This window comes from Flavobacterium sp. ACN2 (assembly GCF_002303885.1).
Taxonomy (GTDB): domain Bacteria; phylum Bacteroidota; class Bacteroidia; order Flavobacteriales; family Flavobacteriaceae; genus Flavobacterium.
The window spans coordinates 230,686-288,356 of record NZ_MRCM01000004.1; the positions used below are offsets into that span (position 1 = coordinate 230,686).

43 protein-coding genes (2 of these 43 only partly in view) are annotated in these 57,671 nt (G+C 33.9%); 29 read left to right on the forward strand and 14 right to left on the reverse strand.

Annotated features, from left to right (window positions below; all coding sequences use genetic code 11):
* Window positions 1-26: the start of an ABC transporter ATP-binding protein gene (locus BSF41_RS06595; protein ID WP_095928717.1), read on the reverse strand. It extends 1,720 nt beyond the left edge of the window; 26 of the gene's 1,746 nt are visible here — the first part of the coding sequence; it begins with the start codon at window positions 24-26; its stop codon lies off the left edge, out of view.
* A 357-nt stretch (window positions 27-383) separates the two neighbouring features.
* Between BSF41_RS06595 and BSF41_RS06600 the strand changes: the two genes are divergently transcribed.
* From BSF41_RS06600 to BSF41_RS06625, 6 genes are all read left to right on the forward strand, one after another.
* Entirely contained in the window at window positions 384-1,133 is a 750-nt protein-coding gene (locus tag BSF41_RS06600) for a hypothetical protein (protein WP_095928718.1), read from the forward strand.
* Window positions 1,134-1,327: 194 nt separating this feature from the next.
* Window positions 1,328-2,284: a GSCFA domain-containing protein gene (locus tag BSF41_RS06605; protein WP_095928719.1), complete on the forward strand. Its 957-nt coding sequence runs from the start codon at window positions 1,328-1,330 to the stop codon at window positions 2,282-2,284.
* 138 nt (window positions 2,285-2,422) lie between these two features.
* The gene (locus tag BSF41_RS06610; RefSeq protein ID WP_095928720.1) at window positions 2,423-3,655 is read left to right on the forward strand and encodes a glycosyltransferase; all 1,233 of its coding nucleotides are present in this window, start codon (window positions 2,423-2,425) and stop codon (window positions 3,653-3,655) included.
* 271 nt (window positions 3,656-3,926) lie between these two features.
* Window positions 3,927-9,038, forward strand: a complete 5,112-nt coding sequence (locus BSF41_RS06615) for a translocation/assembly module TamB (protein ID WP_095928721.1) — start codon at window positions 3,927-3,929, stop codon at window positions 9,036-9,038.
* The gene (locus tag BSF41_RS06620) at window positions 9,022-11,334 is read left to right on the forward strand and encodes a BamA/TamA family outer membrane protein (RefSeq protein WP_095928722.1); all 2,313 of its coding nucleotides are present in this window, start codon (window positions 9,022-9,024) and stop codon (window positions 11,332-11,334) included. The genes BSF41_RS06615 and BSF41_RS06620 overlap by 17 nt, the downstream gene beginning before the upstream one ends.
* A gap of 215 nt (window positions 11,335-11,549) precedes the next feature.
* Window positions 11,550-12,179 carry a DUF4230 domain-containing protein gene (locus BSF41_RS06625; RefSeq protein ID WP_172426858.1) on the forward strand — a complete coding sequence of 210 codons (630 nt, stop codon included), beginning with the start codon at window positions 11,550-11,552 and terminating at the stop codon, window positions 12,177-12,179.
* A gap of 279 nt (window positions 12,180-12,458) precedes the next feature.
* On the opposite strand, the gene BSF41_RS06630 is transcribed toward BSF41_RS06625, so the two are convergent.
* The 3 genes from BSF41_RS06630 to BSF41_RS06640 form a co-directional block, all read right to left on the reverse strand.
* Window positions 12,459-14,216 carry an aromatic amino acid hydroxylase gene (locus BSF41_RS06630; RefSeq protein ID WP_095928723.1) on the reverse strand — a complete coding sequence of 586 codons (1,758 nt, stop codon included), beginning with the start codon at window positions 14,214-14,216 and terminating at the stop codon, window positions 12,459-12,461.
* A gap of 137 nt (window positions 14,217-14,353) precedes the next feature.
* Complete coding sequence (locus BSF41_RS06635; RefSeq protein WP_095928724.1) at window positions 14,354-14,794, reverse strand: hypothetical protein; 441 nt, start codon at window positions 14,792-14,794, stop codon at window positions 14,354-14,356.
* Window positions 14,795-14,870: 76 nt separating this feature from the next.
* Window positions 14,871-15,281, reverse strand: coding sequence for a group III truncated hemoglobin (locus BSF41_RS06640; protein ID WP_095928725.1), 411 nt, complete (start codon window positions 15,279-15,281; stop codon window positions 14,871-14,873).
* 375 nt (window positions 15,282-15,656) lie between these two features.
* Here BSF41_RS06640 and BSF41_RS06645 point away from each other — a divergent pair, with 375 nt between their 5' ends.
* Window positions 15,657-18,068 carry an RICIN domain-containing protein gene (locus tag BSF41_RS06645; protein WP_095928726.1) on the forward strand — a complete coding sequence of 804 codons (2,412 nt, stop codon included), beginning with the start codon at window positions 15,657-15,659 and terminating at the stop codon, window positions 18,066-18,068.
* Between the two features lie 80 nt (window positions 18,069-18,148).
* On the opposite strand, the gene ilvA is transcribed toward BSF41_RS06645, so the two are convergent.
* The 5 genes from ilvA to BSF41_RS06670 form a co-directional block, all read right to left on the reverse strand.
* Window positions 18,149-19,393, reverse strand: a complete 1,245-nt coding sequence (gene ilvA, locus BSF41_RS06650) for a threonine ammonia-lyase IlvA (RefSeq protein ID WP_095928815.1) — start codon at window positions 19,391-19,393, stop codon at window positions 18,149-18,151.
* A gap of 326 nt (window positions 19,394-19,719) precedes the next feature.
* The gene (locus BSF41_RS06655) at window positions 19,720-20,259 is read right to left on the reverse strand and encodes a DUF4136 domain-containing protein (RefSeq protein WP_095928727.1); all 540 of its coding nucleotides are present in this window, start codon (window positions 20,257-20,259) and stop codon (window positions 19,720-19,722) included.
* 104 nt (window positions 20,260-20,363) lie between these two features.
* A complete protein-coding gene (locus tag BSF41_RS06660; protein WP_095928728.1) occupies window positions 20,364-22,340 on the reverse strand; it encodes a urocanate hydratase in 1,977 nt (658 codons plus the stop codon).
* Between the two features lie 456 nt (window positions 22,341-22,796).
* Complete coding sequence (locus BSF41_RS06665; protein WP_095928729.1) at window positions 22,797-23,771, reverse strand: D-glycerate dehydrogenase; 975 nt, start codon at window positions 23,769-23,771, stop codon at window positions 22,797-22,799.
* 11 nt (window positions 23,772-23,782) lie between these two features.
* Window positions 23,783-23,962, reverse strand: coding sequence for a DUF5522 domain-containing protein (locus BSF41_RS06670; protein ID WP_095928730.1), 180 nt, complete (start codon window positions 23,960-23,962; stop codon window positions 23,783-23,785).
* A 115-nt stretch (window positions 23,963-24,077) separates the two neighbouring features.
* On the opposite strand from BSF41_RS06670, the gene BSF41_RS06675 reads away from it, so the two are divergent.
* From BSF41_RS06675 to hemL, 4 genes are all read left to right on the forward strand, one after another.
* Entirely contained in the window at window positions 24,078-24,413 is a 336-nt protein-coding gene (locus BSF41_RS06675; RefSeq protein ID WP_095928731.1) for a hypothetical protein, read from the forward strand.
* Entirely contained in the window at window positions 24,410-25,318 is a 909-nt protein-coding gene (locus tag BSF41_RS06680; protein ID WP_095928732.1) for a 1-aminocyclopropane-1-carboxylate deaminase/D-cysteine desulfhydrase, read from the forward strand. Before BSF41_RS06675 ends, BSF41_RS06680 begins: the two co-directional genes overlap by 4 nt.
* Window positions 25,311-26,210 carry a glucosaminidase domain-containing protein gene (locus BSF41_RS06685; RefSeq protein ID WP_095928733.1) on the forward strand — a complete coding sequence of 300 codons (900 nt, stop codon included), beginning with the start codon at window positions 25,311-25,313 and terminating at the stop codon, window positions 26,208-26,210. Before BSF41_RS06680 ends, BSF41_RS06685 begins: the two co-directional genes overlap by 8 nt.
* A 110-nt stretch (window positions 26,211-26,320) precedes the next feature.
* Complete coding sequence (gene hemL / locus BSF41_RS06690) at window positions 26,321-27,607, forward strand: glutamate-1-semialdehyde 2,1-aminomutase (RefSeq protein ID WP_095928734.1); 1,287 nt, start codon at window positions 26,321-26,323, stop codon at window positions 27,605-27,607.
* Window positions 27,608-27,652: 45 nt separating this feature from the next.
* Here the strand turns inward: hemL and BSF41_RS06695 are convergent, their stop codons facing one another.
* Window positions 27,653-28,093: a hypothetical protein gene (locus BSF41_RS06695; protein WP_095928735.1), complete on the reverse strand. Its 441-nt coding sequence runs from the start codon at window positions 28,091-28,093 to the stop codon at window positions 27,653-27,655.
* Window positions 28,094-28,377: 284 nt separating this feature from the next.
* On the opposite strand from BSF41_RS06695, the gene BSF41_RS06700 reads away from it, so the two are divergent.
* From BSF41_RS06700 to BSF41_RS06735, 8 genes are all read left to right on the forward strand, one after another.
* Window positions 28,378-29,847, forward strand: coding sequence for a nitrate/nitrite transporter (locus tag BSF41_RS06700; protein ID WP_095928736.1), 1,470 nt, complete (start codon window positions 28,378-28,380; stop codon window positions 29,845-29,847).
* A gap of 6 nt (window positions 29,848-29,853) precedes the next feature.
* Window positions 29,854-30,903 (forward strand): MFS transporter, encoded by a 1,050-nt coding sequence (locus BSF41_RS06705; RefSeq protein ID WP_095928737.1) that lies wholly within the window; start codon window positions 29,854-29,856, stop codon window positions 30,901-30,903.
* Window positions 30,904-30,988: 85 nt separating this feature from the next.
* Window positions 30,989-33,205: a molybdopterin oxidoreductase family protein gene (locus tag BSF41_RS06710; RefSeq protein ID WP_095928738.1), complete on the forward strand. Its 2,217-nt coding sequence runs from the start codon at window positions 30,989-30,991 to the stop codon at window positions 33,203-33,205.
* A gap of 19 nt (window positions 33,206-33,224) precedes the next feature.
* A complete protein-coding gene (locus BSF41_RS06715) occupies window positions 33,225-33,794 on the forward strand; it encodes a 4Fe-4S dicluster domain-containing protein (protein ID WP_008466969.1) in 570 nt (189 codons plus the stop codon).
* A gap of 11 nt (window positions 33,795-33,805) precedes the next feature.
* Complete coding sequence (locus tag BSF41_RS06720) at window positions 33,806-34,315, forward strand: ubiquinol-cytochrome c reductase iron-sulfur subunit (protein ID WP_095928739.1); 510 nt, start codon at window positions 33,806-33,808, stop codon at window positions 34,313-34,315.
* A gap of 18 nt (window positions 34,316-34,333) precedes the next feature.
* Window positions 34,334-34,588, forward strand: a complete 255-nt coding sequence (locus BSF41_RS06725) for a DUF6755 family protein (protein WP_095928740.1) — start codon at window positions 34,334-34,336, stop codon at window positions 34,586-34,588.
* Between the two features lie 13 nt (window positions 34,589-34,601).
* Complete coding sequence (locus BSF41_RS06730) at window positions 34,602-35,621, forward strand: 2-hydroxyacid dehydrogenase (RefSeq protein ID WP_095928741.1); 1,020 nt, start codon at window positions 34,602-34,604, stop codon at window positions 35,619-35,621.
* A 27-nt stretch (window positions 35,622-35,648) separates the two neighbouring features.
* Entirely contained in the window at window positions 35,649-36,245 is a 597-nt protein-coding gene (locus BSF41_RS06735) for a hypothetical protein (RefSeq protein WP_095928742.1), read from the forward strand.
* An 85-nt stretch (window positions 36,246-36,330) separates the two neighbouring features.
* Here the strand turns inward: BSF41_RS06735 and BSF41_RS06740 are convergent, their stop codons facing one another.
* The 3 genes from BSF41_RS06740 to lysS form a co-directional block, all read right to left on the reverse strand.
* Entirely contained in the window at window positions 36,331-39,138 is a 2,808-nt protein-coding gene (locus tag BSF41_RS06740) for a VIT domain-containing protein (protein ID WP_095928743.1), read from the reverse strand.
* A gap of 82 nt (window positions 39,139-39,220) precedes the next feature.
* The gene (locus BSF41_RS06745; RefSeq protein ID WP_095928744.1) at window positions 39,221-40,366 is read right to left on the reverse strand and encodes a serine protease; all 1,146 of its coding nucleotides are present in this window, start codon (window positions 40,364-40,366) and stop codon (window positions 39,221-39,223) included.
* A 378-nt stretch (window positions 40,367-40,744) separates the two neighbouring features.
* Entirely contained in the window at window positions 40,745-42,445 is a 1,701-nt protein-coding gene (gene lysS / locus BSF41_RS06750) for a lysine--tRNA ligase (protein WP_095928745.1), read from the reverse strand.
* Window positions 42,446-42,738: 293 nt separating this feature from the next.
* Here lysS and BSF41_RS06755 point away from each other — a divergent pair, with 293 nt between their 5' ends.
* The 4 genes from BSF41_RS06755 (at window position 42,739) to BSF41_RS06770 (ending at window position 46,185) form a co-directional block, all read left to right on the forward strand.
* On the forward strand, window positions 42,739-43,542 hold the full coding sequence (locus tag BSF41_RS06755) for a hypothetical protein (RefSeq protein WP_141248127.1): 804 nt from the start codon (window positions 42,739-42,741) through the stop codon (window positions 43,540-43,542).
* A 68-nt stretch (window positions 43,543-43,610) separates the two neighbouring features.
* Window positions 43,611-44,354, forward strand: coding sequence for a hypothetical protein (locus BSF41_RS06760; RefSeq protein WP_095928747.1), 744 nt, complete (start codon window positions 43,611-43,613; stop codon window positions 44,352-44,354).
* Between the two features lie 5 nt (window positions 44,355-44,359).
* Window positions 44,360-45,058, forward strand: a complete 699-nt coding sequence (gene lipB, locus BSF41_RS06765; RefSeq protein WP_095928748.1) for a lipoyl(octanoyl) transferase LipB — start codon at window positions 44,360-44,362, stop codon at window positions 45,056-45,058.
* Window positions 45,059-45,333: 275 nt separating this feature from the next.
* On the forward strand, window positions 45,334-46,185 hold the full coding sequence (locus BSF41_RS06770; RefSeq protein ID WP_095928749.1) for a nuclear transport factor 2 family protein: 852 nt from the start codon (window positions 45,334-45,336) through the stop codon (window positions 46,183-46,185).
* Between the two features lie 32 nt (window positions 46,186-46,217).
* Here the strand turns inward: BSF41_RS06770 and BSF41_RS06775 are convergent, their stop codons facing one another.
* Window positions 46,218-46,883 carry a ribonuclease HII gene (locus BSF41_RS06775; protein WP_095928816.1) on the reverse strand — a complete coding sequence of 222 codons (666 nt, stop codon included), beginning with the start codon at window positions 46,881-46,883 and terminating at the stop codon, window positions 46,218-46,220.
* 661 nt (window positions 46,884-47,544) lie between these two features.
* On the opposite strand from BSF41_RS06775, the gene BSF41_RS06780 reads away from it, so the two are divergent.
* The 6 genes from BSF41_RS06780 to BSF41_RS06805 all read left to right on the forward strand — a co-directional run.
* The gene (locus tag BSF41_RS06780; RefSeq protein WP_095928750.1) at window positions 47,545-50,832 is read left to right on the forward strand and encodes a SusC/RagA family TonB-linked outer membrane protein; all 3,288 of its coding nucleotides are present in this window, start codon (window positions 47,545-47,547) and stop codon (window positions 50,830-50,832) included.
* Window positions 50,833-50,835: 3 nt separating this feature from the next.
* Window positions 50,836-52,350 (forward strand): SusD/RagB family nutrient-binding outer membrane lipoprotein, encoded by a 1,515-nt coding sequence (locus BSF41_RS06785; RefSeq protein ID WP_253251771.1) that lies wholly within the window; start codon window positions 50,836-50,838, stop codon window positions 52,348-52,350.
* Between the two features lie 231 nt (window positions 52,351-52,581).
* Window positions 52,582-54,567, forward strand: coding sequence for a putative porin (locus BSF41_RS06790; protein ID WP_095928752.1), 1,986 nt, complete (start codon window positions 52,582-52,584; stop codon window positions 54,565-54,567).
* A gap of 46 nt (window positions 54,568-54,613) precedes the next feature.
* Window positions 54,614-55,975, forward strand: coding sequence for a pyridoxal-phosphate dependent enzyme (locus tag BSF41_RS06795; protein WP_095928753.1), 1,362 nt, complete (start codon window positions 54,614-54,616; stop codon window positions 55,973-55,975).
* Window positions 55,976-56,054: 79 nt separating this feature from the next.
* Entirely contained in the window at window positions 56,055-56,537 is a 483-nt protein-coding gene (locus tag BSF41_RS06800; protein WP_095928754.1) for a 3'-5' exonuclease, read from the forward strand.
* Between the two features lie 75 nt (window positions 56,538-56,612).
* Window positions 56,613-57,671: the 5' portion of a DUF2851 family protein gene (locus tag BSF41_RS06805; RefSeq protein WP_095928755.1), read on the forward strand. 213 nt of this gene lie beyond the right edge of the window; 1,059 of the gene's 1,272 nt are visible here — the first part of the coding sequence; its start codon is at window positions 56,613-56,615; its stop codon lies beyond the right edge, outside the window.

Below are 57,671 nucleotides of genomic sequence, written 5' to 3' on the forward strand. Positions count from 1 at the left end.
ATAATGTAGGTATATAATAATTTCATATAAGATTTTAAAAAAAATGGAAGATGCAAAAATAAGGAATTGTTTTAGTTTGTGAAGTTCATTTTTGTTATTAAAAATGTAATTTTTTTACAGGTGAATCTACTGATGGAGTTTTTAAAGTTTTTTTATGTGGTTCAATTTTTTTTACTCAAAAACAATAGAAGTCATAAAAGAGGTATTGTGTTTTAAGATGCAAGTCTTTTAGAACGTTTTCTTACCAAGTGATCCTTTATGTTGTTTGTTATTAGTGTTGTAATAATTTTTAATTGTAAAATATGCTTCGATGAGGAATCCCGTAAGGTTTTGATTTTTGATTATACTAGGTTTGCACTAATAAGAATTTTAACCAAATCAACATGAAAAAATTATTATGCCTTTTTGGTGCTTTAGCACTAGTTTTAACATCGTGTTCAAGCGATGATTCGTCAAGTTCTTCAGATCTTGTTTTGCTTAAAAAAACTGTTATAACAAATCCAGATGGTGATAAAGCTACCATTAATTATAAGTACGACGGTAACAAAATAGTAAGTGTAACAGATGATACTGGATTTTTCAATCTGCATTATACTTATACAGGAGATTTAATTACAAAAATTGATTTCAAACTTCCTAATGGAAAATCAGAACAAGTAAATACTTTTACATACACTAATGATGGAAAGCTATCAAATTTTGTAAGAGTTGAATATGAAAGTGAGGACGGAGAAGCAGTATTAAGAGGATATAAGGAAGTTTATACGTATAATACAGATGGTACAATTTCAGTGAAAGGATATTCTGGAGATGATGTTTCCCAAACTATTCCTTCAGGAACAGCTACAATTAAATTTGTAAATGGTGAAGTAAGCGAAATTATAAGCACTAACTCACCAAATCATAAATATACTTATGATAATAAAAACAATGCAACTAAAAATATTTTAGGAATGGATAAAATCGCATTTGTTGATGGAGAAGGAAATGGGGTTAAATTCAATATTTTAACAGATACAGCAAATGGTGATTTATGGTCAAACAGCACTTTTACCTATAATGATCAAGGATACCCAACTAAAGAAGTTAATACAGGATCTGATAGTTTAGGAACTACTGAATATTTTTATTAATATTTGAAGTTTTTTAAAATTACTAAAGCCAGAAGCATTTGTATCTGGCTTTCTTAATTTTAAAAGGATAACTTTAGATTATGCAGGAACCATAATAGTTTTTAAATGTTTTAAATTTACCAGCCAAATACTTTTTGTATTTGGCTTTTTTTATTGGTCAAAATTGGTGAAATTCGTGTCTAAATTTAGAAATTATGCAATTCAGAACACAAATACCAATTTCAAAAAGTAATTCGCCAATCGATTATAATTCGAAAATACTTTCTATTGGTTCTTGTTTTGCAGAGAATATGGCGGAGAAATTCGATTATTTTAAATTTCAGAATGAGACTAATCCGTTTGGAATTATATTTAATTCAGTCTCTATAGAAAAATTATTTGAACGCATTTGTAAAGAACAATGGTTTGAAGAAAAAGATGTTTTCTTTCATAACGAACGCTGGCATTCCTTTGACGTGCATTCTGATTTAAGTAATGCCGACCGGCAAGAATTGCTTGAAACTTTAAACAAAGCGATTTTAGAAACGAATAAACAATTAAAAGAAGCAACTCATATTATTATCACTTTTGGAACTTCATGGATTTATAGAAATCTAGAAAAAGATGAAGTTGTTGCCAATTGTCACAAAGTACCTCAAAAACAATTTTCGAAAGAATTATTATCGGTTGAAGTGATTCATAAAAACATTCAAAATACAATCGATTTAATTCAGTCTTTAAATCCAAGCATCAATTTCATTTTTACGATTTCTCCAGTACGACACATAAAAGATGGTTTCGTAGAAAATCAATTAAGCAAATCTCATTTATTTACAGCTTTGCATTTTGTATTGAAGACTGAACACTTAAAACTTAACACTGAATACTTTCCCTCGTACGAAATTATGATGGACGAACTTCGCGATTATCGTTTTTATAATGAAGATATGTTGCATCCCAACCAAATTGCGATCGATTATATCTGGAAGCTTTTCAGCGAAAATTACATTTCTCCGGAAAGTTTAACAACAATGCAGCAAGTTGATGAAATTCAGAAAAGTCTTCGCCACAGAAGCTTTAATCCAGAATCTGAGCAACATAAGAAATTCCTCGCTAAACTTCATAGACAAATAGAAATTATGGGGCAAAAATATTCGCACATAACTTTTTAATTTCAAATTAGTTTAAATAGGCTTTTTTCTTACATTTTTATATATTTGCTTTTGTGAAAGATTTAAAAAATCATGTTTGGTATGTAATTCAAACTGAATGATAAAAAAATAAAAAAAAAAAAGCTTAATTATTTAGAAATGAATTCTTTAAAATCAAAACTAGGACTACCCCGTATTATTTATATTGGAAAAGACGAGCCAGAATTAAAAACAGCACAACTCTTTGATTATGAATCATATGATTTAAGTGTTTTGTATTTAAAGGATGATAAAGATATTAATGAACATATCGTTTCATTCAATCCTGACTGCATTATTACTACTGGTGCCTCTTCCCAAGTTTATCCTAATCTAATGCTTTTGCCAATAGATATAAGAAGAAGATGGCTGAATTTACCTGATTCTAAACCAGATGAAATTGGTGAAATGGCTTATCGTTGTGCGATGAATTATATATTATCATATGAAACTGATGATTTGATTTCCTTCTTTACCCCAGTTTACAATACAGGCGAAACACTTTTACGTACTTATGAATCGGTAAAAAATCAAACCTATATTAATTGGGAATGGGTCATAGTTAACGATTCTAATGATGATGGAAAAACTTTAAAAATTGCCGAAGAATTGGCTGCAAATGATGCGCGTATTAAAGTATATGACTTTAAGAGAAAATCTGGAGGATTGATTGGTGAAGTAAAATACCGTGCTGCCTGTATGTGTAATGGCGCTTATTTAGCAGAATTGGATCATGATGATTATTTATTGCCAGATTGCGCATTTAATCTTGTAGAAGCATTTAAAAAATATCCGGAAGTTGGATTTGTATATTCTGATTGCGCAGAGGTCGATCAAAACTGGAATTCATTGACGTATTCAGACGGATTTGCTTTTGGATACGGAAAGTATGAAACCCAATTTGTGATGGGAAAATTAATGAAGGTTTACATTTCTATGAATATTAACCCCAAAACAATACGTCATATTGTTGGAGTACCCAATCATATTCGGGTTTGGAAAAAATCAGTATATCATCAAATAGGAGGGCATAACAGAAGATTATCTATTGCAGATGATTATGAATTAATGGTAAGAACCTTTTTAGCAACCAAACTATTGAGAATACCAAAAATAGGCTATTTGCAGTTTATTTACGCTGATGAAAATGCTGCAAATACACACAACACAGCTCGTGCAGATATTCAGCGAAGAGTTAGGACAATTGCGGCTTTTTATAATGAAAAAATAAAACAGCGTTTTGAAGAACTGGGCGTGAGAGACTGGGCTTATGAAGGAAATCCACAAAATCCACTACTAACCGAAAGCAAATTTGGAAAAGAAGAAAGTTATGTAAATCTTATTGATGATTAATGTACTCTGATGATTTTTAGGGTATAAAAAAAATCATTTATTTTCAGTGTGAGAAGTTGGCTTAGAAATGTTTGGTTGTGTTTTTTTATAATAAATTTCATTTATAAATCAACTTCTTCAAAAAAAAGAAATTAGGCATTCAACAATATAATTTTAGAATAATTGCAGATAATTGTGTAAATTGTTAAGAATTAAAATTCACAATTTTGTAAAATGGGTAATTATGCCCGTATAAAACTGCAACTTTAATCTAATCGTGTTTTGTTGACGTATGAATAAGAAATCCATTCATTTTCTTAAAAAAACACTTCGTATCTTTATGTGGTGCGTGGTTTCTGTAGTTACGCTTTTATTACTTCTGATCATTCTAATTCAGGTTCCTTCGGTTCAAAATTTCGTTAAGGACAAAGCGATTAACTATCTTCAGGGCAAGATAAAAACTAAAGTTTCCTTAGATCATATTTCGATAAAATTTCCAAAAGACGTAGTTCTGGAAGGTTTTTATTTTGAAGATCAAAAAAAAGATACTTTGCTGGTAGGTAATCGATTAGAAGTTGATGTCGACCTTTTTAAACTTGTTAAAAGTGAACTCGAAATCAATGCGGTTTCGCTTGAAAATGTAAAAGCTAATATTTCCAGAAACAAACAAGGCATCTTCAATTTCGATTATATCATCAAAGCATTCGAATCAAAAGAACCAAAGGTTGAAGATCCTAATGCCAAGCCCTTTAAAATTTCGGTTGTAAAAGTAAACCTCGATCAAGTTAAATTTAACTTTAAGGATGATTTCGCTAAAAATGACATTCGTGTAAACCTGACTCATTTTGATACCAAATTCAAAAAATTTGATTTGGATCAGATGGATTTTAATATTCCGACAATCAATTTAAACGGATTGAAGGTGATTTTAGATCAGGATGTAGTCGAGAAAATTGCTGAAGTTTCAGTAAAAACGGTTGATACAATTTCGAAGCGTCCAGACTTTAAATTGGCATTAGATAAAATAGCGTTGTCTAAAATCGATATTTTATACGATAATAAAGATTCAAAACTCAATTCTGGCATTCGTTTAGGCAACTTAAATTTAGCTGTAAACGAAATTGACCTGAACAAACAGCTTTTGGATTTTGATACTTTCGAAGTAAAAAATCTAAGCGGAAATCTGCGATTGGGAGCAAAAGACAAGCAAATTGACGCACCCAACTTAGATACCACAGCCATAAAGCAAGTAGGCTGGAAAGTAAAATTGAACGAAACCAATCTAGAAAACATTGCTTTTAAATTTGATGATATGCAGTCCAAACCGAAAACAAAAGGATTGGATTATGCGCATCTTGATTTGAGTAGATTTAATTTTAAAGCCGAGAAATTATATTATGGAAATGATACCATTTCTGGAAATATTAAAACATTGACTGTTAACGAAAAAAGCGGTTTGCAGATTCAGGCTTTCAAAACCGATTTCTTTTACGGTCCAAAAAATGCTTCTTTAGAGAATTTATATTTAAAAACGCCACAAACTCTTGTTCAAGATAAAGTTAAGGCGCAATATAAATCACTTGAATCGCTTCAGAAAGATTTAGGAAATCTGGCAATTGATGCTAATTTAAAACAATCAAAAATTGGTTTTAAAGACATTCTCTTGTTTGTTCCAGATTTGCAGAAAACAAATCCGTTTAAAAGCAATCCAAATGCGATTTTGTATGTAGACAGTCGCGTGAGCGGAAAAGTAAAAGATTTGACTATTTCGAAATTTGAAATGAGCGGAATAGGAACGACAAAAGTTTCGCTTTCTGGGAAAATCGCTGGGCTTCCGGATGCTCAAAAAGCGTATTATGATTTAAATATCAAGAAGATTTCGAGTACTTCAAAAGACATTAACCTGTTTGTGCCTGCGGGAACAATTCCGAAAAATATTCAACTTCCGTCACAGTTAAGTTTGCAAGGAAAATTTAAAGGTTCAGTTCAAAATTTTAAAACGAATCTGGCTTTAAACAGCAGTTTTGGAAATGCAAAAGTTGATGCGTTATTCGATCAGCGCATTAAGAAAAGAGAAAAATATGATGCAAACGTTTCTCTGCAGGAATTCGATTTGGGGCGATTAATTAAAAACGACTCCATCGGAAAAATTACGCTTAAAGCGAAAGTAAAAGGAAACGGTTTAGATCCGAAAACGGCAAATGCTTTTGTTGACGGAATTGTTCAGAAAGCGATTTTTAATAAATATACCTATAAAGATTTAACGCTGAAAGGAAATATCGAAAACGGTTCTTTTGCGGTAAAATCAGGAATGGAAGATCCTAATTTGAATTTCAATTTAACAGCTTCAGGCGATACAAAAGAGAAATATCCAACCGTAAAACTGAAACTAAATTTGGATATTGCCGATTTAGAAAAACTAAATCTGCATGCAGGACCAATGAAACTTCGCGGAAATGTCGATGCCGATATAACCAATAGCAATCCAGATTTTCTGAACGGAAAAGTATTTCTTTCGAACATTCAGATTTTGCAAGATGCCGAACCGATTGTTTTAGATTCAATTCGTCTTTTGGCTTTTGCAGACAAAGACAGCAATTCGATTAAAATTTCGTCTCAATTTTTAAAAGCCGAAGTAACAGGAAAATACAAACTCACGACACTGGCAAATTCGATTCAAAAATCATTATCAAAATATATTGATCTAAAAAATCCAAAGGTTAATGCAGAATCAGATGAACAGAGATTAGCCTTTACTTTGAAAGTCGACAATGATCCTGTGCTTTTAAAATTATTGCCAAAATTAACAGGCTTAGAACCTTTTAGCATAACAGGAAATTATAATAATCAGACAGATTCTTTGACTGTAAAAGGAACCATTCCAAGAATTGTTTATGGAGGCAATACCATTTCGGACGGGAAAATAAACATCGAAGCCAAAGAAAATGCTTTAGAGTACTCGATTTCTGTGGCAACAATTGAAAGCGGTTCGCTTAAAATTCCGTTTACAAGTTTATCAGGAAATGTGCAGAATAATATTTTGACTTATGCTCTTGAAGTAAAAGATGCCAAAGAGAAACAGCAATATTTTATAGCAGGTGAATTTAAGGCTGAAGATTCAAAAAACATTGTAAAACTGGATGCTGAAAACTTTATTTTAAATTATGATAAATGGAATGTAGATCCAGAAAACAAGATTGAGTTTGGAGAAAAAAGACTTTATGTCGATAAATTCAATTTGAATAATAACGGAAATGAGTTAAAAATTCAATCGCAAGGAACACAGGACAATGCGCCGTTGCAAGTCGATTTTGTTAATTTCAAAATAGAAACCATTATGAATATGGTTAAAAAAGACGAATTGCTTATGCAAGGGTTGATAAACGGAAATGCATTGGTTGAAAATGTGATGACAAACCCGACTTTTACTTCTGACTTAAAAATTGATGATTTTACTTTTAAAGGTTCAAAAGTCGGTGACTTAGAAATAAAAGTTGACAATAAAACAGCAAATACGCTTGCTGCAAATGTAGCTTTAAGTGACGAAGGAAATGATTTGAAGCTAACAGGAGATTATTTGATGGATACTGGGAATTTTGATTTTGATGTGGCTATTAATAAGTTAAACATCAAAAGCATCCAAGGTTTTAGCATGGGTAATATTACTGAAGGACAAGGCTTTTTATCAGGGAATTTTAAGCTTACAGGAAACACTTCTGCTCCAAAAATTAATGGAGAATTGAATTTTAATGATGCTGGTTTTAGGGTAACACAGCTCAATTCGTACTTTAAAACTAAAAATGAGAAAATCACTTTTAGCAATGAAACGATCTCATTTGATAAATTCTCTCTTTTTGATGAGAATGACAACGAATTGTACGTAAACGGAACCATTCAGTCTCCAGACTTTGTGAAATACAATTTCAATTTGCTAGTTGAAGCAGACGATTTTAGAGCCATTCATTCAAAAGCAAAAGACAACGATTTGTTCTATGGAGATTTATTCTTAGATACCAAATTGAATATAAAAGGAAACTTGGATAGTCCGGTTGTTGATGGAACGCTAAAAATCAATAAAGAAACCAAGTTTACGGTGGTGATGCCACAATCAGATCCTTCTATTGCAGATCGTGAGGGAATTGTAGAGTTTGTTGATGAAGACAATATGTACCTCAAACAAACAGTTGATCTTCAAAATAAATTAGATCAATCGGAACTGAAAGGAATGGATGTGAATGTTGCTATTACAATTGATAAAGAAGCCGAATTAACGTTGCTGATTGATAAAGCAAACGGAGATTATCTGAACTTGAAAGGAGAAGCGGAATTAGTTGGAGGAATTGATCAATCTGGAAAAACAACTCTAACAGGGAAATACGAGTTTTCGGATGGGGCTTATGAAATGAATTTTAATGGAATTAAAAGGAAATTTGATATTCAGAAAGGAAGTTACATTACCTGGAATGGCGAACCCACAATGGCAAACGTCAATATTACAGCAATTTACAATGTAAATGCAGCACCAATTGATTTGCTCGGAAATCAGTTGGCGGGATTGGAACCGGCTGTTCAAAATACTTATAAACAAAAGCTTCCATTTCAGACTTTATTGAAAATGAATGGAGAATTGATGAAACCTGAAATTTCATTTGGAATTGTATTGCCAGAAGGAAATTATAATGTTTCTACAGATGTTGTTACAACGACGCAAAGTAAATTAAAACAATTAGAACAAGATCCTGCAGAATTGAACAAACAGGTTTTTGCCCTTTTATTATTAAATCGTTTTGTAGGCGAAAATCCGTTTGCGAGTCAAAGTGGTGGTGTAAGCGCTGAAACAATGGCAAGACAAAGTGTAAGTAAAATACTTTCGCAACAATTGAATAATCTGGCAGGAGAATTAATCACAGGAGTTGAAGTCAATTTCGATTTAGAATCGTCTGAAGATTACACGTCTGGGACGATGCAAAATAGAACCGATTTGAATGTGGAGGTTTCTAAAAAACTGTTGGATGACAGATTAAAAGTAACGGTTGGAAGCAGTTTTGGAGTAGAGGGTGCAGAGCGCGCCAATGAAGAAAGCACCAATATTGCTGGTGATGTCGCTTTAGATTATCAATTGACAAAAGACGGCCGTTATATGGTTCGTGCCTACAGAAAAAATCAATATCAAGTGGCAGTCGAAGGGCAGGTTGTAGAAACAGGTGTTGCTTTTATTATCACGATGAGTTACAATAAATTTAGAGAACTTTTCCATCGTACTGAAAAAGAAAAAGAATTAATTCGAGAAGAAAAAATCCGCAAGGAAAAAGAGAAACAAAAAAAGAAAGAGCAGAAGGAAAAGGAAAAATTGCAAGAGAACGAAGACGAAAAAACAATTGAAGGAAATGAGCAAAAGACTTAATCATAGAAATATATATTTAAAGTATATCGCGCTGCTTTCCTTATTTTTTGCTTTAGGATGCAGTAATACAAAATATCTTCCAGAAGGGGACTTGCTTTATACAGGCGGTTCGGTGAAAGTGAAAGATTCTATCATGAAAAAGAAAGATAGAAAAGCGCTACAAACCGAGTTGGAAGGTCTTCTTCGTCCAAAACCAAATAAAACGTTTTTAGGGTTACGTCCAAAATTATGGTTTTATAATATTGCTGGGGAACCCAAAAAAGATAAAGGATTTAGATATTGGCTTCGCAACAAAGTTGGAGAAGAGCCAGTGCTTTTTAGTAAAGTCGATTTAGATTATAATGCTTCAGTGCTGCGAAATTTTACTGAAAATAGAGGTTATTTTAAAACTCGTGTCAGCGCCGATTCTACTGTAAGTAACAAGAGAGTAACGGCAGAATATACTGTGGTTCCAAAAAAGCAATATATTATTAAAAGCGTCACATTTCCAGATGACTCTTTAAAGATGTCAAAAATAATTGCAAGATCAAGTAGACGCAGTTTGCTCAAAGTGGGCAAGCCGTATGATTTGGATGTTATAAAAGCAGAACGGGAACGTATTGATGCCAGACTGAAAGAAAAAGGGTATTACTATTTTAATCCAGATTATCTTCTGGCGAAAGTAGACAGCAGTAAAGGCGATCATGAAGTAAAAATTAGATTGGTTATTAAAGATGAAACTCCTGTAAAAGCATTAAGAGCTTATACCATAAATAACATTTTTGTTTATCCCAATTATTCTCTGGGAAACGACAGCATGGTTTACAGAAAAAAGAATATTACGCAGTACAAAGATTTTACCATTATTGATACGGCAGAAACGTTTAAGCCAAGAGTTTACGACAGAACAATCTATTTCAAAAAAGGGGATTTATACAACCGAACCGATCATAATTTGACTTTGAATCGTTTTGTGAATTTAGGAACTTTCAGTTTTGTCAAAAATGAATTTAAGCCTTCAGACAGTATAGACAATGCTTTAGATTCGTATTATTACCTAACACTTTTGCCTAAAAAGTTTATTCGTGTTGAAGTTATCGGGAAAACCAATTCAGCAAGTTATACCGGTACCGAATTAAATTTAAACTGGAACAACAGAAACTTTTTGCGTGGTGCAGAATTGTTTACCGCTTCAATTTTTGGTGGTGCCGATTTTCAGCTTGGAGGTGTAAATAAAGGGAAAAATATTTATAAGCTTGGAGGCGAAGTCAGCTTGACCTGGCCTAGATTTATTACTCCTTTTAATATTGAAGGCAATAGCGAATATGTACCGAGGACTAAAGCAACTATTCGTTACGAATATCAAAAGCGAACGCAGTTGTATGCCTTGAATTCTTTTAATACCTCATTTGGATATTTGTGGAAAGAAAACCTTCGTAAAGAACATCAGTTAAATATCGTAGATGTGACTTATGTGAGTCCGAATCATGTTACGCCAGAGTATTTGGAAGACATTAAAACTGATCCAGCATTAGGAAAAGTAATCGAAAAGCAGCTGATTTTTGGTCCAACTTACAATTATACCTATACCAATACGATGCAGAAGCGCCGAAAAAATACGATCTATTTTAATGGCGAATTGGATTTGGCGGGAAATCTTACTGGATTGATTACAGGGGCAGACTATCCAAATAAGGTTAAAACCATTTTTGATGTTCCATTTAGCCAATATGTAAAAATCAGATCCGATTTTAGGCATTATTTAAAACTCGGAAAAGAAAGCGAATTAGCCAGCAGATTAATTGTTGGAGCTGGATTTGCCTACGGGAATTCGAATACGCTTCCAGCATCCAAACAGTTTGTTGTAGGAGGAACTAATAGTATTCGAGCTTTTAGGGCACGAACTTTAGGGCCGGGAAGTTATGTTATTCCACCAGAAACAAATGATAATTATACGCCAGATCAATCAGCCGATTTGAAGTTGGAATTTAATACCGAATATCGTGCAAAGCTTTTCAGTATTGTTAGAGGTGCAGTGTTTTTAGATGCTGGAAACATTTGGTTGCTGCATGCTGACCCGAACAAAGCTGGTGCAGAAATCTCAAAAGATTTTATGAAAGAAATTGCAATTGGAGCAGGAGCAGGTTTACGTTTCGATTTATCGTTTTTAGTTTTAAGAACAGATTTGGCCATTCCGCTTCGAAATCCTGCCTTGCCAGACGGACAAAGATGGGTAATTGATGATATTAATTTTGGAAGCAGTTCGTGGAGAAAAGATAACCTGATTTTGAATATCGCTATTGGATATCCTTTCTAAGTTTTTTTGCCATTTTTTTCGCCACGAATTCACGAATTTTCGCTAATCTATGCGGATACTTATAATTGAATTTCACAAATTAAATTTGTGAAATGGAAAAAATTTATAGATAATGACATTAGCGAAAATTCGTGAATTCGTGGCAGAAAAAGAAATAATTTCATGGCAAAAAAAACTAAAAAAAGGAGTAAATTGGTCTAAAATATTTTAGAAGAATGCAAAACTTGATTAAAAGAATTATAGGTGTTGGTGTTATTGTTTTAATAATTGTTCTGGGGTTTAAATATTGCCAGTTCAAAAAAGAAGACGATTCAGATATTCAGTACAATACCAATCTAATTCAGCAGCAGATTCTTAACGTTGGGAAATTGGTGGTAACCGAAGGGCATTTTTCAGAAGTCATTACCTATAAAAATCAGCAGAAATATTTGATGGACATGATTTCTTTTGAGAAAAAAGCGCTTATTGTGGTCAATGCAAATGTGACGGTTGCTTACGATCTGCATCAGATGAAATATGATATTGATGAGAAAAACAAAACCATTACGATTTTAAATATTCCAAAAGAAGAAATTACCATAAACCCAGATATTCAGTTTTATGATGTCGAACAAAGTAAACTGAATCCTTTTACAGGCGACGATTACAATAAAATCAACAAATCGGTAAAAGTCAATCTGGCTAAGAAAATCGAAAAATCTACCCTAAAAACCAACGCCCAAAACCGATTAATAAGCGAATTGTCTAAGATTTTAATCATGACCAATTCAATGGGCTGGAAACTAGAATACAACGGAAAAACTATCGAGTCTGAAACGGAGCTGACTCAGGATTTGAAGTTGTAAAGTTGTAAAAAAGAATCTCGCAAAGACGCAGAGTCGCAAAGAATTTTTGCCACAGATTAAAGGATTAAAATGATTTAATACCAAATTCTTGGATAGTTTTCATACACAGACTTTCAGGAATCTTGCCATTTCGACGAAGGAGAAATCTCCACGAGAAGCTCGACAAAGATTGGTTTTTCGTTGCTGAGTTACTTGCGGAGATTTCTCCTTCGTCGAAATGACAAATATTATGTTATTTACTTAATAAAAACCTTCGCGCCTTAGTGCCTTTCTAGCAAATCAAGCAATAGAACGATCAAAAATCAAATCCAATCCACCAGAAATTAAATGCGCAATTTCGGGACGTCTTTCTTTCAATTGATCCAGATATACCAAAACTTCTTGCAAAAGCTGTTTCTCATCTGAATCTTTCAAAAGCTCGGCAATTTCAATATTTAACAGCCAGTCATTTGAATGATTGCTTTTGACTTTTTCAAAGACCGATTTCAATTCCGATTTAGAGTCTTTATTATTTCTTATGTTTCTAACTGTAGCATATAAAACTTCCAATTCATCACGCTCGTCAGTATGTTTCGCTTTAATCGTTTTTGTTGAAGGAACAATATTAATTAAATCAAAACTATTCACATCGGCTGGGCCAGAGAATGCAGAAATCACTTTTTTACCAATTGCCATATCGTAATTGCCCCATTCAGGTTGAAACAAAATAGTTTCTCCGTGAGTAACGGTACAATTTTTAAAACTGATCAGAATGATTTCTCCATGTAAGTTTCTAGAACCCGTAATAATTTCGCCCTCCACAATAATATTGCCTTCAAATTCCAGTTTTACAGTTTCGTTTTCTACAATACTGTAAGCCTGTAAATCCTTCGGACTCATATCTTCAATCGCCAGATTAAAGCCTTTCAGTTTCCCGATCGGACTTCCAAATCCATGAGGATGCGTTAAAGTTCCATGACCAACTAATTCTTTTTCGCGGTAAGAAAGAGCTGTTTTTCCAGTTGTTTGGATGTATACAGGTTTTCCTTCTTCTTCAATTACATTGGTAAAAACTCCAGAAATTTGTAAACCTGTACTTAATTCGATTGTTCCTAAAGCATTCGATTGAATCAGTTTCTGAATACCAGATAAACCTCCAGTTCGTAAAGCCATTTTATTAGCAAATTCTTCCAAAATCAAACTCAAATAAGAAAAATTTGGAGTTACATATAGCTGAGGTTGCAATTGTGTAATATCAAAATTCTGATTGGCAGCAGAAATATCATAAGGGATTTTCTTCACATTATCTGTCATACACCAAGCGCTTTCTCCAATAGAAGAAAGTAATCCTGCGCCATAAATTTTTGGATTTTCAACCGTTCCAATCAAACCGTATTCAACGGTCCACCAGTGTAGGTTTCGAATTTGAGCCATTTCAGATAATTCGCCCATGTTGTTTTGCAAATCGGCAACCGCTTTTTCGGCTTCATCGATTTTTTCTTGTGGCGTATCTTCTGCTTCTTTTAAAATAGAAAGCAGACGAATCGCTTCATACATTTGATAATCTTTATGAGAAGAAATCGCTTTACAGCCAATTTCGCCAAAACGTCTCAAATATTCCGCATATTCTGGATTGGCAATAATAGGAGCGTGACCAGCACCTTCGTGAATGATGTCTGGAGCAGGAGTATATTCAATATGTTCTAATTGTCTAATGTCTGAAGCAATAACCAAAACGTTATAGGCTTGAAATTCCATAAAAGCATTTGGCGGAATAAAGCCATCAACTGCAACCGCAGCCCACCCAATTTCACTTAGAATTCGGTTCATGCCGTACATGCTCGGAATAGAATCAATTTCGATTCCTGTTTTACGTAAACCTTCTAGATAAGAATGATGCGCCACTTTAGAAAGATAATCTACATTTTTGCGCATAACATATCGCCAAACCGCTTGATTGATAGGAGTGTAGTCACTATAATCTTGAGGTTTGATAAATTGCTGTAAATGCTTCGGCAATCTCTCTAATAACGGATTGGTTTCAATATTTGGATTCATTTCGAAAACGTTGTAGATTAAAATGTAAAATTACGAATTTAAGACTCGATTTTTTATCATCCATCGCAAAATTTTTATTCGAAATTGACTTTTATTGCATTTTTGTAGATTTTTAAAGAGCTGAAATAAATGCGATTTTAGCAGTCGTTATTATCAAAACTTACTCTTTCCATCGTTTGTTGATAGTTTTCAATCTCTTTTTTGGTCATTGGAGTTTCTTTTACCTCTACTTTCAATTGTTTTTTAGCATCAGGGCTAATCCATAAACCAGTGAAAGTATTTCCGCTTTTCTGTAAAATTAAAACACCACTGAAATTGTGTTCAACCATAACAAACTCATTTTCTTTCTTTTTGTTTTGAGTAGGATAAATTTGAATCCAATTTTTTGATTTATTGTAACGATACATTGCCGCATAGCTTAAATCGGCATTGCATTGATTTTCTGATGTCTGAATGTAAAGTGTAATCGGGGTTTTTCCGTCGACAGTTCCTTTGTATAAATTAGAAGCTGGTGTTTGTGCTGATAATTGGTTTAAAAATGAGAAACAGATTGCAATAAAGAAAATAACTTTTTTCATAAATAAAAGAATGTAGATTTGGGTTTAATTCATTTTATCAAATATAAAGTTCTGCTTTTTAATTGAAGGAATTTTTTTAAGATTTTTTTATTGCATTTCTCATTTCATTTTCTACATTTCTAAAATACTCAATTTTATGGCTAAACATAAAAGCCATATTAGTAGCGCGCATTTTGGCTTCTTCGGTTATTGGTCCTGCAAATTGCGAATCGATTGTCGAATTAAAAATATCGATCCAACGGTCAAAGTGCGTTTTGTCTACTGGTAATTGTTTATGAGGAGGAAAAGGTGTTCCAGAGTAAGCACGAACATCAAACAGAATTGTCTGCCAAAAGTTGTACATTTTTTGAAGATGAGGTTCCCAGCGATCTTGTAGTTTATCATTAAATATCGGCCCGATTAAATCGTCCTTTCTAACATTTGCATAAAAGCTATTAACCATTTGCTGAATGTCTTCTATTGTCGAAATATCTTTTAAAGCTGTCATTTTATTGTATTTTAAGTAAACTACAAAAATACAATATATCTTTCTTTTATGTCCCTGATAATTGGCATATGCCCTTTATTTGCTCGTAAAATGGCATTTTGTAAGGAATTGTATAGATTTTTTATTTTATGATGAGTTATTTCGATTTTAATAGGTAAGTTTTTTATGATTTTTAATTTTTTAAAATATTGTTTTTCAGTGTTTTGAAAAACGATTAGATGCGTTTTTGTTATATCAGTTTTTTTAATTTGATGTGTATTTGTAAAGTATTAAAAATAACAATATTGCAAAAATACTCATAATATTGTGCTGTTTTAGTAAAATAAAACTGAATAAATAAGAAAAAACTAATTATCAAACCAAAACCACAAAAGAATGCACAAAACTACTCAAACACCTACAATTCGGGTAAGTAAAGCGTTGAAACTATTATGTTGCGGTACGCTTTTATTCATGAACAGCTTAAATGCTCAGACGGTAACTCCGTGGATGACCACAGGAGATCAAACGAAACTATTACAACAGCAGGCAACAGTAAGTTTTGGAACCAATTCAGGAATCAATCCTTCTACGGTAACTGTAAATGCAGGAACAACGTATCAAACCATGGATGGGTTTGGTTATACCCTTACCGAAGGAAGCTGCGAAGTTATTGCTGGAATGGCTACCACTCAGCAAAATCAATTGTTGAATGATTTGTATAATCCAACAACAGGATTAAATGCAAGTGTAGTGCGTATCAGTATTGCCGCTTCAGATTTAAGCAGTTCTTCTTACAGTTACAACGAAACTTCAGGCGATACAAATATGAACAATTTCAGTTTGAACGGACCAGATTTAACTTATTTAGTTCCGATCATTAAAAAAATCTTACTGATTAATCCTAACATCAAAATCTTAGCAACCCCTTGGTCGGCACCACGATGGATGAAAACCAATGGTTCTTGGGTTGGAGGTTCGTTGCAAACACAATATTATGCGGCGTATGCGAAATACTTCGTAAAATATTTTGATGCTATGAAAGCACAAGGTATTAATATTTGGGGAATTACACCGCAAAATGAACCGGAAAATCCAAACAACGAACCAAGCATGCTGATGAATTCTACAGAACAAAAGAATTTTATCAATCAACAGCTTGGGCCTCAAATGGCAGCAGCAGGTTATGGCAACATCAAAATTATTGCTTTTGACCACAATTGCGATAATACAGCTTACCCGATTGATGTTTTAAATAATAGTTCTTATGTTGACGGAGCAGCATTTCACTTGTATTTAGGAAATATTGCAGCAATGTCGACTGTAAAAAATCAAACCAACAAAAATGTTTATTTTACAGAACAATACACTGGTGCAGGCGGAAGTTTTAGCGGTGATTTTGGCTGGCATATGCAAAATGTTGTAATTGGAAGTACAACAAACTGGTCGAAAACAGTTTTAGAATGGAATGCTGCTAATAATCCAAGCTATGGTCCGCGTACTCCAGGTGGGTGTACCACTTGTTTAGGTGCGATTACAGTTAATAATAGTACAAGCTACACTAAAAATGTAGCCTATTATATTATTGGTCAAATTTCTAAATATGTTAAACCAGGTGCTGTGCGAATTGGTTCTTCAAGCACAAGTGGCACTATTTCTTCAGTTGCATTTAAAAATCCTGATGGTTCAACCGCACTAGTAATTTATAATTCAGGAGGATCATCAAATACGATAAAAGTAGTTTCAGGATCGTCAGCATTTAATTATGCAGTTCCCGCTTCTTCTGCAGTTACTTTTACTTGGGGAGCATCAAATCCAGTTGCGGTTACAGGAGTTGGTGTAAGTCCGACTTCCGCAACACTTACAGCGGGTCAGTCACAGCAATTGACAGCGACAGTTTCTCCAAGCAATGCTACCAATACAGCAGTTAATTGGAGCTCTAGCAATACATCTGTTGCAACAGTAAACTCAAACGGATTGGTTGCTGCCATCGCTGCAGGAAATGCCACTATTACAGCGACTACGGTTGACGGAGCAAAAACCGCAACTAGTGCAATTACTGTAACAGCTGGTTCAACAGGTTTTCCGGGATATTATAACATTATTTCAAGAAACAGTAATAAAGGTTTAGATGTTGCAGATAATGCTACAACAAGCGGAAGCAGAATTCAACAATATGATATTACAAATGGAGGAGGGAGTAACCAACGCTGGAAGTTTGTTTCTGACGGAAGCGGTAATTATTACATCATCGTAAAATCGACCGGAATGTATTTGGCGGTTGAAAATAACGGAACCGGAGATGGATTAAAAGTACAGCAGAAAACTTTTTCATCTTCAAATGAATTCAAATGGACGGTAACCAATCTTGGAACAGGATATTACAAAATTATAAACGTAAACAGCGGTAAATCGCTTGATGTAGAAAATGTTTCGACAGCAAATGGCGCTAATATTCAAGTTTGGGCTTATACCGGAGGTCTAAATCAGCAGTGGCAGTTGGTGCAGGTTGAATCTTCTACGGCAAAAAGCGCTTTAGCTCAACCAGCTGTTGAAAATACAAGTTCAAATGATATGATGATTTTTGTCGATGAAACAGATGATTCTTTAAAAATCGATACGAATCATGAGGGAGATGCAGATGTACAGATTTTCAATATCACTGGGCAACCTGTTTTAAAGAAAAATGTAAAATTTATAAAAGGAAATCAAGCTGAAATTGAAATTTCTCGATTACCAAAAGGAGTTTACGTGGTAAAAGTGAGCGACAATAAAGGCTCTTATTCGAAAAAAATCTTGAAGCAATAATTTACAATCCACAATTCAATTAGTAATTTGTATTGAATGTGAAAAGGCTGTCATCCCATCTGACAGCCTTTGTTTTTTATTTATCCGATCAACTGTGTAAACAGATCTTGATTATCATTCAGGTATTGAAACTCAAAACCATTTTCGGTCATTTTTATTTTAATAGGCATAATGTCATTTTTGTTTTTCAATTCTAAACCAACGACAACAGAACCAACTTCTCGACTGTTTTTCTTAGCAAACTGAAAATACGTGATGTCGTCATCAGGCCCTAAAATATTATTGACAAATTCTTTTAAAGCTCCCGGACGCTGTGGAAACTGAATCATAAAATAATGCATCAAACCTTCATAAAGTAGAGAGCGCTCTTTTATTTCGGCAGTTCTTTCAATGTCATTATTGCTTCCGCTTACAATACAAACTACATTTTTTCCTTTAATTTTAGCTGCATAAAAATCTAAAGCTGCAATTGTTAATGCTCCTGCTGGTTCAACAACCATTGCTTCTTCATTATACAATCTTAAAATTGTAGTGCAGACTTTTCCTTCGGGAACCAAAATTATATCTTCCAGATTATAACGGCAGATTTCAAAAGTTTTATCTCCAACTTGTTTTACAGCAGCTCCATCTACAAATTTGTCAATTGTTTTTAGTGCCGTATTTTTGTTTTCTTCAATCGAAGTTTTCATCGAAGGAGCGCCTTTTGGTTCAACTCCAATTATTTTGGTATGCGGACTTAAATGCTTAAAAACCTCAGACAAGCCCGAAGCCAATCCGCCGCCTCCGATTGGAACAAAAACATAATCGATAGGTTCTTTACAACTTTCTAAGATTTCTAACCCAACAGTTCCTTGTCCAGCAATTACTTTTTCATCATCAAAAGGGTGGATAAATGTTTTATGATTTTTGATAGCATCAGCAGTTGCAGAAGCATAAGCGTCATCAAAAGTATCTCCAGTTAAAACAATTTCTACAAACGATTTTCCGAATAACTGAACTTGTTTTACTTTTTGTTTCGGAGTTGTTTTGGGCATATAAATTTTGCCTTGAATCTTTAAAAGATTGCAAGAATAGGCAACACCTTGAGCATGATTTCCTGCGCTGGCACAAACAATTCCGTTTGCTTTTTCTTTTTCATTTAACGAAGAAATCTTATTGTAAGCACCCCGAATTTTATACGAACGAACAATTTGCAAATCTTCTCTTTTTAATAAAATAGTAGATTCAAATTCGTCTGAAAGATTCAAATTTTGGGTTAGAGGCGTTGCGGCAACTACATTTTCAAGCTGCTTTTGGGCATTAAGTACTTCGTTAAATAAACTCATGAGAATTTGTTTTTTTGCCACGAATTCACGAATTATTTTTGATAATCTTTGAACATATAAATTCGTGAATTCGTGGCTGTTTAAAATTATTTTTAAAATAAAAAAACCTCCCAATTGGGAGGTTTCTATAAATTATATTTTACAAACTTATATAACACCTCGCCATTACTGCTGAATTGCAATAATGCTAATAATAGCGATAATAATGTTGTTAAAGTTTTTCATTTTTTTAGCTGATTGAGTAGCAAATGTATTAATTATTTCTGGAAAGTTCACAACTATTTAAAGTTTTATAAAAGCTGAGAACTACCAACTGCGACTGAAAATTACTTTTTAACTGGCGGATATTGAGCTAAAATTTTGCCTACAAACTCAGCAATTTTCTCATCTTTTTTATCGATGTTTCTTGTCAAAGTTCCAACACCTTCACCTTGCCAGATCATTTCTTTCTTTTTAGCATCGATCAAATCAATGTATAAAGTCCCTTCAGTAGAAGTAGACACGGTAGTCTGGTTACCACCATACATCATATAAGGATTCCAACCCCAGCCCCAGCCGTAACCCCAGCCAGCACTAAATTGGTTTACATCTACTTGCTCTCTGGATTTTGTAAAAATATTGATCAGTAAATCAGGATTGTCACTTTTTGTAAATCCTTTAGCTTGCATTTGATCATCAATAGCGCGTAAAATTCTTCTTTTGTCTAAGTCTGATATTTCAACCTTGTCAATTCCGGGCTTAAAGTAAGCGTATGTTTTATACGGCGCAAAATCGACAGTTTTGTCATAATCAGAATAAACAGTCACAGTACTGCAAGAAGTAAGTATCAGCAGTAACAAAAACGGAATTAACTTAAGTGTTTTCATATATCTAAGAATTAATGTTCTTTTTAAGTTTGTCAAACTGAGCGAGTGAAAGTCCTTTCATTTCTGTAAGCCCTCGATTTCGCTCAGTATGACATTATGTTATTTTAAAGCAAACTTTCGTCAACTAAATTAGGTAAAGTCACTTTTAATAAAGGTTCAACTTCCATGGCTCTTTTTATGGCAAAAACAGCACCTTCATTTCGAGCCCAGCTTCTTCTTGAAATTCCGTTGTTAACATCCCAGAAAAGCATTGATGCTAAACGTTTTGAAGCCTCTGTAGAACCATCAAGAACCATACCAAATCCGCCGTTTATAACCTCGCCCCAGCCAACTCCGCCTCCATTATGAATAGAGACCCAAGTTGCTCCTCTAAAGCTGTCTCCAATTACGTTATGAATTGCCATATCGGCTGTAAAGCGAGATCCGTCGTAGATGTTGGAAGTCTCTCTATAAGGAGAATCAGTTCCTGAAACATCGTGATGATCGCGTCCTAAAACAACCGCGCCAATTTCACCTTTTGCAATTGCCTGATTAAAAGCTTCAGCAATTTTAATTCTGCCTTCAGCGTCAGCATACAAGATTCGAGCCTGTGAACCTACAACCAATTTATTTTCCTGTGCGCCTTTAATCCATTTAATATTATCCTGCATTTGTTGCTGAATTTCATTTGGAGCAGTTTCAGCCATTTTTTCCAAAACTTCGCAAGCAATCGCATCTGTTTTTAATAAATCTTCAGGTTTACCTGAAGTACAAACCCAACGGAAAGGACCAAATCCATAATCAAAACACATTGGGCCCATAATATCCTGAACGTAACTTGGATATTTAAAATCGATATTATTTTCGGCCATTACATCGGCTCCTGCACGAGAAGCTTCTAATAAAAAGGCATTTCCGTAATCAAAAAAGTAAGTTCCTTTTGCGGTGTGTTTGTTAATAGCATCTGCGTGACGGCGTAAGGTTTCCTGAACTTTTTCTTTAAATAATTCTGGATTATTGGCCATCAAATCATTGGCTTCTTCAAAAGAAATTCCAACTGGATAATAACCACCAGCCCACGGATTATGAAGTGAAGTCTGGTCTGAACCTAAATCAATTTTGATGTTTTCCTGATCAAAACGTTCCCAAACGTCCACGACATTTCCTAAATAGGCAATCGAAACGGTTTCTTTATTCGCTTTCGCTAAAGTTACTCTGGCAACCAATTCGTCTGTAGAAGTTACCACTTCATTAATCCATCCTTGTTCGTGACGGATTTTAGTAATTTTCGGATTTACCTCAGCACAAACCGTAATGCAACCTGCAATATTTCCTGCTTTTGGCTGTGCCCCCGACATTCCACCAAGACCAGAAGTTACAAATAAACTTCCTTCAGGATTTTGTTTTATTTTTCTAAAACCATTTAAAACCGTAATTGTCGTTCCGTGTACAATTCCTTGAGGGCCAATGTACATATAACTTCCAGCCGTCATTTGTCCGTATTGTGAAACTCCCAATGCATTCATTTTTTCCCAATCGTCAGGTTTCGAGTAATTAGGAATCACCATTCCGTTGGTAACCACAACTCTTGGCGCTTCTTTATGCGAAGGAAACAATCCCATCGGATGCCCAGAATACATGGTTAAAGTTTGTTCATCTGTCATTTCAGACAAATATTGCATCGTCAATAAATACTGAGCCCAGTTTTGGAAAACGGCTCCATTTCCTCCATACGTAATCAATTCATGCGGGTGTTGTGCCACTGCATAATCCAAGTTGTTCTGAATCATATGCATAATCGCTTTCGCTTGCAATGATTTTCCTGGATATTCGTCAATTGGTCTTGCATACATTTTGTAATCTGGACGAAGACGATACATATAAATACGGCCGTATTTTTCTAATTCTTCTGAGAATTCAGGAAGTAATTCGGCGTGATGTTTTGGATCGAAATAACGTAAAGCATTTTTCAGCGCCAACTTTTTTTCTTCTGCCGAAAGAATTTCTTTTCGTTTCGGAGCATGATTAATTGCTGGATCGTAAGCCTGTTTTGATGGTAGTATAGAAGGTATTCCTTGTTGTATTTGTTCTTTGAAAGTCATTTTTTAGAGATGCTAAGTTGCTAAGATATTGCGGTTAGATTAACAACAGATTAATTTTTGTTTTTTTAATTATGCCGCCCCGCTGGGGCTTAAATGTGACTGACGGTTAATTTGTTCTATAAATATTTAGCTCTTCTGGAGCTGATAAAATAAAGACTTGCAAATGCGAAATATTTATAGAAAAACAGTAACCCCAATATAAAAGCTCCAGAGAAGCAAAATATTAGCCGATGAAATTGGAATTTAAAATTTATTTTAATTACCTCATTTTCAAATTGCCTCATTGGCAAATTGTCACATTTTCTAATTAAAAAGAGCTAGGGATAACGGATATCCGACCTATGATACGATTTGTAAATCGTAATCTTAAACTTTCTTGAACGAATATCCATTTATAATTTTAGATTTTAGATTGTTGATTTTAAATTGGAATTTGGAATTTAAAAAATTGGAATTTTAAATATAAACTTCCTCATTAACACAAAACGGCATTTTTTTATTTTCAAAAAGCGCAATAATATTTTGAGCTGCGCAAATCGCCATTGCATTTCTAGCTTCATAAGTTGCAGAGCCAATATGTGGTAAAATGCAACAATTAGGAAGTGATAATAACGGATTATCTGATTTCATTGGTTCAGGATTGGTAACATCCAATCCTGCGCCCCAGATTATACTATTCGTTAGCGCCTCAAATAAATCATTTTCATTATGAAATTTTCCTCTTGCCGTGTTGATGAAAATCGAATTAGATTTCATTTTAGCAAAAGCATTTTTATTGAAAATTTCGTTATTTTCTTCTGTATAATTCGAATGAACACTCAAAACATCACTTTCTGCAAGTAACGTTTCAAAATCTACATATTTCGCATCCAATTCTTTTTCGGCAATTTCATTATGAGAACGATTGTGGTAAATTATGTTCATTCCGAATGCGGCCTTACATTTTTTAGCCATTTCAAAACCAATTCTTCCCAAACCGAAAATTCCCAGCGTTTTACCGTAAAGTTCCTGTCCTAAATTGGCCAAAGGGTCAAAACTTCCCCAATCATTATTTAAAATTCTTTTATGATTGAAAAATGACTTTCTCGCAACACTTTGCATCAATAAAAAAGCAACATCCGATGTCGCTCTGCTTAAAACATCGGGCGTATTTCCAACAGGAATTTTTCTGCTGTTTGCCGATGGAATATTGACAGAATCAAATCCGACAGAAAACAAAGCAATTCCTTTTAAATTGGGACATTGCTGAAAAAAATCTTCATCAAACTTGTTTGTGCCAACATTCAGCAACGCATCATGTTCTTGACAGATTTTTATAAACTCTTCTCTTGACAATGCATTTTCTGTGGGATTTATTGTAAAGGTAATGCCTTTGTCTTGAAGCAATTTAATGCCATCTTCTGGTATATTTTTATTGATAAAAACCTTCATCCTGTGGTATTCTAATTTTTATTTATTCTTCCTGTTTTTTTATCATATCCGTACGGACAGTGGCGACAACCGCTTTTGCAACAATAACCACGTTTTAAATGATGTTTTTCAGTAAAGCATTTGTAACCTTCGGGCGTATAGTAAAAATCTTCGCCTTCGATTAATTTATTTTCATTACTTTGCTCTTTCATAAATCTGCTTCGGGTTCTTTTTCGGATAAACTAAAATCAAAAATATAAATATTTGATTATGATTTTATTGAAATCGAACAATTTTATAGCTACAAATTTATAAATTTTACAGCCAATGTTTCTGATTGTTGCTAAATATTTAATTCCGAAAGGGTATCGAGGAATGACTTTATTTCCTTTCGTTTTAGTTAAATATGATTTTGATAAAGCAAACGGGACTTTTGTAAATCATGAAAAAATACATTTGAGGCAACAGCTAGAAATGCTAGTTCTGCCATTCTTTATTTGGTATGTTTTGGAATTTTTAATTCGTTTAATTCAATACAAAAACAAAGATCTAGCGTATCGAAATATTAGTTTTGAAAGAGAAGCTTACACAAAAGAAACCGATTTAAATTATCTGAAAAACAGATCTTTTTTCCAGTTTCTACATTACATTAAATTAAAATGAATCCAGTTTTCAATCAATCCATCAATATTCAATTTCCGAATGATATTTCGTTGACTATAAAGCGTGAAGATCTCATTCATCCTTTTGTTTCGGGGAATAAATTTAGAAAACTGAAATACAATTTACTTCAGGCGAAAGCCGAAAATAAAACCACTTTACTGACTTTTGGCGGAGCATTTTCCAATCATATTGCAGCAGTTGCTTATGCAGGAAAAGAACAAGGCTTCAAAACCATCGGAATAATTCGAGGCGATGAACTTTTAGATAAAATAGAAGAGAATCCAACCTTGAAATTTGCCCAAGAAAATGGGATGCAATTTGAATTTGTTTCAAGAGAAGAGTATCGTTTGAAAGGTGAAAAATCTTTTATAGAAAAGTTGAAAGATAAATTTGGCGATTTTTATTTGGTTCCAGAAGGAGGTACAAACGAATTGGCAGTAAAAGGCTGCGAAGAGATTTTAACCGAAGAAGATTCGGTTTTTAATTACGTATGTTGCGCAGTTGGAACAGGTGGTACGATTTCGGGATTAATTAATAGTTCGTTGCAAAATCAGAAAATTTTGGGCTTTCCAGCGTTAAAAGGTGACTTTTTAACCGATGAAATTCGTATTTTTGCAAAAAAAGATAACTGGAATTTAATTTCTGACTATCATTTTGGAGGTTATGGAAAGATAAATTTAGAATTAATCGAATTTATTAATGCTTTTTTTGAAGAAAATAAAGTACCCTTAGATCCAATTTATACAGGAAAGATGGTTTTTGGCGTTATAGATTTAATCAGCAAAAATTATTTTCCTGCACATTCAAAAATTTTACTCATTCACACAGGCGGATTGCAGGGAATTGATGGAATGAATATAAAGTTGAAGCAGAAGAAATTACCAATACTAAAAACCAATGATTAAAAAAATTGTATTACTTCTCGTAATATTAGCTTTAGCAAGCTGCTCTTCTAGTAAGGCTGCTATCGCGACGACTAAAAAAGCGGCAGCAGTTCAAACTCGAACGGCAGCGACAAAAAGAAGTACTCCTGTTAAGCCAATCGGTAAAAACTACCCTTCTACAAATAATACAACTGAGGTTATTCAATCTACTTCCAAAACAGTTGTTACCAGCGATTTGATTAATAATTATGTCTTGCTTTACAAAGATATTGCAATGGGAAACATGAAAACGTATGGAATTCCAGCGAGTATTATTCTGGCGCAAGGAATTTTGGAATCGGGTGCAGGTAGAGGAGATTTGGCTGTAGATGCTAATAATCATTTTGGTATAAAATGTCATAATGATTGGTTAGGAGAAAGTGTTCGTCATGATGATGATTCGGCTCAGGAATGTTTTAGAAAATATCCTCAGGCATCAGAATCCTATAGAGATCATGCTTTATTTTTGGTTGGAAAAAAGCGATATGCAACTTTATTTACTTACGAAAAAGACGATTATAAATCTTGGGCAAAAGGCTTGAGAGCGGCAGGTTATGCAACAGATCCGAAATATCCAGATAAGTTAATTAGTTATATCGAACGTTATAATCTGCATCAATACGATTGCCAGGTGACAGGAAGAAACTATGTGCCAATTAATACTTCGGCTCCACCCAAAAAATCATCTTATGATGTCGCTTCTGATCCAAAGATCAATATGAGCCAATATGATCCAAATTCATACGAAGTTCAAAAAGGAGATACATTGTATTCCATATCAAAGAAATTCAATTTATTGGTTGAGGATTTAAAAAGAAAAAATAATCTAACGGATAATGCTATTTCAATTGGACAGAGACTTAAGGTTAAGTAATTAAGTGTTCAGTCTCAGTGGCAGTTTCCAGTTCTGTTGAAATTAATCTAGAAATTAAAATAGGTTTTCAGTTTTAATCTAAAATCTGAATTCTAAAATCAAAAATAAGAATGTTATATAAAAGAAGTAGTCAGCTTTTTGCTGAAGCAGTAAAAGTAATTCCGGGAGGAGTAAATTCACCAGTAAGAGCATTTAAAGCCGTTGGCGGAACTCCGATTTTTGTAAAAAGTGCCAAAGGTGCTTATTTATATGATGAAGACGGAAACAAATTAATAGATTATATTAACTCTTGGGGACCAATGGTTTTAGGTCACGCTTATCAGCCAGTTGTTGATGCTGTTATTGAAAAAGCAAAACTAGGAACTTCATTTGGTATGCCGACTGAATTGGAAACTGAAATTGCGGCTTTGGCTGTTTCTATGGTTCCAAATATTGACAAAATTCGTTTTGTAAATTCAGGTACAGAAGCTTGTATGAGTGCAATTCGTTTAGCTCGTGGATTTACAAAAAGAGATAAAATTGTAAAATTTGCAGGTTGTTACCACGGACATTCAGATTCATTTTTGATTCAAGCAGGAAGTGGAGCTGTAACTTTTGGTTCGCCAAATAGCCCTGGAGTTACAGAAGGAACTGCAAAAGATACTTTGTTAGCCAAATACAATGATTTAGAGAATGTAAAAACTTTAATCGAAGCTAATAAAGGAGAAATCGCTGCGATTATCATTGAAGCAGTTGCAGGAAATATGGGATGTATCCCTCCTCAAGAAGGATTCTTGCAAGGCTTAAGAGATTTGTGTACTGCAAACGGAATCTTATTGATTTTTGATGAGGTAATGACAGGTTTCCGTTTAGCTCGCGGAGGTGTTCAGGAATTATATGGAATCGATGCCGATATCGTGACTTTCGGAAAAGTAATTGGTGGAGGACTTCCAGTTGGAGCTTTTGCTGCACGCGAAGAAATCATGAATTATTTAGCGCCTCTTGGACCAGTTTACCAAGCAGGAACATTATCTGGAAATCCGTTGGCAATGGCAGCGGGATTGGCAATGCTAAAAGCACTTGATTCGGATAGAGAAGTTTTTACACGTTTAGAAGAAAAAACAGCTTATTTAGAAGAAGGAATTGATAGAGTTTTAAAAGCAAATAATGTTACGTTTACAATCAATAGAGTTGGTTCTATGATTTCGGTTCACTTTGATGCCAATCCAGTTACCGATTTCCAAACTGCTGCAAAAGGAGATAACGAAACATTCAAGAAATTCTTTCACGGATTATTGCAGGAAGGCGTTTACATCGCGCCATCAGCATACGAAACGTGGTTTATTACAGATGCATTAACTTACGAAGATTTAGATTTTACAATCAATGCGATTGATAAAGTATCGAAAACATTTTAAATAACAAAAAAGAGGCTTTCAAAGCCTCTTTTTTTTTGCATCAAATTAGATTTTATCTTTTTTGTGCTCTTTCATTTTATCCCTCATTTTGTCTTTTTTCTCTTCTTGCAGGGCTTTCCATTTTGTGTATTGATCAGCTTTTAAGATCGATTTCATTTTGGCATCATTTGCTGCGACTTCGTCTTCCATTTGTTTTTTGAAAGCCGCTTTTTCTTCAGCAGTTGGTTTTGTGTTGCTATCTTTTTTTTCTTTTCTAGCTTCTCTAAATTTTTCGGCTTTTGCACTTCTATCTGCTAAAAGCTGCTTTACCTGTGCTTGCTGACTAGCATCTAGACTTAATTCTGTAGTTAGTTTTTGAAGCTGTTTCTCATTGCGCTGTTCTGGAGTCATTCTCTCTCTTTGTTCACGCGCCGGTTTTTGATCCGTTTCTTGTGCAAAACTTGCTATTCCAACAAATAGCATAGCTGCGATAAATAATTTTTTCATATTCAAGTTTTTTAATTGTTTACAGATTAGACTTTATTAATTAAAACAGGTTTAATCACTCTTTTGAAATTGTGTTTTATTTAACAGATTGATTACCAGTTTTTGAAAGAATGAATTTAAATAAGATTATTATAACGCTAAATATTTGACAGTAAGTGTATTGCTTTGGATTTTTTTTTTAACTTTAGTAAACTATTGCTTTTCTGTTGTTTAGGAAAAGCAATTTCCATGATTCCCATATTTCAGTAATAGATTTTCAAAAACACAATTTAATACTTTATTCTATGGCAGATCTTTCCCAAGCCCATCGCATCCTTTTTTTAAACACTTTGGCATTTGCAATCTGTTTTGCATGCTGGACACTCAACGGAGTACTGGTCACTTTTTTAGTTGATAAAGAAATTTTTAACTGGAGTGTCGTACAGATCGGCTGGCTTTTAGGAATTCCTGTTCTTACAGGATCCATTATGAGATTGCCAATGGGAATTTTAACCGATAAGTTTGGAGGCAGAATTGTGCATTCTGCTTTATTGATTTTAGCATCAATTCCATTGTTTCTTTTACCCTTTGCGACTTCTTTTACTGTTTTTGCCATTTTAAGTTTTTTATTCGGAATGGTCGGAACCAGTTTCGCTGTAGGCGTAGCTTCAACTTCCGTGTGGTATCCAAAAGAATGGCAGGGAAGAGCTTTAGGAATTTTCGGAATGGGAACCGCAGGAGCCTCAATTACGCCATTTCTCGCACCTTCTTTATTAAGTACATTTTCAGAAAGCGATCCTGAAAATGGTTGGAAATGGCTTCCTATTCTCTACGGTTCTGCTTTATTATTGATGGGAATTGTATTTCTGATTTTTGCCAAAAACAAAAAAAGCGAAGCACAGTCTAAAACGGTAAAACAATTATTACAGCCTTTAAAGAGCGTGCGTGTTTGGCGTTTCGGAACTTATTATTTCTTAGTATTTGGCTCGTTTGTTACTTTCTCACAATGGCTTCTGCCAAATTTTATGAACGTCTATCACACAACTTTAGTTTTAGGCGGAATCTTTACTTCTTGTTTTAGTTTACCTGCAGGTGTCGTACGCGCTTTTGGAGGTTTTTTATCGGATAAATTCGGGGCTAGAAAAGTGATGTATTGGGTTTTGAGTTCTTCAGTCGTTTTAAGCTTTTTACTATTATTTCCGAAAATGGATATTACAACATCAGGAAGCGGGTTGTTATCTAGCAAAGCAGGAACAGTTACGTCTGTAGCGCCAGATAAAATAGTAATAGATGATAAAGAATATAACATCGCACAGAAAGATGAAAGTCAGCCGCATTCTAAATTTTTCCCATCCAAAAAAACATGGCAGGAAGTGGTTGTAGAGCAAAACCAAAAAGTGCAAAAGAAAGATTTATTGGCAGAAGGAATTACACAAATTCATTTTGAAGCCAATATGTGGGTGTATTTAGTTTTGGTTATTCTAATAGGAATTTCGTGGGGAATTGGTTCTGCTGCTGTTTACAAACATATACCAGATTATTTTCCTAATGAAGTTGGGGTAATTGGTGGAATGGTCGGACTCTTAGGTGGTTTAGGCGGATTCTTCGGGCCTATTATTTTCGGGTATTTATTATCATTTACCGGATTCTGGACGAGCTCATGGCTTTTTATTCTGGCGTTATCTCTGACTTGTTTAATCTGGATGCATCGTGTAATTGTGAAAATGACAAAAGAAAAACTGCCTGAAATGGCTAAAGATATTGAGCGAAAATAATCTGTCATGAAAGAAAAAACATTTAATACAAAAGCTTTATTAATTGCAACGGCCGCTTCGGTTTTTATGGTCGTATTGGTTTTCTATGGATCAAGAAAACTGCAAAATTTTGATGCGGCTTTGGTTACCTATCTGTTCGGAACTCTGTTTGCATTTTTCGGAGTGGTGTATCGATACACGGTTTGGCTGCAGCGACCTCCAACTTGGATGTATTTCAAACGCGGAATTCATTTTCTCTTTACAGGAAAAGTATTTTCGCATTTGTGGTTTTTAGGAAAAGAATCAGTTCAGAATATTGCTTTTCAGAAATTCATTTATCCAAGAGGAAAATACAGATGGCTGGCCCATTTTTGTATTGCAATTGGCTGTTTTTCGGCTTTTGCTATTACTTTCCCGCTCACATTTGGATGGATTCATTTTACCTTGGCACCCAATTCTATTTCTGTTTACGAAGCCCATTTTTTTGGTTTTAAAGTAATGGATTTCAGATTGGATTCTATTATGGCATTTCTGACTTTCCATGCCTTAAACTGGTCTTCTTATCTGGTTATTTTCGGTTCTCTTTATTATTTAAGAAGACGTTTAACCAATCCAGGGTTAATTGCCACACAGACTTTTGAAGGCGATTTACTGCCACTTCTTTTATTAATTGCCATTTCGGTTACAGGTTTATGTCTGACGTATTCATATCAGTTTATGAAAGGATTTGCGTATGATTTTCTGGCTGTAGTTCATGCCGTAACGGTTATTATGTTTTTGATATGGATTCCCTTTGGAAAGTTCTTCCATATTATTCAGCGACCGGCTCAAATTGGTGCGCATATTTACAAAAAGGAAGGAATGAAAAAAGGAATGGCTATCTGTAAAGAAACCGGAAAACCTTTTACAACTCAGCTTCACATTGATGATTTGAAAATTGTAACGAAACAATTAGGTTTTGACTTTAGTGATGATGAAGGAAATTCACACTTAGATTTAAGTCCCGAAGGAAAACGAGATCGTTTAGCGAAAGCACATTTAAAAGCAAGAATTGAAGGCGGAAATTTATTTGGATAAAAATATAGTTTCAAGTTTAAGGTTTCAAGTTTCGTAGCAGAACGTGAAACTTGAAACATGAAACCAAAAAACAACAAAAAAAATCATGGCAAAACTACCTGTATCAACTGAAAAAATAATTGAAGCATTTGGTCCGCATCTGAATTATACGCCAAAAGAAGGATATTCAGGACGTGATGAACCAGATAAAACGGTTAAAACACATTGTTGTTTCTGCGGAATGCAATGCGGTATTCAATTATCTGTAAAAGACAATAAAGTGGTTGGTTTTGAGCCTTGGATGGAATTTCCGTTCAACGAGGGGCGTTTGTGTCCAAAAGGTGTTCAGCGTTATATGCAAAATAATCATCCAGATCGATTATTACATCCAATAAAAAGAGTAGAAGGCAAAGGATTTGAACAAACCACTTGGGATGAAGCAATGGATAAAACCGTTTCTGAAATTAAAAGAATTCAGGAAAAATATGGGAAACATGCGTTTTCGATGTTATCTGGAGTTTCGTTAACTAATGAAAAAAGTTATTTGGTTGGGAAGTTTGCTAGAGTAGCTTTAAAAACAAGAAATTTAGATTACAACGGACGCCTTTGCATGGTAAGTGCTGGCGCAGGAAATAAAAAAGCATTTGGTTTAGATCGCGCTTCAAACAATTATTCTGACTTAGAATATGCTGAGGTTATTATAGTTGCTGGAGCCAATATCAGCGAAACGTTTCCCACTTTAACCCATTGGATTTGGAAAGCCAGAGATCGAGGTGCAAAACTGATTGTTGTCGATCCGCGTGTTATTCCGTTAGCAAGAACAGCCGATATTCATTTGGATGTAAGGCCAGGAACTGATTCTGCTTTGTATGGTGCAATGCTGAAATATCTCGTAGATCACGATATGTTAGATCATGATTTTATTGATAATCATACTTCAGGATTTCAGGAAACGATTGATGCTGTAAAAGAGTATACATTAGAATGGGCAGAAGAAGTTACTGGAATTTCGAAAGAAAAAATTAAAGAAGCGGCCGAATTATGGGGAAAAGCAAAAACGAGCTTTTTACTGCACGCAAGAGGAATTGAACATCACTCAAAAGGAGTAGATAATGTTTTGGGATGCATTAATCTGGTTTTGGCAACTGGAAGAATTGGAAGACCCTATTGCGGTTACGGAACGATTACCGGACAAGGAAATGGTCAGGGCGGAAGAGAGCACGGTCATAAATGTGATCAGCTGCCTGGAAACCGTGATATCGAAAATATGGATCATCGAAAATACATTGCCGATGTCTGGAAAATTAAGGAAGAAGATATGCCGCATAAAGGCATTACAGCTTATGAAATTATAGAAGCGATTCACAGTGGTGAAATAAAAGGATTGATTTCGATTTGTTTTAATCCGTTAGTATCTCTTCCAAACAATAATTATGTGCGTTCTGCTCTTGAAAAATTAGAGTTTTATGTTGCGATAGATTTCTTTTTGAATGAAACTGCCCGTCATGCGGATATTGTTTTAGCGGGTTCATTGCAGGAAGAAGAAGAAGGAACAACAACCTCAGCTGAAGGACGAGTTATCCGAATTCGACAAGCTGTAACACCTCCGGGAGATGCCAGAACCGATACTTCAATATTGTTAGAATTGGCTAAAAGGTTAGGGGAGGAAGATAAGTTTACCTACGCTGATAGCGAAGCCATCTTTAATGAACTTCGTGTTGCTTCAAAAGGAGGGACTGCCGATTACAACGGAATTACCTATAAAAAAGTAGAAGATAATATGGGCGTTTTCTGGCCATGTCCAACCGAAGATCATCCTGGAACGCCAAGATTATGGGAAGATAAAAAGTTTGCAACTCCAGACGGAAAAGCACATTTTAATCCTGCTCCGTATAAATTGCCAGGCGAAATTACAGATGAAGAATATCCGATAATATTAACTACGGGACGAGTTGTATCTCAGTATTTAAGCGGAACACAAACAAGAAGAATCGGAAAACTGGTAGATCAGTTTCCAGAACCGTTGTTGGAAATTCATCCGGAAATGGCTCAGAAATATAATATTCAGCAGAGAGAACTAGTGAAAGTTTCAACTCGAAGAGGCGAAGGAATTTTTCCAGCCAATATTGTAGAAACCATCAGAAAAGATACTGTTTTTGTACCGTATCATTGGCCAGGGAAAAAATCTGCCAATCAGTTAACGCCTGGAACTTTAGATCCTATTTCTAAAATTCCAGAGTTCAAAGTTTGTGCTTGTAAGCTGGAACCTTTGGGAGAAATCGAAAATTCATCAGACAAATCAAATGCTTATGCAAGTGTTTAATCTATAAAAAGCAACAATTATGAATTTAACCAATTATAATAAAAACGAAGAGTTTTTTGTAGACTTACAAAGATGCATAGGCTGCAAAGCGTGCGAGATGGCCTGTTCTGAATGCGAAACCAATGGCCAAGAATCGATGATTCATGTTAACTATGTCGAACGTGCCGTTACCATTCAGACCACAGTTCAGGTTTGTATGCATTGTGAAGATCCAGTTTGTGCGAATGTTTGTCCAGCCGATGCGATTTCGCAAGACGAATTTGGAGTGGTTCATACTGCAAATACAGAACGCTGTATTGGATGTTCCAATTGCGTTATGGCTTGTCCGTTTGGAGTTCCGAAGAAAATGGAAGAATACGATTTAATGATGAAATGCAATATGTGTTACGATAGAACCAGCGTTGGCAAAAAACCAATGTGCGCAACGGTTTGTCCGAGTGGCGCCTTGTTTTATGGAACTCGCGAACAAATCGAAGAAATGCGTCCAAATAGTACTCCAGTAAATTCATTTGTTTTTGGGAAAGAGCGCGTAAATACAAAAGTAAATATCATGATGCCGAAGGGTAGCAACGAATTACGAATATTCTAAATCTAAAATCCATGTCTAAAGAAGATAATTTAAAAGAAAATTGGAAAAAAGATTTTCCTTATAAAAAGCAGGAATCAACACAAGTCAGCCGACGTGATTTTGCTAAATTCCTTACTCTGGTTTCTGGTGGTTTAATGGTGGGCAGCGGATTGGTAGCGGCAAAAGCCTATTTACTGCCAGCTGATGAAGTGGTGGGCGAACATTTTGTATGCGATGTAAAAGATATTCCGTTGGGCGGAACGAGAGGTTTTGTGATTGAAGGAAGTACCATTCCGTATATTTTAGTGCATTTAGAAAGTGGCATGTTTAGAGCTTTTGAGCAAAAATGTACACATCTTTCGTGTGCCGTTTATTACAAACCGGGAACAGGAATTATTCATTGTCCTTGTCATGAAGGTTCTTTTGATGCTTTGACTGGTGATGTTATTGCTGGGCCTCCGCCAAGAGCTTTGCCTCAGTTGGAAGTGGTTTTAAAAGGAGAAAAGATTTTTGTAAAAGCTTTTGAAAATAAAGCGAGTTAATTGTTTAAGAAATATATTATGAGTACATTTAGAAAAAGCCAAAATCAGGCAAATCCAAATAAGTTGAATGTTATTCTTTCTACTTTAATATTTGTTTTAATCTTAAATGTAAGCATCCAAATTTGGTTGTTGTATGCCGCTTTAAACAATGCATTAGATAATAATAAAGAGATTTTGATTCCAGCATTTATAGGTTCGCTTATTTTATTTTTAATTGGTTTTGGATGGCTGTATTATCTGCCAAAAGGGAATTTTAGAAATAATAAAACATAAATAATTCACTATTATGAGCTCAAATCTTGGCGCAAAAAAAATCGCTTTTTTCTCGACCCAGCCTTACGACAAAACGTTTTTCAATAAATACAATGAAGATTTTGGTTTTCAGCTGGACTTTTTTGAAACACAGTTAAATCCTCAGACGGTAGCTTTGATAGAAGAGTGCGAGATTGTTTGTGTTTTTGTAAATGATATTGTAAACGAAACTGTCATTAAACAATTAGCAGAAAAAAAAGTAAAAATAATTGCTTTACGCTGCGCTGGTTTTAATAATGTCGATTTAGAAGCGGCTAAAAAACACCACATAAAAGTTTGCCGTGTTCCTGCATATTCTCCTCAAGCGGTCGCCGAACATGCCATGGCGATGATTTTAACTTTAAACAGAAAAACACATAAAGCTTATAATAGAGTTCGCGAACAAAATTTCTCTTTAAACGGATTATTAGGTTTCGATTTATTCGGAAAAACAATTGGAATTATAGGAACAGGAAATATCGGAAAAGCATTTTCTAAAATAGCGTTAGGTTTTGGCTGTAAAGTTTTGGCGTATGATATTGTTGAAAGTGATGAAATGAAAAAAGACGGCGTTTCTTTTGTTGGTTTAGAAGAGATCTTCAAGGCGAGTGATATTATTTCTTTGCATTGCCCTTTAAACGATCAGACGAAACATGTAATCAATAAAACTTCGCTGACTTTCATGAAAGACAGTGTTATGATTATCAATACGAGCCGCGGCGGATTAATAGAAACATCGTCGGTTATTGAAGGCTTAAAAGAAGGGAAAATAGGTTATTTAGGAATTGACGTTTACGAACAAGAAGAAAAATTGTTCTTTAGAGATTTATCGGCAGACATTATTCAAGACGACGCGATTCAGCGTTTAATGAGTTTTCCGAATGTATTGGTAACAGCGCATCAAGCATTTTTTACCAACGAAGCTTTAACTCAAATTGCATTGGTGACTTTCAATAATATAAAATCATTATTGACGCAGAATGATATTGAAAATAAAGCAGCATTATTAGTGTAATCGATCGCGAATTTAAAACATCAGATTATGAAAAATAGATTTCTGATTTTAATTATAATTTTGGCATTATCATCTTGCCAAAACAAAGACAATTCAAAAAATATTGTAAAAACAATTGTTCAAGATACCTTGTCTAAAACTCTTGGCGGAACGGCCGATTTAAGTGAAGTTTCCGAAAAAAATAATAAAGAAGTAGAATTAATTCGAAAACAATTGCTGATTTTATTGGAGAAAGATTTACCCGCAATGACAAAAGAAGACAGATCTTTCTATTATGAAGCTTTCGATTTAAATAACGATAAGAAAGAGGAATATTTTGTTGGTTTCTCTAATTCTTATTTCTGCGGAAGCGGAGGCTGTTCAGGATATATTTTAAAGAATGACGGAACTGTGATTAATCGTTTCTCTGTAACCGATTTTCCAATTTATGTAACCACTTCAGCAACAGAAAAATTTTATGATTTGATATTTGAAAGCAGAGGAAAATTTCATCTTTTAAAAATGAAAGGTGGAAAATATCCATCTAATCCTTCAGTTCAAGAAGTTATAAAAGGGGATGTTCCAAAAGAAAGCACAAAGGTTTTGGATATTCAAGGGAAAAAATTGGAGAAGTATTCATTTTAAAATAAAAAACCCGACAGATTTTGAAATCTGTCGGGTTTGAAATATTATAAATCCTAATTTTGGAGTTTGGAATTTTTATATTTTTCTAAAACTCAAATTCTCCAATTAAAATTTTACTATCACTTTCACGTTTGTTTTCTTTTTGACTCTGGAAAACAGCAATTTTTCGTTCCTGTCTGCCATCAGAATAGTAAAGATAAACTTCTGCCATTACAGTGGTTGGTCCAGAAAGAATATTCTGTCTCTCACCGAAGAAATTCGTTTTGATTTTATATTTCCCTTTAATTGCTTTTTTAAGTAAAAACTGTTCAGGACCAAAACCTTGAGTGAAATCGTTGCTTAATCTTCCTCCAATTTCTGTAGATCTATGCGAGTACGAACAATCTTCTCCTCTTGGGTCTGTTACCCAAAGATCTATGTCTGTATTGTCTTTATTCCAGTTAATAACAATACGAATGTCGACTGGAAGATTTGCTTTTAGACGATCATCTAATTTGCTTGCATCAACATTTTTGTTTTGGCTCAAAATATTATTGATTTCCATAATCAAGATTTCTTCAATACCATTATCCCTCACAGAGATCTCATCAGTATATTCTTGATACAGCATACCTTTATAGATATTAAGAGCTTCTTGAGGTTTTTTATTGTCTACCAAAGCCAATGCATAATCTCTATGACTTTGAGGATCAAATGGTCTCCATTCTAGAATCTTTTGGGTAATCCACAATTCTTTTTCATAATTGCCTCTTTGTTTCAATAAGTATGAAATCGTTTTGTACAATTCTTCATTTTCCAAATCAAGTTCTGCCAGTGTGCTTAAAACTTTTAAAGAAAGAGCTTTGTCTCCTTTTTTGAAAAGCAATTTAGATACATCAAAATAATACGTTACCTGTTTCTCGTATTTCGGACGATTTTCAAGATATTTCTGATAGATCAATTCAGGTGATTGTAAAGACTGAAAATCTTTCATATACTCTTGAGTACTTTCTACATCTACCAAAGTTATTTTACCTGTAGATGTTTTTTTATCGCCTGCTCTACTTTCTGCAGAATATACAGCATTATCGCTAACAACACTTTCTTCTGCCGACGACAATTTTTGTGACTGCTTAGAAATGGTAGGATACTGTTTTTTTTCTGTAGGTTTAAATTCGCTATTCCACCAAGTGGTCAATTCTCTAGTTTTATCAAAAGCTTTAGATAGAAGATTTCTTCTTTTTTCTAAGATTTGTTTTTTGTTTTGCGAAACGATTTTGTTGTATTCTGGCAATAATTCTTCTGGTGGAGTAATGCCAAAACGCACATAATCATTAACATCTTCCAATACGATAAGACTAGTGTTCTTGCTTACAACCCCAAACTGTTCGCTCAGATTTCTAATTTCATCGCTGTTTTGAGTTGAATTAAGTTCAAGATCATTAATTTTTCTTTGCGCCCAAAATTGTGCAAGAGGCCAATTGTCTACTTGTACAGCGTTATTAAAATCTACAGGCACTTCAAATTTCTTATCTCCCACAGAAAAAACAGCAGTAAGTTTGCTCAAGTTTGAAGATGAAATTCCGAAAATGTTCACTGGTTCGTTGACTGTGGTTCCAACATTGGGGAACAATTCCTGAAGCGTATTTGTTTCTTTAAAACCTAAAAATACAATAGGAAGCCTTTTATATGTTTTTAGAGCAGATTGCGTATCTAATTCGTTAAGATTGATAAAATTTCCTCCAGATTGTGATGCTAAAAGTTTCAGCAAATTAAAATCAGAAGTTGGTGTGCTCGTTATAGTGTTGACCGGTTTTTTGAATTTTAAAGTTAAATCTCCAAAATTTGAAATTCCGTCAGAAAATAAAAGATATTCGTCTATAGATGAAATTTCTTTTAAAGCACTAAAGTCGGTTCCGCCATCATATTTCAGATTAAGAATTCTGTCTTTTAAGGTATTCCAGTTTCCTCCAGAAACAGTAAATTCTTCTGTTTTTTCAAGGATATTGTTTAAAAGGACAAAAGAGACTGCAACATTCTTGTTGTCTGAAAAATACGCATTAAGAAAGTCCAGTTCTTTTTGACGATCTCTCTTTGATCCGCTAAATGAATTATCCCAAATAATAGCAATTTTTTGAGATTTTGTTTTTTCCTTTACAGGGAAATTCATCGCAACACTTGCCGCAAAATAAGATTTATCGTCAGAAGCTTTTTGAAGCATCACATTTGACGATTCGTTTACTTTTGGAATAGCTATTTTAAGGCTTTCATTTGGCGTAAAATTTACTTTATTAATTTCAGCAATCCATTGATTCCCTTTTTTCTGAAAAGTAAAACTTCCATCTGGATTTTCCGTAATTTTAGGAGTGGTTAGACTTTCATTAACTAATACTTTCAGATTGAATTTTGGGATATTAACCGCATTGGCAAAGCTTAAAAAATACTGATAATCAGTAGCCGAATTTTTCAATTCCTGATTGTACGTAATTCTAATAAATCTACTGCCTCTAGCTGTAATGGGATAGATTCTAGTTCTGAAATTGTTTCCGGCTACTTTTTCAATAATACCTGGATCTACATTTCTTTTTTCAATACTTTCAAACACTTCTTTAGCTCGTTCTTTTGGAACAGGTACAGCATCTCTTAAGCTTCCATTAATGTCCAAAGCATAACCACTCACGCTTACTCCTTCTGGTAACGGAAGGGTAAAATTTCCTTCTAAAATTCTGTCGCCAGGATTGTAAAATGTGTAAGTAGCTGTAGTTGAGGCAAAATTTCCTAGAATTTTGGTTTCAATTTTTACCTCCTGTAAGACTACCGAATTTTTTTTCTGATTTTCGACATCCAGAGTTGGAATCTGTGAAAAAGCGGCACCACAGAACAGTAGTGCACAGATGCTAAAAAATTTATTCATAATTGATTAAGTCGATTTTTTATTTGATTGGAAATGTGAAAACCCGATTAGATTTAAGCGTCTTTTTTTTGATTTTTTCAAATTAGAGTGCTTGAATATGCTTAGCAACAATTCCAAAGTTGAAACCCTGAACCTGATCGAATCCACTGAAATTAACTGCAATCAGTTGGCCACATTCATTAAAAACAGGTGAACCACTAGCACCATGTGTGGAAGTGATACTGTATTGAATTTTGTTGCCATCAGATTCTTTACTTATTTGGCCATTGTAAAGCTGTACTTTTATACCAGAATTGGTTTGTGCCAAATCTATTCCCATCGGATAGCCCACCATTATCGCTTTTTGCCCTGGAGCTAGAGAAGTATCATTGTCAACAATATTATCAAGACTTATAATATTGGTAACGGTTTTAGGAGTTTTATGATCAGCTACTTGCAAAATGCCTAAATCAATATTGCTGTCATCTGAAACTTTTTTCATTTCGCAATTAATCCATTCGCTATCAGAATTATGAAGTGCAACTTGAATGTCTACCGTTTTTACATATACTTCAATATTTTCTGCAGAAACATATTCTTTTACTGGAATAGATGCAGCTATATCAGTTGATACTTGCGATGTATCTGTTTCTGTTTCATTAGAACTAACAAATTCTTCACCCGCTGACTCACTAGTTTCTTCGCTCGATTCTTCGTATTCTCCCTCTCCTTCACCTTCATCATACGAGACTGAAGCATGTGACCAGTTGTTGCTAATAAAACTTTCATAGTCATCTTCAGAAACATCGGTAGTAAGGATAGAAGCAATCTTCATTCGCAGATTTCGAATAGTAGTATTTACTTTCTCACTTTCTTCTTCAGTTGAATTCCATGGCTGTAAAACATGTCTATTGGTAATCATGTCTCCTTCTGTATCTACAAAAAAGCCTGTTCCGTAAATGGTTTCTTCCTTAGCATCCTCAACGTTAAGCGGAATTTCTTTTCCATTAATTTTAGCAAAATAGCCATATTTATGCTTTACAAGTACAACGGCATTTTTGTAAGTATCATAGATTTTGGTATCTGTGCCTAAACAAACAGCTTCTTTTTTAGGATTAAAATATTTAAATCCTAAAAAGCCAGCAGCCGAAATAAAGATAACAGCGATGATAGCAATTTTGTAACGATTTCTTTTTTTGTTGACAGTTGTTTCTAAGTCTTCGTTTGGGGCGATTTTTCTAATTTTCATTTAAAGGATTGGTTGAAAAATGTTAATTGAATGGGTTTGGGTTAAAAAAAAAATAGACTTTACATAAAGTCTATTTTTTCTTCAAATGTAGTAATTTGTTTGCTAAAAAAAAGCAAAAACAAAATCAATTGCGCATTCAATGCCAGCCAAATTTTGTTTTGTTTTTAATGTTATATCTAGGCTTGTGAAAGTATTTTCTTGTAAAACAATTTAGAAAAAGTAAAGTGTTGTTTTTCAGTTTTTTAAAAATAAGTTTTGATTTTTGTTTTAAATGGTGATAGGAAGAAGTATTCGTTTTAAAAAAGAAACCCGACAGGTTTTTAAAACCTGTCGGGTTTGAATATTATAAAATCCAACTTGGAATTTTAATTTTGGAATTTATCCAACCAATTCTACAAATTTAAATTCACCTTCAACAGCAACTTTAGTCAAACCGTGTTTAGATAAGTTTTTCATAGATGCATCCCATTTTTTACCGCTTAAATTTGCAGTAATTTTTAATTGCTGAAGATCCATTTTATTATCATTTCCTTTCAATAAATCTACAATGAATTTTTCTTCATCAGAAAGTTCAATTAGTTGTTTTTTCTCAGGACGCATTTGAGGGAACAATAAAACTTCCTGAATCGAAGCATTGTTCGTTAAATACATAATCAAACGATCCATTCCAATTCCCATTCCAGAAGTAGGAGGCATACCGTACTCAAGCGCTCTTAAGAAATCTTCGTCGATAATTCCGTTTGCTTCATCATCACCTTTTGCAGCCAAACGCATTTGATCTTCAAAACGCTCTCTTTGATCAATAGGATCATTTAATTCAGAATACGCATTTGCGATTTCTTTTCCGCAAACCATTAATTCAAAACGCTCCGTCAAATCTGGATTATCACGGTGCTCTTTACAAAGCGGAGACATTTCTTTTGGATAATCAGTAATGAAAGTTGGCTGAATATAATTTCCTTCACATTTAGCTCCAAAAATCTCATCAATTAATTTTCCTTTACCCATTGTTTCATCAACCTCGATTCCCATTCCGCGTGCTGCTTCAAACAATTCTTGTTCTGTTTTTCCAGAGATATCAAAACCAGTAAAGTGTTTGATAGAATCTGTCATGGTAACGCGTGCATAAGGCGCTTTAAAGTTGATTTTGTGCTCGCCAAAAGTAACTTCGCTTGTACCATTTACAGCAATCGCACAATGCTCTAATAAACCTTCAGCAAACTCCATCATCCAGTTGTAGTCTTTGTAAGCTACATATATTTCCATTGCAGTAAACTCAGGGTTATGCGTTCTGTCCATACCTTCGTTACGGAAGTTTCTAGAGAACTCATAAACACCTTCAAATCCACCAACAATTAATCTTTTTAAATACAACTCATTTGCAATACGCATGTAAAGCGGAATATCAAGCGAGTTATGGTGCGTAATAAATGGTCTCGCCGAAGCACCACCAGGAATTGATTGTAAAACTGGAGTGTCAACTTCTAAATATCCTGCATCGTTAAAATAACCACGCATCGCACTGAATAATTTAGTACGTTTGATGAACGTTTCTTTAACTTGTGGGTTTACTGTTAAATCTACATAACGCATTCTGTAACGTAACTCAGCATCATTAAATGCGTCGTGAACATTTCCTTCTTCGTCAACTTTTGGCAACGGAAGCGGACGCAAAGTTTTACTCAAGAAAGTAAAACCAGAAACACGAATACATTTTGCACCAACTTGTGTAGTAAACAATTCACCTTCAATACCAATAAAATCCCCTAAATCAGTTAATTTTTTGAATACTTGGTTGTATAAAGTTTTATCGTCACCTTCACACAAAACATCACGATTTACGTACAATTGAATACGTCCTTCGCTATCTTGCAACTCAGCAAAACAAGCTTTACCTTGATCACGAACACTCATCAAACGACCCGCAACGATAACCTTCTTACCCTCTTCAAATGACTCCTTTATCTGCTTAGATGTATGATTTACAGGAAAAAGATTAGCTGGATAAGGATTGATTCCTAAGTTGCGTAAGTTTTGAAGTTTTTCTCTTCTGATGATTTCTTGTTCTGATAATGCCATTTTTGCTTTATTTTTTTAAGTGTGCAAAGATAAAGAAAAGAATGTAGATTTTTTAATGCAGATTTTAGATTTTTTGTGACATCAAATTATTGGGTTTCAATCATCTTTAGTCGACACTGATAGCTGTTGGAATAGACTTGTTTCTAACAAATGTAAAATATGCTCTAATACCAAGTTATTCATTTACAGGGTTTGGATAAAGCCTTAAATGACAAATTTGAAGTTGTTTTAAAATGAAACTAAAATAATTCTTAAAAGAAAGTATCTTCGCTTGAATAACTTAAACCTCAATTATGAAAAAAATTCTACTTTGCTTTTTTATTGCATTTTGTTTTACTAGCTGTATCCTTAAAGAAAAGATGACTATGAACGAAGATGGTTCTGGAACTTTTTCTTACGGTTTTGATATGTCTCCGATGTATAAAATGGGAGTGAAAAAAAGTGATTCGTCTAAAGTTAATAAAGTCGTTGACACTACTTTTACCTTCAAAGATATGCTTAACAAGTTAAGCGACAGTATTTCTAAATTACCAGATGCAGATAAAGAGAAAATCGAGATGCTGGAGAAAGAAAAAGAGAAACTTAAAATTTTGGAGAATTTTAAAGTTAGCATGAAAGTAAACGACGAAAAACAGCAATTTGAATATACTATGTCAATTGATTTTCCTAGTGGAACAGATTTTAAAACTATTGCAACACCTGCCGAAAGTTTAGAAGCGCTGGCTGCGACAGACAAAAAAAGATTAGGAGCTTTAAGTGCTGCGCCAAAGCAAGAAGAAAAGTCTAATACAACCATTTTTTATGATGGTAAGGTTTTCATTAAAACGGTTACTCCTTCTAAAGACGATAAAAAAGTTAAAAAGAAAAAAGAAAACAAGAAAGATAAAAGCGACGATCCATTCTCTAAAAAAATGGAAGAAATGATGAAAGAATGTAAATATACCGCTGAGTATCAATTTCCGAAAAAGATTAAAACAGTTTCGCTTAAAAATGCAGTACTAACAAAAGACAGAAAAGGTTTTACTGTAGAAGTTCCTCTGGATAATATGCAGGAGAGTAGTGTGGATTTTGGTTTTAAAGTAGAATTTGAGCAATAATTCGAGGTTTTCGATAAAATGTATTTTTAAAAATAGTCTTTGTATCTTTGATAAAAAATAGAACATTAATGAAACTATATAAACTACTTAGTTTTTCTTTTTTACTAGCGACTTTAACTAGCTGTACTTTCACTGAAAATATTTACATCAATGACAACGGAACCGGAAAATTTTCTGTGGATATGGACGGTTCTCCTTTAATGGAAATGGCTGGTGATCAGATTGCTGGGCAAATGGGAGATAACAAAAAAGATATTGATACTACTTTTACTTTCAAAAAAGTGTTTGAAGAGAAAAAAGACAGTATTGCCAAGTTGTCGCCAGAAACACAAAAAGAACTTAAAAAACTGGAGAGTTATATTGTATCAACGAAAATAAGTTCGGAGAAAAAACAGTTTTTAATGAACATGTCGACTGATTTTAAAAATGTAAACGAACTTCAGGATATTTTGCAAACATTAGGGACACTGCAAAAATTAGAAGGAGGCGCAAATCCTATGGGAAGCGGTTTCGGAGATAATGGCAGTAAATTAAGTTATGCTTATGACGGAAAGAAATTTACAAGAAAAGCAGTAGTCGATGAGCAGAAAAAAGCAGCAAAGGCAAAAGATTCGGCGGGAGATATGTCTAAAATGATGTTTGCTTCGTCTAGCTATATTGTAAAGTATCACTTTCCAAAAAAAATTAAGAAAGTCTCTAACCCAACAGCTTTGTTTAGCGACGATCGAAAATCGATTACAATTCAATACTCTTTTACGGATTATATGGAGAATCCCGACAAACTGAACTTTGATGTTGAGTTTGAAAAATAATTAAAATGAACAAAAAAATCCAACTTCAGGATCTGGGCAATAAAGATTATAAATCGACTTGGGAATATCAAGAAGAAATCTTTAAGGATATAGTAGATTTAAAAATCAAGAACAGAAGAGAAGAACTAGATTTGCCAACGCCAAATTATTTACTTTTTGTTGAGCATCCGCATGTTTATACTTTAGGAAAAAGCGGTGATCTTGAAAATTTACTATTAAACGAAAAACAGCTCGAAGCCAAAGGGGCGACTTTTTATAAAATCAACCGAGGTGGAGATATTACCTATCACGGACCTGGACAAATTGTAGGTTATCCGATTTTAGATTTAGAAAACTTCTTTACCGATATTCATAAATACTTACGCTTATTAGAAGAATCCATAATTCTGACTCTGGCAGAATACGGATTAGAATCGGGCAGGAGTGAAGGCGAAACAGGAGTCTGGCTTGGTGCAGGAACTCCGTTTGCGCGTAAGATTTGTGCAATGGGCGTTCGCGCTTCACGCTGGGTAACCATGCATGGATTTGCCTTAAATGCAAATGTCGACTTAGGATATTTTGACAATATTATTCCGTGTGGAATTCGAGGAAAAGGCGTTACTTCTTTAAACGTTGAACTTGGCGTAGAAAAAGTAGATGAAGAAGAAGTAAAAGCTAAAATCATCAAGCATTTAACCGAGCTGTTCGAAGCCGAATTTGTTTAAAAAAGAATTGCTAATAAAAAGGAACCCGTTTCAAGCGTCGATTTTGAAACGGTTTTTTTATTTTTAGTGATGAATTGAGTAGTAAATCAGGCTTGTTTTTTTAATAGAAAGCAGTTTTTTTCTTAAATTTATATTCAAAAAACGGAAAAACCATTTCGCAAAAGTTAAGATTTTGAAGGGATGGCAAATTCTATACTTCTTGTAGTTCTCTTAGCTATTTATGCTAAATTTGGTTTTGTACTATTAAATTTAAATTTCATTCTAACTGATTGCTTATGAGAAAAATCTACTTATTCTGTTTCCTTTTTGTTCTTAATGGTCTTTTTGCCCAAAAGAAAGATAAATTATATCCAGTTGCAGTTTATGAAAAAGTGTGGCAGGAAAAAAACAGCGATACCAGATTAAAGATGATTAAATCAATCTGGTTAGAAGATAGTACTTTTGAAGACCCCTCGGCTTCTATAAAAGGGACTGTAGCGTTTAATAATGTTATCAACGAATTTTACAAGAAAAACCCAGATGCCGTTTTAACTTCGGGAGCCAAAATTGTAAAAGATAATTATGTAACCTGGGAATGGAAAATTTTCGATTCTAAAAATAACCTTATCATGGCTGGCCGCGACTTTGCACGTTTGAATGGAAAAGGTCAGGTAAGTAAAATTATTGGTTTTTGGGATAAAGGAGCAGCGCCGTCTGAAGCGGATGTTTTGAAAAATCTGGAAGCTGATAATTTAAAAGTAATAGCAAAATATTACGAAAGTCTTTTTAAAACAAGAGACTTTGATGCGCTAGGAACTTTAATTGCAGACGGAGCCGTTTATAATCAAGCTGTAGGTTTGCCTTATGGAGGAACGTATATTGGTTTTAGTGAATGGACTAAAATGTTTACAAAATCGACTGAGTTTTTTGATTTGCAGATAGAAAAAGACCCCGTTTATTTTAGTGATGCTTCTAAAAATGAAGTGATCATTTATTTTACGATAAACTGTAGGTCAAAAAAATCAGGCAAAACAATGTCGGTTCCGATTTCAGAACATTTTGATTTAAAGGATGGTAAAATTACTGCTGTAAGGCCTTTTTATTATGACACCAAAACATTTGCAGAATTCTTAAAAAGCAAAAAATAAAAAGAAAACGACCTATTTAATAGGTCGTTTTTTTATGGAAATAAATCAAGTTCTAATTGCTCGGGTAAAAGCCTAAAACTCATTCTGTGATATTTTGTGGTTCCAAATTCTTTGATGGCTTCACGATGTTCTTTGGTTGGATATCCTTTGTTCTGTTTCCAGTTGTACATTGGAAATTCTTCATGAATTTGATCCATGTATTCATCACGATACGTTTTTGCCAAAACAGACGCAGCGGCAATGCTTAAGTATTTCCCATCACCTTTTATAATGCTTTGATTCGGAATTGATTTTAAAAGAGCAATTTCATCGTTAGAAAACTGTTTTCCAAAATTATTTTTAAGACCGAGTTTAGCATTCAAAGAACGGTTTCCGTCAACAATAATAAATTCGGGAACGTGTTTTAGTTTTAAAATACATTCCTGCATTCCCTTCATCGAAGCATTTAAAATGTTTATTTCATCAATTTCGTCTGGAAACAAATGCGTAACGGCAAAACATAGGGCTTCTTTTTCTATAATAGGTCTTAAAAGCGCTCTTGTTTTTTCAGAAAGCTGCTTACTGTCATTCAGAATTTTATTTTCAAAATTTTCGGGTAAAATTATGGCAGCGGCAGTAACTGGGCCAGCTAGACATCCTCTTCCGGCTTCATCAGTTCCAGTTTCTAAAACAAATCCTGAGAAATTTTTTTCGAGCATTTTTTTAGGTTTTAAAAAGGCAAATATTGTACTTTTTTTTCTAAAAAGCATTAAATAGATCCAAAGGAATACAATCTATAGTTGCTTTTTTAGAGTGATCCTATCAAGGAGTAATACGGTTAGAAATTACGCTATTTTTCAAATTGACTATAAGTCTGCGATATTGGTTAAAAACCCGTGAAAACACTTGATTTTTATGATTTTTTTTATGAAATGGATAATTGGTGATTTTCTAAAAATGGCTTCGAAAAAGATAAAATCACGGTTTTTTGCAACTTGGAAGAATTGATTTACAATTTATTACGATTTGGGAACGAAAAGCAAATTAAAAATTTGTCAAATACAACATTTTCAGTCAAGAATGTTTTATTTAATCGACTTTCTTGTAAGATTATACTTTGTTTTATTTTGTTTTTTCGTCTGTTTTTTTAAGAAAAGCGCCATCTTAAATGTTAAATAAATGTTAATTTATTGATTGAAAAAATTGCAGTATTTTATGCTTAAAATTATGTATTGAGTTGTTTTTGCGTTAATTAACTATTCATTAACAAGTATATGTTAAAGAAATATTAAAAAAATGTTAGAGAAAGACCGTGAGTTGCATTGTTCTTTTAAGAAAATATTAAGATGTTTGCGACATACTAATTCAAAATTTTTAAAAATGAAACTAAAGTTAAATGGATTCTTAGTGCTTTTGGTGGCGCTGATTACGCAACTAACCTTTGCGCAAGAAAGAACTGTTTCGGGTATAGTTTCCGATAATGCAGGAATGCCTCTTCCAGGTGTGAGTGTATTAGTTAAGGGAACTAAAAGCGGAACGCAAACAGATTTTGATGGAAAATTCTCTATCAAAGCAACATCAAGCGAAGTCTTGGTTTTTACGTACATCGGAATGAAAACGCAAGAAGTTGCAGCTAGTTCTACAACATTAAGTGTAAAATTAACTAGTAATACTACAGAATTAGAAAGTGTTGTTGTTACTGCATTAGGTATTAAGAGAGAGAAAAAAGCTCTTGGATATTCTACTCAGGAATTAAAAGGAGAAGATTTAGTTGGTGGTACTACTGGCGCAAACTTCCTTAACGATCTTTCTGGTAAATCTGCAGGGGTATATATTAGAAAAAATACAAACTTTGGAGGATCTACAAACGTAGTTTCAAGAGGTGTTAAAAACCTTACAGGAAATAACCAAATGCTTATTGTTATTGATGGTATGCCAATTAACAACTCGAATGTGAATTCAAGCAATGGATCACAAACAGCTGGAGCGCGTAATACTTATGATTACGGTAACGCTGGTATGGATATTAATCCAGATGATATAGAAACATTAAATATTCTTAAAGGTGCTGCAGCATCTGCTTTATACGGGTTTCAAGCTGGTAATGGTGTAATCATGATTACTACTAAAAAAGGAAAAGCTCAAAAAGGTATGGGAGTTACTATTTCAAGTGAGTTTGGTGTTGGTTCAGTTGATAAAAATACTTTCCCTGTTTACCAAAACAAATATGGACAAGGTTACGGACCAACTTATAAGACTGATGGAACTCCTAATGGAATTCCAGTTGGACCAACAGGAGCGTTTTTTGTTATGGATAAAAATGGCAACCAAGTAGTAAGTACTACAGATGATGCTTCTTACGGTGTTGCGTTTGATCCAAATCTTTCTGTTCTTACTTGGGAGTCTTATACTCCATATTCTTCAAAATACGGACAAAAATCTCCATGGGTTGCTGCTAAAAATGGTCCAATTACATTTTTTGAAACAGCTCAAACATTCAATAACTCAATCTCTTTTGAAGGTGGTTCAGATAAAAGCAATTTTGTTATCAACTACAACAACTATAAAGAGAATGGTATTTTGCCAAATAGTGAATTGAGAAAAAATAACGCAAGTATTAAATTCAACCACAAATTAACAGATAAATTATCTGCAAGTGTTTTTGCCAATTATTTAGCACAAACTACGCAAGGTAGAAATACTACTGGTTACGGTGGTGATAACGTTGCAGGTTTATTCCGTCAATGGTGGGGAACTAACGTGGATATTCAATCTCAAAAAGAAGTTTTCCAAAATTCAGGAGGACAAAATATTTCTTGGAACATGGCAGATCCTGCTAATGGAAATACAAGCCCTAAATATTGGGATAACCCATATTTTACAAGATATAAAAACTACCAAACAGATGAAAGAAATCGTTTCATTGGTTATGGTCAGTTAGATTATAAATTTACAGATTGGTTAAACGCTACAGGAAAAATTAGTACAGATTCTTATTCAGAACTACGTGAAGAGAGAAAAGCTGTAGGATCTTTGGCTGGAACATTTGGAATTAACCGTTTGGCTGTTGGTTCAGGATACCAAAAATATACAGGTATGTTCTCTGAGCAAAACTATCAGTTTACATTAAACTTCAATAAAAAACTTAATGATGATTTCTCATTAACAGGTTTAGTTGGTTATAATGCTTTAAGAACTAGACGTACATCTACATTAGCTTCTACAGATGGTGGACTTATCATCCCTGGAATCTATGCATTATCAAATTCAGTAAATGCTTCTCCATTCCCAATCGAGGTTGAAGACAATACAGCTGTAAACAGTGTTTATGCATCTGCTTCAGTAGGATTTAGGGATTTCCTTTACTTAGAAGGAACTGTACGTAATGATGCATTCTCTCAGTTGCCACAAGACGACAATGATGTTAATACATTCTCTGTTTCTGGAAGTTATGTTTTCACAAAACATATTAATGCTCCATGGTTAAGTTTCGGTAAATTAAGAGCGAGTTATGCTGAAAACCCACAAGGAAGTATCGATTCTTATGCATTGCAAGATGTATTTACTAAATTCAACCCATTTGGATCAAACCAACTTTATTCAAGACCAAACATTGCTAATAATCCAGAATTGCACCCTGTTAAAACTAAATCTCAAGAACTTGGTTTAGAGATGCAATTCCTTGACAGAAGAATTGGTTTTGATGTGAGTGTTTACAAAAGTTTAAGTGAAGACCAAATCTTTCCAGTAGATTATTCTACTGCAACTGGTAACTCTTCTAGATACGTAAACGCGGGATCTGTAGAAAATAAAGGTGTTGAGGTAATCTTCAATGTAACTCCTGTAAAAACAAATGATTTCCAATGGGATATTAACGTAAACTGGTCTAAAAATGAGAATACAGTTGTAGATTTAACACCAGGTGTTGATGTTTTAACAATTGGTACGTTCCAAGGAGGAGTTAGTATCGTTGGTACTAAAGGACATGCTTACGGAGATATTCTTGGAAAAGATTTCATCTACAGTGCAGACGGACAAAAAGTAACTAAAAACGGAGTGTATTTACAAACAGCAACTACTAATAATGTAATTGGTAACGTTACTCCAGATTGGATTGGCGGTGTTCGTAACAAATTTACTTACAAACAAATCTCTTTAGGTTTCTTAATTGATGTTCAAAAAGGTGGAGATATTTTCTCTCTTGATCAATATTATGGACAAAGCTCTGGTTTATTTACTTCTACAGCAGGAAACAACGAACTTGGAAACCCTGTAAGAAATACACTTGCTAATGGTGGAGGTGTTATCTTGCCTGGAGTAAATGAAGATGGAACTCCTAATGCTACAAGAACACCAAGTCCTGAAGTAGCTGGAAGTATCTATGGTTACAATACTAATCCACAAAAAGCATTTGTTTACGATGCAAGTTATGTGAAATTAAGAGAGGTAAGCATTACTTATAGTTTCCCTAAACAATTTATAGCTAAAGCAGGTTTGAATGATTTACGTCTTTCTTTAGTAGGTTCTAACTTATGGATCATCAGTAAAAATCTTCCAGATGCAGATCCAGAAAGTGGTATAAGTTCAGGTAACTTATCATCAGGTTATTCAGGAGGTTCACTTCCGACAACAAGAAATATTGGTTGTAACCTAACATTAAAATTTTAAATCATGAAAAAAGTACTTTTATTAATGTCTGTGGTAGGTATGATGGTTTCGTGCAGCCAGGACATTACAGATATGAATGTTGATCCGAAAAGACCAACAACAACCAAAGCGGAATTTTTGTTTACCAATGCTGAGAAGAAATTAGTCGATCAAATGGTTAGTACTAGTGTGAATAATAACGTTTTTAGATTATTTGCACAGCAATGGACAGAGACTACTTATCCAGATGAGAGCCAGTATAACATTACAAACAGAAAAATTCCAGATACGCACTTTTTGGTTTTGTATAGAGATGTTTTAGCCGATTTTCATGATTCAAGAGTTATGATTGCAGCAACAACTCCTGCAACTCCTGCTGATGAAGCGATTAAGCAAAATAAATTAGCGCTTATCGATATTTTAGAAGCTTACGCTTATAGTGTATTGGTAGATACTTTTGGAAACGTTCCTTATTCACAAGCAATTGATATTCAAAAATATCCTTTACCGGCTTATGATGACGCAAAAACGATTTACCAAGATCTTATTAAAAGATTAAGTGCATCTGCTGCAGTTTTAAAAGCAAATAGTACAGTGGCTAACTTTGGTGCTGCAGATATTATCTATTCTGGTAATGCGGCAAGTAATGCAAAATGGGCAAAATTTGCTAACTCATTAATCATTAGAATGGCAGTTAATATGTCTGATGTTGATCCAGCTTATGCAACTACTCAAGTTCAGGCAGCTCTTGCTTCTGGTGCTTTAGCTAGTAATGCTGATAATACAAAATTGACTTATTTAACTACATCAGGAAATCAAAATCCATTGTATGCTGATTTGGTAACTAGTCAGAGATTTGATTTTATTCCTGCTGAGCCTTTTGTTTCTGCTATGGATGCTATTGTTCCTGGTGGTGACCCAAGGATGCCTAAATATTTTACTAATTTAACTGCTCCAGCTCCAGTTATTCCTGCAGGAAGAACATTTACTGGTGGTACTTATGGTTCGGCAAATGTTTACACAGCTTATTCGCAAATTACGTCTACATTAAACAATCCAGTTTTTCCAGGAACTATCTTTGATTTTGCTGAGTTGAATTTCTTATTAGCAGAAGCTGCTGAGAAAAGCTTAATTCCAGGTGGTTCTGCTCAGGCAAAAGTATACTATGATGCAGGTATTAAAGCTTCTATGGCAGACTGGGGAGTAACTAGTGCTACAGCTATTGACGCTTATATTGCAAGCCCAAAAGTAGATTACAACAATGCTTTGAGTGGAGCAACATATAAAGAAAAAATTGGTACTCAAGCATGGTTTGCTCTTTATAACAGAGGATACGAAGCATGGACATCGTACAGAAGATTGGATTTCCCTGTGTTAAAAGCGCCTCAAGCAGCTATTAACAAACTTATTTTTACTGTTCCTGTTAGATATACTTATCCAGGTGTAGAAGCAAGTATTAATAAAACAAATTATATTAAAGCATCTGCTGATATTGGAGGAGATTTATTAAATACTAAATTGTTCTGGGATAAATTCTAATCTTTAGAATATAATCTATATCAATTAAATTATACCCAGTTTGGGAATAAGAATAATAAATATTTTGATTTTTTTTGAGAGCCCCGTATACTTTTGTATACGGGGTTTTCGTTTTCAAAATTCCAAAACGATCCTAGCTTCATATTATATATTATGTTTTTTCGTTTATACCTTTTTATATTACCTTTGCTTAGCAAATTTTGTCAAAATAAATTTATACAAAGCCATCAAATGAGAATATTCATTTTTTTATATCTATTAGTTGTTCCAACTTTATTGTTTTCGCAAGAAAAAAAAACTGCTTCTAAAAATAATTTAGATATGAATACAGAATATTCAAGTGTCACTGATACCGTAAAAAAGAAAAAACAAAAGATTGCAACCATAGATCAGTATAAAATTGTCACTTTAGAACATGATACTATTTATGCAGATACGTCGCTAACTCTTAAAAGTGCTTATAGACAAAATCATTTAAGAAAAGATCTTTTTGGTCTTATGGAGTTTTCTAATATTGGACAACCTTTAAATACGCTTCAATACAGTTTGACAAGTTTTTCTCCGTATCCTGAAATTGGTTTTAGCGGAAAGCATTCTAACTATATGCAAGCAGATCAAATTAGATATTATTCTGTTGCAACGCCTTTTACAGAATTGTTTTTTAATACTACAATAAAAAAAGGACAGAATGTAGATTCTTTTATCACATTAAATGTCTCTAAAAATCTTAATTTCTCGATTGCATATAAAGGTTTAAGATCTGAAGGAGATTATAATAATCAATTGGTTAGTGCCGGTAATTTAAGAATTACAACCAGTTATGCCACAACTAGCAAACGATATGCGATAAATGCACATTTTACAAATCAGGATATTTTGAATGAGGAAAATGGCGGTATAACAAACGATGCTGATTTTGAAAGCGATAATGATGACTATAAAAACAGGCAAAGATTACAGGTTTATTTAACCGATGCAGAATCGTTCTTAAAAGGAAGAAGATTGTTTTTTGATCATGCTTTTAGAGTGAATCCAACTGATGGAAGTAATAATTTATACCTTACACATCAATTTAATTATGAGTATAAAGATTACGAATACAAGCAGCCAACTGTAATTTCTACAGTAACTGCAAATGATGGAACAACTAGTCGAGTGCAAAGATTTGGTGAGTCGTATGCGGCAAGCAATATTAACGATCAAACTAAATATGAAAGACTTTATAATAAAGTTGGAGCAGCTTACGAAAATTCGCTGTTAGGTAAATTTATATTTTTTGTTGACGATTATAGATCTAATTATAGGTATAACAGAATTATTGTTGATGCAGCTGGAAACGCTGTTCCAGACAATTTGTATTTACAGTTTAATAATTTTGGTGCTCAGTACGAATATCAGAAAAACAAATGGAATGGTCGATTTTTATATTCAAGATCAATTACCAATGAGTCGCTTTCCGATTTAGATGCTAAATTACGTTATGATATGAGCGATGAAATTAAGTTTGATTTTAGATATCGCAACATCAATAAACTGCCAAATAACAATTATAACTTATACCAAAGTAGTTGGATTTCGTACAATTGGTCAAATGATTTTAAAAACGAAAAAATTAATTCGTTAAGTGCAGAAATTACAACTCCATGGCTAACGGGACAAGTTCAATATACGGTATTAAAAGATCATTTGTATTTTACAGATGTAGCGACAGATGCACAAAAAGCGGCTAATATACAGATCGTTAATCCAATGCAGTACGGAAATGCGATTAATTATTTAGAGATAAAAGCAAGTAGAGAATTCAAATTTGGACCTTTTGCATTAGATAATACCCTTTTGTATCAAAAAGTAGATCAGTCAGATTTAGTTTTAAATGTACCTGATTTTGTAACTAGAAATACATTCTATTATTCGAATCATTTCTTTAAAAAAGCATTATTCATGCAAACAGGTCTTGTCTTTAATTATCTTACGAAATATTATGGAGACGATTATAATCCTGTTATTGCAGAATTTTTTGTGCAACAAGACAAGAAAATCGGTGGTTTTGCAACATTCGATTTCTTTGTGAATGCCAGAATACGCCAGACACGTTTTTATTTAAAAGCGGAACATTTTAATGCTTTGTTTTCGCAAAGTAATTATTATTCAGCACCTCATAATCCGTATCGTGATTTTGTACTGCGTTTTGGTCTGGTTTGGAATTTCTTCCAATAAAAACTGGCTTTTTTTATTTCGAACCACTAAATAAACTTAAATAAAAATGGACTTTTCAAATAATATTTTAGAAACAATTGGTAATACGCCATTGGTAAAACTCAACAAAATTGTTGCTGAAATTGATGCGTTAGTATTGGCAAAAGTCGAAACCTTTAATCCGGGTAATTCTGTAAAAGACAGAATGGCTGTAAAAATGATTGAAGATGCAGAGGCAGATGGCCGACTTAAACCTGGAGGAACTATTATTGAAGGAACTTCTGGAAATACAGGAATGGGACTTGCACTTGTGGCAATTGTAAAAGGCTACAAATTAATTTGTGTGATCTCAGACAAGCAGTCTAAAGAAAAAATGGATATTTTACGTGCTGTTGGAGCAAAAGTTGTTGTTTGCCCTACAGATGTTGAGCCTACAGATCCACGTTCCTATTATTCGGTTTCAAAGCGTTTGGCAGAAGAAACACCAAATTCTTGGTATGTCAATCAGTACGATAACATGTCAAATTCGTTGGCGCATTATGAGCAAACTGGACCTGAAATTTGGAAACAGACGGAAGGAAAAATTACACATTTTGTTGTAGGAGTTGGAACAGGAGGAACTATTTCTGGAGTTGGAAAATATTTGAAGGAACAAAATCCAAATATTAAAATCTGGGGAATTGATACCTATGGTTCTGTGTTCAAGAAATACCACGAAACAGGAATTTTCGACGAGAACGAAATCTACTCGTATATAACAGAAGGTATTGGAGAAGACATTTTGCCTAAGAATGTTGACTTTTCTCTAATTGATGGTTTTACAAAAGTAACCGATAAAGATGCTGCAGTTTATACTAGAAAGATTGCGCTTGAAGAGGGTATTTTTGTTGGAAATTCTGCAGGAGCTTGTATAAAAGGTCTGTTGCAGTTAAAAGAACATTTTAAACCAGAAGATGTTGTAGTGGTATTATTTCACGATTCTGGAAGCCGTTATGTTGGAAAGATGTTTAATGATGACTGGATGCGCGAGCGCGGATTCTTAGAAGAAAACGTAACTAAGGCAGAAGACGTTATTAAAGATCATATTGATAAAGAATTAATCGTTGTTCGTACTGAAGAATTAGTGTCGCATGCAATCGAGCGTATGCGTAAATATAAAATTTCACAAATTCCGGTTGTTGATATCAATGGATTTGTCGGTTCTGTTGACGAAACAGACTTATTTAGAAGCTATGTTGCAGATAAAAATGTTGCCGAAAAACCAATTAAAGAAGTAATGGGCAAACCTTTCCCAATTGTGAAACTAGGAACACCGATTGAAGAGGTTTCAAAGCTTTTTAGCAAAGAAAATGATGCTGTTTTGGTAGACTTAGGAAACGGACACCATCACATTATAACTAAATATGATATTATTGGCGCAATAAAATAAGTCTCTTATAAATATAAATAATCCATAAATCTTGTTGTTAAACAATTAGATTTATGGATTTGTCTTTTAAAATTAGAAAATGAATTTTACAGCTATAGATTTTGAAACTGCGACGGGATATCATCCGTGCTCTGTAGGTATTGTGACCGTCGAAAACGGAATTATTGTGGACGAATATGTGACTTTAATTAAACCACCAAATAACGAATATAATCCTTTTACGATTCGTGTTCATGGAATTTATCCTAAAGATACGATGAATGCAAAATCGTTCTTTCAAATCTATCCAGAGATTGAAAAGAGGCTAAAAAATAAAGTTGTAGTAGCACATAACGAAAGTTTTGATCGAAATGTCTTAATGAAAACAATGCTTCTGCATCGCTTAAATTATGACGATTTAAACATTGCCACAAAGTGGGAATGCACAGTTAAAATATATAAAGCAAAAGGCATAAAGCCAACAAAATTAAGTGATTGCTGTCGAGAAATGAATATCCAGTTGAATCACCATGAAGCTTTGTCAGATGCTAGAGCTTGTGCTAAATTGTATATGCTTCGTTAAAAATTTTTATTTTGTAAGAATAATATTAAAAATTAATTACTTTTAGATTTTGTAATTCTACTTTAAAATCTAAAAATGAAAGAAGACTTTCTTCATTATATCTGGAAATTCAAGAAGTTTGATTCTCTGAATTTAAAATCGGTTCAAGGCGAATTGATAACAATTCTTAAAACTGGCGATTATCTAGAGCTTGCTGGGCCAGATTTTTTTAATGCTCACATAGAAATCGGAAGTCAAAAATGGGCAGGCAATGTAGAGATTCATTTGAAATCTTCAGATTGGTATTTGCATAATCACGAGAAAGATCCGGCTTATAAAAATGTTATTCTTCATGTTGTTTGGGAAAATGACACCGCTATTTTTAGAGAAAACAATACCGAAATTCCTGTTTTGGTTCTTAAAGATTATGTTTCAAAAGAAATAATCGAAAATTATAAGGCATTGGTTTCTCCAAAGACTTGGATTTTCTGCGAAAGGCAATTAAAAGACATAGACAGATTTGTTTTTAAAAACTGGCAGGAAAGATTGTTTTTTGAGCGATTAGAGCGTAAATCTAAATTTATTGCTCAGTTATTGGAAGAAACCAATCAAGATTGGGAAGCGGTCTTATTTTGCCTTCTAGCGAAGAATTTCGGGCTAAATACGAACGGAAATTCGTTTCTGCAAATCTCGATGGCAATTCCGTTTTCAGTAATCAGAAAAGAAAGTTTTGAAATTGAAAATTTAGAAGCGCTCCTTTTTGGCACTGCTGGTTTATTGGAGGTCGAGAAAGAAGATGTGTATTATAAAGATTTAAAGTTTCGCTATTTTTATTTATTGCATAAGTATCAAATAGAAAAGACATATACAGAGCCTCTCCAGTTTTTTAAACTTCGTCCAGATAATTTTCCAACAATCAGACTTTCTCAATTGGCGGCTTTATACCATAAACATCAAAATTTGTTTTCTAAGATTATCGATTTAAAATCAGTAGATGCTGTATATCGTTTACTAAGCGTGTCTGCAAGCTCGTATTGGCAAAATCATTACCAATTTGACAAAGATAGTCCGAAGAAGCCTAAAACGCTTTCTAAATCATTTATAGATCTCCTGATTATAAATACCATTATTCCGCTTCAATTTACTTATTCGAAT

Bases quoted from the DNA above. Each gene is read 5' to 3' on its own strand.
- BSF41_RS06760 (WP_095928747.1), top strand. From the start codon at position 43,611: ATGAAACTATATAAACTACTTAGTTTTTCTTTTTTACTAGCGACTTTA.
- BSF41_RS06775 (WP_095928816.1), bottom strand. From the start codon at position 46,883: ATGCTCGAAAAAAATTTCTCAGGATTTGTTTTAGAAACTGGAACTGAT.
- lysS (WP_095928745.1), bottom strand. From the start codon at position 42,445: ATGGCATTATCAGAACAAGAAATCATCAGAAGAGAAAAACTTCAAAAC.
- BSF41_RS06730 (WP_095928741.1), top strand. From the start codon at position 34,602: ATGAGCTCAAATCTTGGCGCAAAAAAAATCGCTTTTTTCTCGACCCAG.
- BSF41_RS06735 (WP_095928742.1), top strand. From the start codon at position 35,649: ATGAAAAATAGATTTCTGATTTTAATTATAATTTTGGCATTATCATCT.
- BSF41_RS06665 (WP_095928729.1), bottom strand. From the start codon at position 23,771: ATGAAGGTTTTTATCAATAAAAATATACCAGAAGATGGCATTAAATTG.
- BSF41_RS06660 (WP_095928728.1), bottom strand. From the start codon at position 22,340: ATGACTTTCAAAGAACAAATACAACAAGGAATACCTTCTATACTACCA.
- BSF41_RS06605 (WP_095928719.1), top strand. From the start codon at position 1,328: ATGCAATTCAGAACACAAATACCAATTTCAAAAAGTAATTCGCCAATC.
- BSF41_RS06620 (WP_095928722.1), top strand. From the start codon at position 9,022: ATGAGCAAAAGACTTAATCATAGAAATATATATTTAAAGTATATCGCG.
- lipB (WP_095928748.1), top strand. From the start codon at position 44,360: ATGAACAAAAAAATCCAACTTCAGGATCTGGGCAATAAAGATTATAAA.
- BSF41_RS06800 (WP_095928754.1), top strand. From the start codon at position 56,055: ATGAATTTTACAGCTATAGATTTTGAAACTGCGACGGGATATCATCCG.
- BSF41_RS06725 (WP_095928740.1), top strand. From the start codon at position 34,334: ATGAGTACATTTAGAAAAAGCCAAAATCAGGCAAATCCAAATAAGTTG.
- BSF41_RS06680 (WP_095928732.1), top strand. From the start codon at position 24,410: ATGAATCCAGTTTTCAATCAATCCATCAATATTCAATTTCCGAATGAT.
- BSF41_RS06745 (WP_095928744.1), bottom strand. From the start codon at position 40,366: ATGAAAATTAGAAAAATCGCCCCAAACGAAGACTTAGAAACAACTGTC.
- BSF41_RS06635 (WP_095928724.1), bottom strand. From the start codon at position 14,794: ATGAAAAAAGTTATTTTCTTTATTGCAATCTGTTTCTCATTTTTAAAC.
- BSF41_RS06770 (WP_095928749.1), top strand. From the start codon at position 45,334: ATGAGAAAAATCTACTTATTCTGTTTCCTTTTTGTTCTTAATGGTCTT.
- BSF41_RS06780 (WP_095928750.1), top strand. From the start codon at position 47,545: ATGAAACTAAAGTTAAATGGATTCTTAGTGCTTTTGGTGGCGCTGATT.
- hemL (WP_095928734.1), top strand. From the start codon at position 26,321: ATGTTATATAAAAGAAGTAGTCAGCTTTTTGCTGAAGCAGTAAAAGTA.
- ilvA (WP_095928815.1), bottom strand. From the start codon at position 19,393: ATGAGTTTATTTAACGAAGTACTTAATGCCCAAAAGCAGCTTGAAAAT.
- BSF41_RS06790 (WP_095928752.1), top strand. From the start codon at position 52,582: ATGAGAATATTCATTTTTTTATATCTATTAGTTGTTCCAACTTTATTG.
- BSF41_RS06630 (WP_095928723.1), bottom strand. From the start codon at position 14,216: ATGAATCCAAATATTGAAACCAATCCGTTATTAGAGAGATTGCCGAAG.
- BSF41_RS06710 (WP_095928738.1), top strand. From the start codon at position 30,989: ATGGCAAAACTACCTGTATCAACTGAAAAAATAATTGAAGCATTTGGT.
- BSF41_RS06610 (WP_095928720.1), top strand. From the start codon at position 2,423: ATGAATTCTTTAAAATCAAAACTAGGACTACCCCGTATTATTTATATT.
- BSF41_RS06625 (WP_172426858.1), top strand. From the start codon at position 11,550: ATGCAAAACTTGATTAAAAGAATTATAGGTGTTGGTGTTATTGTTTTA.
- BSF41_RS06640 (WP_095928725.1), bottom strand. From the start codon at position 15,281: ATGACAGCTTTAAAAGATATTTCGACAATAGAAGACATTCAGCAAATG.
- BSF41_RS06795 (WP_095928753.1), top strand. From the start codon at position 54,614: ATGGACTTTTCAAATAATATTTTAGAAACAATTGGTAATACGCCATTG.
- BSF41_RS06695 (WP_095928735.1), bottom strand. From the start codon at position 28,093: ATGAAAAAATTATTTATCGCAGCTATGCTATTTGTTGGAATAGCAAGT.
- BSF41_RS06615 (WP_095928721.1), top strand. From the start codon at position 3,927: ATGAATAAGAAATCCATTCATTTTCTTAAAAAAACACTTCGTATCTTT.
- BSF41_RS06705 (WP_095928737.1), top strand. From the start codon at position 29,854: ATGAAAGAAAAAACATTTAATACAAAAGCTTTATTAATTGCAACGGCC.
- BSF41_RS06670 (WP_095928730.1), bottom strand. From the start codon at position 23,962: ATGAAAGAGCAAAGTAATGAAAATAAATTAATCGAAGGCGAAGATTTT.
- BSF41_RS06600 (WP_095928718.1), top strand. From the start codon at position 384: ATGAAAAAATTATTATGCCTTTTTGGTGCTTTAGCACTAGTTTTAACA.
- BSF41_RS06740 (WP_095928743.1), bottom strand. From the start codon at position 39,138: ATGAATAAATTTTTTAGCATCTGTGCACTACTGTTCTGTGGTGCCGCT.
- BSF41_RS06700 (WP_095928736.1), top strand. From the start codon at position 28,378: ATGGCAGATCTTTCCCAAGCCCATCGCATCCTTTTTTTAAACACTTTG.
- BSF41_RS06720 (WP_095928739.1), top strand. From the start codon at position 33,806: ATGTCTAAAGAAGATAATTTAAAAGAAAATTGGAAAAAAGATTTTCCT.
- BSF41_RS06685 (WP_095928733.1), top strand. From the start codon at position 25,311: ATGATTAAAAAAATTGTATTACTTCTCGTAATATTAGCTTTAGCAAGC.
- BSF41_RS06715 (WP_008466969.1), top strand. From the start codon at position 33,225: ATGAATTTAACCAATTATAATAAAAACGAAGAGTTTTTTGTAGACTTA.
- BSF41_RS06785 (WP_253251771.1), top strand. From the start codon at position 50,836: ATGAAAAAAGTACTTTTATTAATGTCTGTGGTAGGTATGATGGTTTCG.
- BSF41_RS06755 (WP_141248127.1), top strand. From the start codon at position 42,739: ATGAAAAAAATTCTACTTTGCTTTTTTATTGCATTTTGTTTTACTAGC.
- BSF41_RS06645 (WP_095928726.1), top strand. From the start codon at position 15,657: ATGCACAAAACTACTCAAACACCTACAATTCGGGTAAGTAAAGCGTTG.
- BSF41_RS06675 (WP_095928731.1), top strand. From the start codon at position 24,078: ATGTTTCTGATTGTTGCTAAATATTTAATTCCGAAAGGGTATCGAGGA.
- BSF41_RS06655 (WP_095928727.1), bottom strand. From the start codon at position 20,259: ATGAAAACACTTAAGTTAATTCCGTTTTTGTTACTGCTGATACTTACT.